This is a genomic window from Marinifilum sp. N1E240 (assembly GCF_009295825.1).
In the GTDB taxonomy this organism is placed as follows: Bacteria; Bacteroidota; Bacteroidia; order Bacteroidales; family Marinifilaceae; genus Marinifilum_A; species Marinifilum_A sediminis.
In genome coordinates this window covers 1-40,779 of sequence record NZ_WHKF01000018.1, presented here as the reverse complement: position 1 = coordinate 40,779, position 40,779 = coordinate 1, and the positions used below count along the sequence as shown (strand labels likewise).

General features: G+C 34.5%; 34 protein-coding genes. 17 read left to right on the top strand and 17 right to left on the bottom strand.

The window, feature by feature from the left end:
- Positions 1 to 326 precede the first annotated feature (326 nt).
- The 12 genes from GCQ56_RS19945 to GCQ56_RS19890 form a co-directional block, all read right to left on the bottom strand.
- Positions 327 to 1,112: a hypothetical protein gene (locus GCQ56_RS19945; RefSeq protein WP_152736307.1), complete on the bottom strand. Its 786-nt coding sequence runs from the start codon at positions 1,110 to 1,112 to the stop codon at positions 327 to 329.
- A gap of 3 nt (positions 1,113 to 1,115) precedes the next feature.
- On the bottom strand, positions 1,116 to 2,102 hold the full coding sequence (locus tag GCQ56_RS19940) for an SMODS domain-containing nucleotidyltransferase (protein ID WP_152736306.1): 987 nt from the start codon (positions 2,100 to 2,102) through the stop codon (positions 1,116 to 1,118).
- Between the two features lie 289 nt (positions 2,103 to 2,391).
- Entirely contained in the window at positions 2,392 to 6,234 is a 3,843-nt protein-coding gene (locus GCQ56_RS19935) for a hypothetical protein (protein ID WP_152736305.1), read from the bottom strand.
- Between the two features lie 473 nt (positions 6,235 to 6,707).
- Positions 6,708 to 7,451: a DUF4230 domain-containing protein gene (locus GCQ56_RS19930; protein ID WP_152736304.1), complete on the bottom strand. Its 744-nt coding sequence runs from the start codon at positions 7,449 to 7,451 to the stop codon at positions 6,708 to 6,710.
- Between the two features lie 322 nt (positions 7,452 to 7,773).
- Positions 7,774 to 8,106: a hypothetical protein gene (locus GCQ56_RS19925; protein WP_152736303.1), complete on the bottom strand. Its 333-nt coding sequence runs from the start codon at positions 8,104 to 8,106 to the stop codon at positions 7,774 to 7,776.
- An 11-nt stretch (positions 8,107 to 8,117) separates the two neighbouring features.
- Positions 8,118 to 8,627, bottom strand: coding sequence for an AidA/PixA family protein (locus GCQ56_RS19920; RefSeq protein WP_152736302.1), 510 nt, complete (start codon positions 8,625 to 8,627; stop codon positions 8,118 to 8,120).
- Positions 8,628 to 8,638: 11 nt separating this feature from the next.
- Positions 8,639 to 9,151: an inclusion body family protein gene (locus tag GCQ56_RS19915; RefSeq protein ID WP_152736301.1), complete on the bottom strand. Its 513-nt coding sequence runs from the start codon at positions 9,149 to 9,151 to the stop codon at positions 8,639 to 8,641.
- Positions 9,152 to 9,180: 29 nt separating this feature from the next.
- Entirely contained in the window at positions 9,181 to 10,584 is a 1,404-nt protein-coding gene (locus tag GCQ56_RS19910; protein WP_152736300.1) for a TULIP family P47-like protein, read from the bottom strand.
- Between the two features lie 4 nt (positions 10,585 to 10,588).
- Entirely contained in the window at positions 10,589 to 12,778 is a 2,190-nt protein-coding gene (locus tag GCQ56_RS19905) for a TULIP family P47-like protein (RefSeq protein WP_152736299.1), read from the bottom strand.
- A gap of 29 nt (positions 12,779 to 12,807) precedes the next feature.
- The gene (locus tag GCQ56_RS19900; RefSeq protein ID WP_152736298.1) at positions 12,808 to 14,160 is read right to left on the bottom strand and encodes a TULIP family P47-like protein; all 1,353 of its coding nucleotides are present in this window, start codon (positions 14,158 to 14,160) and stop codon (positions 12,808 to 12,810) included.
- Between the two features lie 432 nt (positions 14,161 to 14,592).
- On the bottom strand, positions 14,593 to 15,519 hold the full coding sequence (locus GCQ56_RS19895; RefSeq protein WP_152736297.1) for a hypothetical protein: 927 nt from the start codon (positions 15,517 to 15,519) through the stop codon (positions 14,593 to 14,595).
- A gap of 1,139 nt (positions 15,520 to 16,658) precedes the next feature.
- On the bottom strand, positions 16,659 to 17,498 hold the full coding sequence (locus GCQ56_RS19890; RefSeq protein ID WP_152736296.1) for a hypothetical protein: 840 nt from the start codon (positions 17,496 to 17,498) through the stop codon (positions 16,659 to 16,661).
- Positions 17,499 to 17,832: 334 nt separating this feature from the next.
- On the opposite strand from GCQ56_RS19890, the gene GCQ56_RS19885 reads away from it, so the two are divergent.
- A complete protein-coding gene (locus tag GCQ56_RS19885) occupies positions 17,833 to 18,411 on the top strand; it encodes a hypothetical protein (protein ID WP_152736295.1) in 579 nt (192 codons plus the stop codon).
- A gap of 93 nt (positions 18,412 to 18,504) precedes the next feature.
- Here the strand turns inward: GCQ56_RS19885 and GCQ56_RS19880 are convergent, their stop codons facing one another.
- A complete protein-coding gene (locus GCQ56_RS19880; RefSeq protein WP_152736294.1) occupies positions 18,505 to 19,287 on the bottom strand; it encodes a hypothetical protein in 783 nt (260 codons plus the stop codon).
- A gap of 635 nt (positions 19,288 to 19,922) precedes the next feature.
- Between GCQ56_RS19880 and GCQ56_RS19875 the strand changes: the two genes are divergently transcribed.
- Genes GCQ56_RS19875 through GCQ56_RS19850 form a run of 6 tightly spaced genes read left to right on the top strand, consistent with a single transcriptional unit; the run spans position 19,923 to position 27,093 of the window.
- Positions 19,923 to 21,149: an efflux RND transporter periplasmic adaptor subunit gene (locus GCQ56_RS19875; RefSeq protein ID WP_152736293.1), complete on the top strand. Its 1,227-nt coding sequence runs from the start codon at positions 19,923 to 19,925 to the stop codon at positions 21,147 to 21,149.
- Between the two features lie 36 nt (positions 21,150 to 21,185).
- Positions 21,186 to 22,397, top strand: a complete 1,212-nt coding sequence (locus GCQ56_RS19870; protein ID WP_152736292.1) for an efflux RND transporter periplasmic adaptor subunit — start codon at positions 21,186 to 21,188, stop codon at positions 22,395 to 22,397.
- A 10-nt stretch (positions 22,398 to 22,407) separates the two neighbouring features.
- Positions 22,408 to 23,604, top strand: coding sequence for an HlyD family secretion protein (locus tag GCQ56_RS19865; RefSeq protein ID WP_152736291.1), 1,197 nt, complete (start codon positions 22,408 to 22,410; stop codon positions 23,602 to 23,604).
- A 14-nt stretch (positions 23,605 to 23,618) separates the two neighbouring features.
- The gene (locus GCQ56_RS19860; protein ID WP_152736290.1) at positions 23,619 to 24,857 is read left to right on the top strand and encodes an ABC transporter permease; all 1,239 of its coding nucleotides are present in this window, start codon (positions 23,619 to 23,621) and stop codon (positions 24,855 to 24,857) included.
- 11 nt (positions 24,858 to 24,868) lie between these two features.
- Positions 24,869 to 25,582, top strand: a complete 714-nt coding sequence (locus GCQ56_RS19855; RefSeq protein WP_152736289.1) for an ABC transporter ATP-binding protein — start codon at positions 24,869 to 24,871, stop codon at positions 25,580 to 25,582.
- Positions 25,583 to 25,599: 17 nt separating this feature from the next.
- Entirely contained in the window at positions 25,600 to 27,093 is a 1,494-nt protein-coding gene (locus GCQ56_RS19850; RefSeq protein ID WP_152736288.1) for a TolC family protein, read from the top strand.
- A gap of 41 nt (positions 27,094 to 27,134) precedes the next feature.
- Here the strand turns inward: GCQ56_RS19850 and GCQ56_RS19845 are convergent, their stop codons facing one another.
- Positions 27,135 to 27,575 (bottom strand): MarR family winged helix-turn-helix transcriptional regulator, encoded by a 441-nt coding sequence (locus GCQ56_RS19845; protein WP_152736287.1) that lies wholly within the window; start codon positions 27,573 to 27,575, stop codon positions 27,135 to 27,137.
- Positions 27,576 to 27,629: 54 nt separating this feature from the next.
- Positions 27,630 to 28,112 (bottom strand): glutathione peroxidase, encoded by a 483-nt coding sequence (locus GCQ56_RS19840; RefSeq protein WP_152736286.1) that lies wholly within the window; start codon positions 28,110 to 28,112, stop codon positions 27,630 to 27,632.
- Positions 28,113 to 28,285: 173 nt separating this feature from the next.
- Between GCQ56_RS19840 and GCQ56_RS19835 the strand changes: the two genes are divergently transcribed.
- The 9 genes from GCQ56_RS19835 to GCQ56_RS19795 all read left to right on the top strand — a co-directional run bounded on the left by GCQ56_RS19835 (position 28,286) and on the right by GCQ56_RS19795 (position 37,710).
- Entirely contained in the window at positions 28,286 to 29,167 is an 882-nt protein-coding gene (locus tag GCQ56_RS19835; protein WP_152736285.1) for a M90 family metallopeptidase, read from the top strand.
- Positions 29,168 to 29,245: 78 nt separating this feature from the next.
- On the top strand, positions 29,246 to 30,703 hold the full coding sequence (locus GCQ56_RS19830) for a sodium:solute symporter (RefSeq protein ID WP_152736284.1): 1,458 nt from the start codon (positions 29,246 to 29,248) through the stop codon (positions 30,701 to 30,703).
- Positions 30,704 to 30,995: 292 nt separating this feature from the next.
- Complete coding sequence (locus GCQ56_RS19825; protein WP_152736283.1) at positions 30,996 to 32,675, top strand: hypothetical protein; 1,680 nt, start codon at positions 30,996 to 30,998, stop codon at positions 32,673 to 32,675.
- 29 nt (positions 32,676 to 32,704) lie between these two features.
- Complete coding sequence (locus GCQ56_RS19820; RefSeq protein WP_152736282.1) at positions 32,705 to 33,316, top strand: hypothetical protein; 612 nt, start codon at positions 32,705 to 32,707, stop codon at positions 33,314 to 33,316.
- Positions 33,306 to 33,878, top strand: coding sequence for a hypothetical protein (locus GCQ56_RS19815; protein WP_152736281.1), 573 nt, complete (start codon positions 33,306 to 33,308; stop codon positions 33,876 to 33,878). Before GCQ56_RS19820 ends, GCQ56_RS19815 begins: the two co-directional genes overlap by 11 nt.
- Positions 33,879 to 34,010: 132 nt before the next feature.
- Positions 34,011 to 35,069 (top strand): bifunctional transcriptional activator/DNA repair enzyme AdaA, encoded by a 1,059-nt coding sequence (locus GCQ56_RS19810; protein WP_152736280.1) that lies wholly within the window; start codon positions 34,011 to 34,013, stop codon positions 35,067 to 35,069.
- Entirely contained in the window at positions 35,066 to 35,737 is a 672-nt protein-coding gene (locus GCQ56_RS19805) for a haloacid dehalogenase type II (protein ID WP_152736279.1), read from the top strand. The genes GCQ56_RS19810 and GCQ56_RS19805 overlap by 4 nt, the downstream gene beginning before the upstream one ends.
- 6 nt (positions 35,738 to 35,743) lie before the next feature.
- On the top strand, positions 35,744 to 36,832 hold the full coding sequence (locus GCQ56_RS19800) for a methylated-DNA--[protein]-cysteine S-methyltransferase (protein WP_152736278.1): 1,089 nt from the start codon (positions 35,744 to 35,746) through the stop codon (positions 36,830 to 36,832).
- Between the two features lie 44 nt (positions 36,833 to 36,876).
- Positions 36,877 to 37,710: an isocitrate lyase/phosphoenolpyruvate mutase family protein gene (locus tag GCQ56_RS19795; protein ID WP_152736277.1), complete on the top strand. Its 834-nt coding sequence runs from the start codon at positions 36,877 to 36,879 to the stop codon at positions 37,708 to 37,710.
- Between the two features lie 196 nt (positions 37,711 to 37,906).
- Here GCQ56_RS19795 and GCQ56_RS19790 read toward each other — a convergent pair whose 3' ends face one another.
- Entirely contained in the window at positions 37,907 to 38,056 is a 150-nt protein-coding gene (locus tag GCQ56_RS19790) for a PspC domain-containing protein (RefSeq protein ID WP_227006127.1), read from the bottom strand.
- A gap of 644 nt (positions 38,057 to 38,700) precedes the next feature.
- Complete coding sequence (locus tag GCQ56_RS19785) at positions 38,701 to 39,447, bottom strand: hypothetical protein (protein WP_152736276.1); 747 nt, start codon at positions 39,445 to 39,447, stop codon at positions 38,701 to 38,703.
- Positions 39,448 to 40,148: 701 nt separating this feature from the next.
- On the opposite strand from GCQ56_RS19785, the gene GCQ56_RS19780 reads away from it, so the two are divergent.
- Positions 40,149 to 40,643: a hypothetical protein gene (locus GCQ56_RS19780; protein ID WP_152736275.1), complete on the top strand. Its 495-nt coding sequence runs from the start codon at positions 40,149 to 40,151 to the stop codon at positions 40,641 to 40,643.
- The last annotated feature ends 136 nt before the right edge of the window (positions 40,644 to 40,779 follow it).

Below are 40,779 nucleotides of genomic sequence, written 5' to 3'. Positions count from 1 at the left end.
CATGACTCTTTACCACAGCACCTTTGGGTGGTTTAGTTCGTATAATGATAATACTTATTGGTACTCATGATTTCCGCTTCGCTCCAATTGATGCCCCCTCCTGTAAAACGACATCGGTGGGTCAAGCCTACAAATGCTTTCCTCCATCTCAAATAAAGCATGCAGCACTATTTTATGCCGACGTGCTGCTTCTTGGCACACTATGGGTAGTAGCAGATTGCGTGGTAGTTTCCTGTCAAACCGCTACGCAGTTTGAGCGGGATACAAACCTTGAAATTTGGCACTTACCCTGCCATTACTTATACAAAATGTTGGCGTGTCGTTATTTAATTAAATGTTGCTTTTCTTCTTTCCCAATTTTGAGAAACCGATGCATTATATTTATTAAAAATCTTTGAATCCAAATTCGTATTAGCCCAAGATTTTGTATTGTAATATTCCATAATTGGAATCAGGAGTTTGGGAATATCTGATTCAACAATTTCTCTACTTCCAATATTCGTCAATTCAATTTTAAATCTTTCATTGATACTCAAAACGTATAAGTAATATATAATTAGCACTATAAACTGTGAAATCATTATCAAAGGGATACTTATTTCAAAAAGCAGTCTAACAATATTACTTCCGCTCACGGAAAATATTGAAAGTAAAAAAGGCACACTCAAAACAACAAGAATTATAAGATTTTTATAAATCATTCTTTTTAAAGTGTTTTCTGTATGAAAAGAACTTTCGTAAGAATTAAGTGCAAGTTTTTTTATTCCATTATTAATTTCTTCATTATTGTAATAGCCTGTAGAATTCTCATCGCAATAAGTTGTACCAAAGGAATTATCAATCAAATCATTTCTTTTCTTCTTTTCTACAGATTGAAATAGAATCCTAGCTAGTAGAGACATCAATATGTACCCAACCATAGATACATAACTGATTGTTTTTCCAACATCAAGAAGACCTAAATAATTATTCAAGATAGATGCGTCTAAATACTTTGTTAAAGACCAATTAATAGCAATAATCGAAGCAGATACAATCAATAAAGCAAAAGCAGCTTTTTCAATTTTTCTGATAACTTCATATGTTGGGTCAAAAGGAACAATTCTTGTCATAACTTACTCGTATTTAGGAAAATCATCGCCAAATATTTCTCTCCATTTATTAATGGATTTCTCTACGTCTTTGTCATCAACTTCAGCTTTTATAGCTTCATCTGCTTTCTGATATGCCCAATCTGCTTTTTGAGAAATTGATTGTTTTTCAGAAAATGAAAAACCATTCAAGTCTCCTTGAAATCCTTTAGGGTCATTTACTGAATTCCAAATAGCCGACTTTAGATAGAGAAAAAAGCTTCTAATATCATAGTCTATCCATTTACTCAGTTCGGATTTAGCATTAGCAAAGTTAATTACTATATTTTCAAAAAGATAAGACCCAATTGTATAGGAAGAGTTTCTTCTATTCCAATACTTTAGTATTCGAATTAATTGCAATAATCTTCCATCTTTATTTTGATTAGCGGTTGTTACTCTATCTTGGTCAATTCTTGGGTCAGTTGGTTTCCAGTTTCCATTTCCATCAGGAATTAAGTATAATCCTGTATCTGTATAGAAACAAGGTACAATATCAAATACCCATTCATAAGAACTAAGTGACAGAGTAGCTGCTTCACCTCTGCTATGCAATTCTGCTGATTTATATTGGCTAATCTGTGATAGCGAATTTTTTACTTTATTAACAACACGTCTAGAGTTCAAAACATCAGAGTCTGATAAGTTTTTTAACCTTTGACCTGCATTGGGTGTGTTTATATGATATATATTATTCGGATATAGAGTGTACGAAGCTCCATTTGCTGTAAAACAAAACATCAAATCAATATCATCTAACTCCCTAATTTTTGTTCTACGCTGAAAAGAGCCAAAGTTTATATGCATTGAATCATATTTGAAAGGGAAATCTAAATCCTCTTTCGAATCTAATCCATTTAGCTGTGTTAAGAGCCATTCTCTGCTAGTTCTAGCTTTATCAGTCCTGTCTTTAAGCAAGTTGACAATATCCTTATTAAATTCATCAAATGCGGAGTTTACTGTTGTTGCCATTTAGTTTTTCTATATTAATGTCGATATGTTATTTGGTCGGGTTTAATGCACGCCAACGGACAAGTATATGCAAATGTGGGCGATTGCGGGCTTCAAACTTATCAAACCGTGAAAATTTAAAGCGGACTACAACTCTTGAATTTACTACTATCTCGCCCATTTTGTATATACAGTGTTAGCGTTTCTTGCTTTATTCATCATTATCAATCCGTGAGTTGGCAAGGCAAGCTCTTTGGCTGGTTTTGGTTGAGTGTTAGCTTGTGTGACCAGACAATGTGCTTGACGTATTTTAAAAATCCATCCACCCGTCTTCTTTTGATGTTGTTTCATAATCAAGATGATGTGATATAATCTTAAACAAACATTTAACTTTATTATCAGAAGCAACAGATTCATAATATGGTTTACTTTTTTTATCCCAAAAATCCTTGTTTTGGCTACCTTTCTTTTCAATCCGATTAAACCAAAAATTTTTGAAAAAAGGTATTATTATAAAATTAAATGTTCCTTTTGAATTGTTGTTTACTGTAGTTAATCTATTCACTATGGCAAAATGATATTTAAAAGCTTCCAAATCTTCGCTATAAACAGCATTAAACAAATAGCAAATTAATTTTAATGCTGATTCAAAGTCTCCTTTATAATTATCACTCGTTTCCAGAATTGCTTGCGATTTATTTTCACCTGTCGATATTAGATTAAAAATGTTTTCAAGTGAATCAACAATAGCCTTATCACGAAAAATTGATTTGAGTTCATCTAATATTATACTTAATTCGCTAATGTTATCAGTAAATTGTTTTAAGTCATCTGAATAACTCGCTACATAATTCAATAATATTGGAATAAAAACGTGTTCAATTATAGGCTCATCAAATTCCTTAATCTTTTGTTTAGGTCTATCTTCAATAATACTTTTTAAGAACTCATTCTTTGAAAGTCTTTCATGGTCATAATCCTCTTCAGCCAATTTATTAGTGTCACTAATAATTCTAAATTGAAGATTAATTGCCTCTACATATTTCTTGTCAATTATCAAATAAGGTATTGAATAGTTGAGCATTAATGAGAAATAATTAAAATCAAATGAATTTGAAATTAAAATATTATTGTTTGCCCATTTTTTTGACAACTCTAAATCCCCGAATGCCTCAAAACAATTCAGAAACAATAGTGAAACTATAAAACGTCTTTCCGCAAAGTAATACTCTTCAACTAAATCATTTTTGTAGTGAGACAGAAACATGCCTCTTTTAGGCACTTCATAATCACCACCTAACATATCTTTCTCTGGTGGTTTGCCTTTAAAGTATATCTCTTTCCAATAATTCAAGACATGTCCATACCTCATTATTGTAACATGAAACTCTGGGCTAACATTATAACTATCAAGTAGAATTTGGTAACCCTTTTCAAGCTTGTAAATGGCATTTTTCATATCCCCATCTAAAAAATAGGATGTAGCTAATTCACCAATAACTTTTGCTTGTAATATATCGCTTGTGAATTCATTCTCCTTTGCAAACTCATTTGCTTTCGAAGAATAATGAAGAGCGATTTTTGAGTCTTTGATTCCTAATATTTGACTAATAACAAGATATGTGTCTAATTTTTCAGTGTAAAATTCATCGACCTCAATATCCACGGCTGTTGCAATATATGGTGTTGCTTCATCAATTCTATTAAAATAAAATAGTTGTCTCCCAATTGCATCATTTATAAGAAAATACGCAGTTTTATTGTCAGAAATAGTATCGATAAATTCTTTTGCATAGCTCAATGCATCATCAATTGCATCTAGTCTTTCACTATAAATATTAATGATATATCTAATTGCATTTGCATTTATTAATTCAAGATTTAAAGCTTTTGCCTGTTCCTGAATATGTTTAAAAATGTCAATTAGTTCAAACCAGTTTTGGTCTTTTTCGTCTTTCTTCTCCTCTTTTTCTCTAAGATTTTTAAATATAAATATCGACCCAAAATCTATATTTTCAGAATCTCGAATTGTCTGTAGTTGCTCTTCTGTTAAACCTGATATCGTGCTGAACCAATGGTCAATACTTTCAATTGAATCTATGCTAACAACTGCAGCCCATATCATTGCCTCGAAGTTATTCTCCAATTTCAATCCTTCTTTATCACCATATGTTTGGATTAAAGCATTGTATTGGTCGTTACCCGTCATTAGAAAGTTTAATGCTTTTTTAGAATTAATAGCGGAATAGTGAGTTGAAAGAAGTAGATAAGCTGGTCCTACGTTAATACCTTTTTTAGATGCAACTGAGCAAATATTTTCTAAATCATCAACTAAGAATGAAAGATTATTATCTTTTTTGCTATTAAGAGTTATTTGCAATGTTCTAATATACAACTGTAGTGTCAAATCCATTTCATCAGGAAGCTTTGTTGTATACCAGTATAAATTTATTCCCCACTCAAAATATGGTACTGGATTTTTGAGGGCTTCGTTTAAAACTAATGTTAAAACAAAACCCGCATCATTAAATGATTTTGCAGCTATAAAATAAGTGATAGCCTTTTGGGCATCGAATTGGTTTAAACTTTTCTTGTCAAGAATATTTTTACCTAAAGTGTAATTTAATTGTTTTTCTAGGCTCTTACTTAAATCTCTTGTTTTTAGTTTTTTTAGCAATGGTGACACTTCAAATCTTGAAGAATCTCTTTTTTGAATCCATATTCCTACGGAACTATTAAAACGTTCAATCAAGTTTGAGATTTCAGGAGAACAATCACCGATTAGTCTTACTTCATCAATTGTAAATGAACCAATAAAAACATTTAATCTATAAAGTAAATTTCGAGTAGTTTCGTCAGCAACTGTTTTGGTTAAAATATCATAGGTTGATTCATTCAATTCCAAAGAATAATCACCACTAAATATCACTGAAAGTTCATCTGAGGACAGTTCCCAATTGATTTGTACTAAATATTCGCAAATCGCTTTAACAATTATAGGATGACCTGTTGACAATGAATGAACTAAAGTTTTGTATTGGTCTGCTTTCTCTGGAAGTACACCATAAGATAGAATTACCTCATAAACATCTTCTACAAGCAAAAAGGGTAATTTAAGAGAATGTATATAACCATCATTTATATAGTCCTTAATCTGAATAGGTAATTCAAAATTACTAGTAGATAGCAATAAAATATTTTTCTCTTTACATACTTTTAGGAAGGAAATAAATCGACTAAATGCTTGAGAACGAAAATCTAACTTTGGTAAATCATCCAGTACAATTAGAGAACCACTTTCAATTTTATCAAAAATTGCAGATAACCAAGAGTCAAGTTCGTTTTTACTAGAAACAGAAACAAAAGCAGACAAATCTGTAAAAATCTTTATGAGGAAACTTGTGGATGTAAACTCTCTAAGATTTATCCAAAAAATATTCGAACTAACTTTTTGAGACATGAGTACCGATAATTGTGATTTACCAGTTGAAATACTCCCATCTATTGCTATCCATCCATTTGTTGTATATTTCTCAAATAGTGAGTCAATCAGACCATCTCTTTTAGAAATGTGCTCAGATAGTGGTTGAATTTCTGATTTTGAAAACAAGATTTGATTGCTAATTTCTACATCAGTCTTAAACTTTGTGTTCAACCCTTTTGTGTCGATTAATTCACTTACTTCTTCCTTTATCTTTTTTATAGTCTCGTATTGTTCTACTTCCTTTGGCTCACGGGTTGTATTGATTATCTCTTTAAAAACTTTTTTAAAATCTTCAATTTCTTTATCCAGGTCTATTGTAATATTTTTAAGCTGCCTTAAATTGGGGTTTGTATGAAGGTTTGAATCTAAATTTACTTTAAATGTCCAATTGTTGTTTTTATAAACCTCTTCATTAAGTGCCTTTTTAACTTCATCAATCTCAAATAATGCAATAATCTTTTTGCTCTTCTCTTGTACAGAAATTAGTTGATATAACGTTTCCAAATAAACAGAATTAAAATCTGAATCTACTGTTGTTTTAATATTCTTATTTCTGAGAATTGTATAGATAAATAAATCTTTTTCTAATTTACTTTTAGCAAGTTTCAATACAGGGGTAACAACCTTTAATCCAAGAGTTATTAATATTTTAGAAGTAGCAGGTTCCATTTATTTCTCTGTGGTTTTGTGGGTCAGATAAAAAATAGCTCTTTTGCAAGCTGAAGAATCAGCCTGTGTGTTGGAGCTTGCAAATGTGCTATTTGTGCGTTGGGTTTTCATAGTTCTAAGTATGTTGTCTCGGTCTCCTTGCATGAACGCTAACTTGTTTGTTAGCTTAATAAAGTTGTGTTTATTTTACCGTTATTCATTTATTCTATTGTGTTTATACCTCCACATAAGTGTTATAAACGCAAGTTGAATATCTGGGCTATCAAATTTATGAAAAACAAATAGCAAACAATAAAATCAAAAGAGGTAAAACTAGCAGCGAACATAAAATAGAATAAGTCTACATAATTGCCAGAGAATATAAAAAAGCTGTGGCACTCCTACCACAGCTTGGTTTTGTTTGTTCCTTTATTATACAATTCAACCCTTACGAGAGCATAGAACAACCAATTTCTTCCTATTCCTTTCAATGCCTAATTGATGATAGCCTCCAGTTCCGAGTCTACTTCAATTGAGGAGTTGGGTAATGTTATTTCATTTACACCAAAGTTATCTAAGGTCTTCATAGTCGGTAAAGCTTGTGTTCCTTTCTTGATTGTAATTGCATCAGAACTAGCACCTAAAACCTCTTTATTTATTACTGGGGCAGTCTTTTCTTCTTCAAAGCTCACCTCATAGATTTCATCCAGGTTAAAGCCCAATAAGATATCTTCAACAAAATGCATTGCCTCAGTTTTGGTTTGTCCAATAATTCCAAGGTTAATGGCTTCTTTCTTTATTCTTTTTTGACTCTCTGCTACTCTATTTTTTAAGGCAGTCAACAATTTCTCTCTCGAGCCTCCAAAACTTAGAAAAAAGCCATCTCTTACTTTAATGAATTCAGCCTTTTCGAAACTCACCACTGGCTGATTTACGATTGGAATTGGAATGATGATTTTTTTGGAAATACTATCAATTTTTAGCTTCTGTAAATCAATTGTAGCCGAAACAGAAGTAGGATACTTTACCAGCATTAGTAATTTTTTCCTTGCATCATCATTTTTGTATAAGAATATCATGTCATTGTATTTGTACTCAATCAAATGCAATTCTCTTTTTTTTACGATTTTTTTCAAACCTGCCAATCCTATCTGCTCTTTACTTCCTTCACAGTTATACAATAGAGCAATTCCTGCTATTACTGCCAGCAATGCTACTATCCATTTTATGATTTTCATGCTTTTAAGTTTTATTATTAATCAATAGGTACTTTGTCTTTAAAAAAGCTGTGGCACTCCTACCACAGCTTGGTCTTGCTTGCTACACTCAAGTACAATTCAACTTACGAGAGATGAAAGCAAACAAGTTTTTTTTCATTACGTCAATACTTTGTACAGATTAAACGAAAAACACTTCACTCATTTCCTATCATTACTTATACAAAGTGACCCTGCCGTTAATGATTTCAAAACCTCAATTATCTTCCTAAAAGCAAGAACCTTAAGAAATCACTAACTTTTAGGAAGATGTAAATCAAAAAGATAAAAAGTCAAACATATTCTACACAAATAAATCTTTAGGTAATTCAGTAAAAACAGATTCATCTAAATCTGGAATTGCATTTTTTAATGCTTCTAACGGATCGTTTGCAAATAATATGGTATTTTTCGCATCAGCTTCTAACCAGGCAAAAAAGGTTTTATCAATAGATTTCATATACTTTAGAAAGTTTTCCAATTTTTCTTTCTTAATATCACTTTTAATGTCATATGCTTCTATGGAAGGAAGAGTTTCTCCCATTGAAAAAAAGGTAAAATGCACCAATTCTTTGTTGCCTTTTTTTATATGATTTACAGAAGTTTTAAGTTGTATTTTTCTTTTTTCTAAATTCATAATACAATCGTTTAATCACTAATTTTAATAAATGGATCCCAGTAGTAATATCCTAAAGGATTATTGTCTCTATCTATGATCATAAAATAAAACGTATAAGTTATCTCTCCTTTACTAAGCGCTGTTGATGTCCAAAAATAACTCTGAATTGTTTGCATTTTTGGTTGTAATGGTTCATCCATATTTGGCAATGGAGTTTTCACCTCAGCTAATAATGGTATTGGAGTAGATATAATTGGATTACCATGTACCAATTTAAAATCATATAAAAGACTAAAATAATTACTATTCATAGAGGTAGTTGCTGACCTCCAGCGAATTTGGTCTAAGCTTTTAATCGCTATTTTAAGCTCTTTTGAAGCCTGACCAAAGTCAACGAATTCAGAATCTGCAATCAGATAAATTAATGGTGCTGGAACTACTGTAGGATTACTTTCGGTTCCTTTAGGATATTTTTCAATTAAACTATCCGCATCAATAACCATTAAAACATCAACAATATTTTGATTTGAGTTACTCATAGAACATGTAATTAATCTGTAATTTTAATATATGGATCCCACCAGTAGTAACCTTGAACATTTCCTGCCCTGTCTAAAATCATAAAATTGAAATGATATGTTACACTACCTGGCTTTAAAACCGTTGAAGTCCAGAAATAAGATTCAATAGTTTGTGTTTTAGGCATGGTAGGATTGCTTGGATCTGGCAAAGGAGTTTGAACCTCTACAAGTAAAGGAATAGGATTAGATATTAAATCACCTCCTGCTGTAGCTACAAATTTGTACAATAAAGCAGAATATGTAGCGTTTAAGGAAAGTGATGTTTCTCTCCAACGAATTGTATCTAAGGTTTTTGCCCCAATAGCTAACTCAGTTCCTGCATTTCCAGAAAGTGCATCATCTCTTTTTGTAATCATAAAAATAAGAGAAGCATCCGTTATTTGTACAGGATTGTTAGGATCTTTATTTAAACCGTAATTGCTAATAATAGTTTCTGTATCTACAGCTATCAGCACATCAATAATTTCTTGAGTAGTTGACATATTTTAAAAAATTTAAATTTGTATAAGTTTTAAATAAACAAAGGATCTCCTCCTAATTGCATGGATACATTCAAGCTTGCATAATCGAGCTTAAAATCAGAACTATCTGTCCACTTTATGGGGGAAACTGCATTGATTATTAAAAGGTCAATCGCTGGGGAATCATCTGTATTCACAGCTTCAATAATCTCTGGCACAATGGTGTCAGCCCCCAAAATAAGTCCAATAATTATTCCACCAACAATTAAAGCGGCACCATCGGTAGCTATGGTAAGTATTAGTAAGGCAATAGCAGCAACAATTGCAATAACAACCTCGGTTATAATAGAACCTTCTGACCTATGAATAGTATGTTGAATATCGGCAGGTTGTGCTTCTATAAATTTTAAAGTTTGTCCATTTTTAGAAGTTCCCAATTCTATTTTATACCAGTTTGTAGCTGTACATTGTGCTGTGATTCCAGGAATCACTTCCGTTTCGGTATAACTTTGCAAGGTTAATATTTGTCCGTCAGACTCTACACTCAATTGTTTTAAAACTGGTTGATAAGTCGACCCATTGTGTTCTACCTTGGGAATATCAACAGAAATACCATTTTTTAGATAAAGCTTAGTACCTGCGTCATTGAGCAAGAAATTATCCTGATTCAATCCTGGATAAGCCTGCTCTATAGCTGGTCTTACTAAATCAGATAATGTGCGCTTTTGAGAAACCAAGAAGCCAGCTTGACTCTTTTGAGGAATAATATCGTTTGATATTTGATTTGCCAAATCATCACCAGTTCTATCGCCAGTCATTGTAAGAACCCCGAGAATACTTGAATCCAAGTCTTTTCCGTCAAGAAAAGCGTAGCTAGTATAATTTGGAGTTACAAATCCCCATTTGCCCTGATCTATCATTCTGTTAAGGTCTACTACGCTAAAAATATGGTTAAACTCTTGTAAATTTTCATTTAACCATTTTTTTAAAGCTTCTTCAATTATGGCTTTAGAAACCGTTCCCACATCTTTATCCAAGATAAGTGAAACTAAAACTGCAGCTGGCAGGCTTTCGGTTCCCGTATGTTTAACTACTAAAGCTTTGGGATTGCCTTTTACATCATCAGCTAAAGATTCTGCATGAGGCACATAGTGCATATTTACCTCCATAATTGCTGTACCCGAATCACATTTTACTGTATTCCCATTGCTGGCATAAGTTAGAATTATATCTGCTAAAGGAATCGAAAACCGTATATTTTTACCCGATCCTCCTTTGCAAATTTGCCAATCGTTAAAGTCACCCGACAAAGAAAAGCTACTTGCTTCACTATAACTAAAACTCTTAGGCGATGATTTCTTATCTATTATAGCTTTGTTAGCATCTGGTACAGGAATACCAAAAGAGGTATCCCAACCAAATGTATACACAGCTGTATCGTTATTACTAATCATGATACTAACTTGATTTTTGAGTTTCTAAACCAATTTGTAAAGAAGAAGCTAATTGAGCATTTTTAAGATCGTACGAATCTACTCCAGGCCAACTATATGGCACAATAACGTCATTGGCAAATTCATCAAAACCTGGAACCTTTTCCCATTCGCTTTTAGCCATTGCTTCCATAATAGTTTCAATAGCCTCCTGTGTGGCCACTCCAGCACCAATAGCTGCAGCTATACCACCTAAAACTTTCCATCTGGTTGCGGTAAAAGCATTTTTAAAAGCCGGCCATTTGCCTGTAACCTGCTCTGTTCCGTTAACTAAGGCATCCGCCTCATTTGCTTCTCTATCGATTAAAGAAGTTTCTTCATCAACTTCTGAAAAAGCTTCAATACTTACAGCTGCAGAACCAGCTTCCTCGGTTACTTCACCTACAGCTGCTGCCGCTCTTAAACCATCAATTAATGGAGCTACTACGGCAACAAGGCATAGTACGGCAACAATTGAAGACTCTACAATTTCTGCAGTAATTGCTGCTTTCGTTTTTGTAACATTTACGGTCATATCTTTGGTTACCTTATCGAACCAAAATAATTGTTTCCCATTAATCTCTTTTAAACCTATAGCAACTTGTTCTGTAAAGTTAATGTGCACATCATACTCCCAGCTTTCCGGATACAATAAATCAATGAATTGAATTTCTAAATAACTATTATCCAAACTCATCTTAAATTGTCTCTCTTTAATGGTAAATATCATGGAATCGTACAAGTTTATTTTACTTGTATCATTTGCATCTAACTCTAATAGGTATTCCGTTTTACCATCTGAACTAGATAAATACCAACTAAGTCCTTTAGCGGTTTTATATGCACTAAATCCCTCAACCATAATTCCAGGATCCCAATATCCACACCCTTGTCCTAAATTAATCCATCTTCCTTTTAAATCATCTACCATACCATCAGGCAATTGATTATTGTCTAATTGGCTAGCATATTTAGACGATACAGTTGCCTTAACAGAATCATCTTTTTTAAATCTTCCCCAAGTTAATTTTTTGTTGTTGGTAACTGTTAATCCATCATTTGTAATGTCAAACGAGGTCATTGGTTCGTTATTAAACACCGTAGTCGCACCAGCAAGCATCATATTTTTCATGAAAGCCGTTCCACTTATCAAAAATCCAGCATTGGTTCCATCATCTTTATTAGGTATGGCATTTGGCGATACTTGATGGCTTGAAGGAGAAGTATTTCCTTGAGTCATAGTTAATACACCAAAAACACTATTATCCAATGTTCCATTATCTGTAACTGCATAACTAGTTCCCGTTGGTTTAATCCATTCATAATTGGTCTTAGTTGATAATGCCGGACTTAAATCTAAAGAGCTGAAAACATGATTAAATTCTCCAATATTAGTATTAAACCACTCGCTTAAAAGTTGCGGTAATACAGCTGCTGCAATCCCTTCAGTTTCATCATTTTTAATGGTAACAATAACTACTGCAGGCTCTTCTGAACTTACTGCATTTTCAAGAAGTTGTAAGTTGTTTTTCCAAGTATCTTCAAACTCATAAATCTGCAAAAATTCATCTTTGTACTTATCAACATTGTAAAAAACATAGTAGTTGTTTTTGCCTTCTGTAATTAACCAATCTTCATTGGCATTAATAATGGTTACTTTAGCCGCAGATGATATTGTTTTCCCATTTTTCTTAAACTCAGTAATTAAAGTTTGATTTAAAACGCTTTTGTTTAAATCAGTCTTAATGGTATTTACCTCATCATTTCCTCCAACTGAAAATGCAAATTGATCTGGATTAGGCACCCATTCCATTCCTACTTCTATAATCACTTCGTAACCTTTTACATCATAACATTTTGAAGCTCCTGCGTTGTATGTTCCACTGACAAACGGGCAGGTCATTCTAATGTTTTTACCATCACCTCCAACTGTTAATTGCCAAGGTCCTAATACACCATCTATCTTGTAAGAAGGAGCGTCACTAGCTGCTTGTGATAGGTTTTTAGCTTTATCATCTACTTTCGACCAATTGTTTGTAATAGCGATGTTAGCATCGTTGAAACGAATGGCAAAGACTGTATCCCAATCATTGGTGTCAGCATTTTTATTTACAGGTAATTCTTTTACGACTTCTGGAACAGGAGTGGTTCCTGTATTCACTAATGTTGTACTCATAATTTTCTTCTTTTAAGTATTATTAATATTCAGATTAAATTTCCATGCACATAAAGAGCTCCATTTAGCCCTGCATTATTTGAAGTAAATTGTTGTCCATCCTTAGTAGACCAATCAATTAAGTTGGCTAGATTAACTACAGAGTTAGAAATAGCTTTATCCAGATTGCTATTAATATTGCCAATACCTACATCATTTACTTGATCAGAAAAATCATTAATACTGTCAACAATAACGGATATCAATCCTGGTAACGAGGTAATCCCTACAGCTACTAATAAGGTCCAGTCATACCATGGTATGCTTTGATCGTGATGAGTAACTGGATTTTTATCTTTTGAAAAAGTAATTTGATCGTTTGTGTAGAGCAAAGGATTGATGTCTTCACAACTCCAAGAATAACTTGCGTTAGGAAGTTTTGCTAATCCAAAGAAAAACTTAAGTGAACCACCTCCCGATGTTTTCGTTTTTAATCCGTTGCCATCGTCACTAGTGGTTAGTTTTAAAGAATCCGCTGTAATGGTTCCTTCATCTGTTTTTACGTTAAAATCCTCACTATTTTTTATTGTACAACTTTCATCGACACTAACACTTAAAGAAAACTTACCTCCAGAGAATGTACTTTTAACCGAAGGAAGTACCACATTGTTGAAAAAGGATTCTTGAGATATAAGAATATTTGCATTACTATCTTTAACTAAGGCAGCAGAATCAAAGGCTGGATTAGAAGGTAAGACTTTATCTGTTAGCGTACATAAGAAGCATAAGGCATCATAGGATTCTCCAGTACTATAGTAGTAGATCCATTTATATGGATCTAACCAAGAACTTACATTTTTTGGTTTTGGAAAAACATCAGCAAAAATGTAGTTCATCTTGTCTTTATTCTCAAATAGAATATTGGAAGTATAGTTTCTTAGTAGCCCTAGTCCAATAGTATCTAATTGCTTATCTGGATCTAGAATATTAACAACAGCAACATAACCCGGATTTTTAGGATCTTTAGTGTCTGTTGGAGAAAAAATCAATTTAGTAATATCCTTACTCCCTTGTGTTTCTTGACGATCACTAGAGCCTAACCACCCCAGTGTTACCTCAATCAGTATAGTAACATTGGTTAAATCATAACTTTTAGTAATTGGACCTTCAATAGATAAATATCCATCCTCAACAGGCATTGAATAACGAAGCAAAGAGTTTTGTCCCCCTTTAATAATTTGCCAAGGATCAAATTTAGCGTCTAATGTTATGGTTGAACCGCTTTGGGAATCTTCACCACAGTATTTTAACTCGAGATCTACATTCTTAAGATTATCGATTAGTATTTTGTTGACTTCATCTATAGAAATTGCAAATGAGTAGTCGTAGCCATAAGTTCTCATAGTGTTAATATTTTGTCATATTTATATCGGATACTTGTGTAATTTTTATTTACAGGCATTCGCACATGCGCCCCCCTGTACAATTATTTTATAAACATTAAGCCCAAAAGGCTCACGTTTCTATTAATTCTTTTTCTTGTTCAAACATTTGTAGGTTGAAAAACATAAAAACAAAATAGATCTATATAGTTAAGATCTGTGGAATAAAGCTGTGGCACTCCTACCACAGCTTGGTTTTGATTGCTTCTTTCTTAAACAATTCAACTTACAAGAGATGGAAGCAAACAAAGACCTTTTTTCAATTCTATACCGAAAATTAATTAGTAGAAGCCATTTGTTCGTATTACTCCAAACCCCTAACTAATTATATATCGGCATTTCAATTTAATATTTCACAGTTTCACTTAAGCTCACTTCGAAATTTAAATGGTATTATTCCACCGGGCTTGCTACCTCTAGAGGAATGGCTTCCATTTCCAAATGAAATTTGCTTCGCTCCGATGCATAGCGACGAATTGGCACGTATAGGATTTTGTAATTGATATTTTCAATAATCAGTCGGTGTTCCCCCTCAGGAAAATGTCTGAATCTAAAAGCGCCATTCTTGGTAATGTGGGTAGCTAAATCGATACCTTCCACCGATACCTTGCCCAAAGAAATTGATTCGCCCGTAGCTTTATCTTTTAAATAGCCCAGCACATCGTAATGGCGCTGTACTCCTTTGGCTTTTTGTCGGGCTGCAAAATAGTAATTCACAAAATCTACATTGGTAGCGCGCAGATTCTCTATACTATAATCCAGTTTGTTGTTCAAAAGCTGATTGATCTTCTTCTGTACAATCTTAAAATCTTGTTTGGCATTGGCCTTATCTTCTCTCAATACAATCAGATCGGTACGCTTTTGTTCAAAGGCTTTGCCATCGGTCTCTAGCGCAGTTATACTGGCTTCGGTAATGCCAAAGGGTTCCAAACTTGCCACGTGCTCCCTGGCTATGCTGATGCTCTGCTTGTAAAAAGCAATCAGCTCCAATTCGCTAAGAATCTTTAAAGAATTTTTAGAGATGCTAACTTTTTCTAAGGTCTCACCATCGGATATACTGTTGGCATAACAGACCAAAGAATTGGAAAAAGGATACAGCTTAGCTCTTACCTCTTTTTTTGTTGCATTCTTTTCGCCAATCAACCATTTTAAGGGCTGATCTACCTCTTCTCTCAAACCTAAGAGGGTATTCAAATCTAAAATAAATTGATCTACCTGAGCTTTGGTAGTAACATTGGTTTCGTAAATACTTGCATTCTCAGTCAAAGCCTTTTGGGTTTGCACATAAGAATCTAATTTTAAATTAATCGAAGTATCCATGTTTTTTTTGATTTTTAGGAGTTATGCTACACTACAAATTTCATTAGACAATACATACTGTGAGTGAATCATACAACTCGATTGGATATTAAAAATTGATTTACTTACTACATTTAACTCTCCTTCTAACTCTTTTGCTAAAAGGGGCTATAAGCATTGAATTTTAACTCTTTCAGGCCAATAAAAAGTTTACTAATTTTCATTCATCATTCTGTTTTAGGGCTCTAAAATTTTTCAATATGGAAACTCTCCAAATCGATCTGTTTCCATTATTTTCCAATATGCCGACTTTCAAAATGGATTTGTTTTGAATATTATTCCATTTGGTAACATTCCAAACCTATTTGTTTCCATTATTTTTTGATATGGCAGCTTTCGTGTTGAATTTGTTTCCATTAATTTCTGATTTTCAAGCTCTCGGAAAGTGATTGTTTCCTTTTGGGAAACATGAGTGTCCATTTGTAAAAAATTTAAATTGGCTTACAATTCATTCAAATGATATAAATATGATATAGAATATTGCTAACTCGAAGCTCCGATAGTCATCGGAATCGAGGGAGTGATTTAGCAAATGTAAAATACTTCGATCAGGTGATCTTAAAAGTATTTAGTGGATTAAGTAAAGTAAGATTCTACTTGCGATCTATTCCTCAAGTAATCAATTGCTTGAATTGTTTAAATAAAGTTAAGGAAAAATTTCTTTAATTTCCAAATGAAAAATGCATTAATATATAAATAACGTTTGCTTATCATGTAAAAATAGCCATTCATAACACATCGAACTGCTAGTATTTTCCAATGCTAGAAGATATTTTTAGCTATATATCTTTTTTTTATAAAAATATTATTTTCACCACAATTAATTCTTTAATCAGGATATCTATCACTATTTGATACTGAGGTGCAAAGACGGAAAATGTGTATTGTTTACTTTAAAAAGTATTTTTCACCTACATCTCACCCATCATTACAACAAAAAGAGACTGACCCAATTCAGGGTTCAGTCTCTTTATTCTATTGTGCACAATTCAATTAAAATGACACCTAATTCTTAAATGGAATGACGTTTTAGAACACTGTTTAAAATCGCCTCATCGGTATCTGAAATTACATATTTAACTCTACCAATAACTGCTTGCTTATCTTTTGGGACTTGTGTCCGGATTTTTATAATTTTCGAGATATAGTTCAGGTATAAATTTTATTCTTTTTCTGATCAATTCCCGATAAGCAATTAATTCTGGAAACTGATAGAAAAACTCAAGCTTTTGATATTTTATTGAAGTGGGTAGAGGTTTATCTGTTAAAACAAAAAATGTCCAGGATTCCGCAATATCCTCTTCAGGACTTTCAGCTGCATAATCTGTTACAAATTCATTAGGACGTAACAAGTAAAAATCATACAAGAAATCAATTCTCTTTGATTCATTTTTCTTCCTGTTTATTCTATCCCATTCTTTTAATATAGCTGGCTTCCAAAATTGTTTTACAAACAAATTCAGATAACTGCTTTTGCGTGCATATCCTTCATCTGTTAAATATCCTTTTCCTTCGGATTGATAGTTATCATCAGTAAGTTCAATTTGGGTCGAATTTAAAGTCAGTAAATGACCAAACTCATGTATCAAGGTATGAGTGTAATTGAGTATTTTTATTGAATCACTTGTCAATAGATCCATATCTTCTGTATCCAGGTCGAATTGCCAATACTCAACGGTCTTATCCATCTGATTTATTCCACCCATATCCTTATCAATACCATCTGTAAATAGCCTTAGCGAAACAATATACTTGTCGATTAAATCGGAAGGTAAAATGTGATGTATCGTCTGCCAATAATCTTCAGCCATTGAAAAGTTTGCTGAGTCGTTCCCAATCACTCTTCCTTCTTTAACCTCCCATATCCCATGTTCTTTCTGAGCACAAAGCGTTGTGGATATAATAAGGAAAACAAATATTAAAATTTTCTTAGATTTCATTTCTATCATCGTAAAAAAATCAGTTTAAGAATTCCATACACTTTTTCAAAGATAATTAACTGAGAATTAATATTATTATTGTTTTACAAATCCTTTTTAATATCATTCCAATTGAAAAGAAATAGTCTCTGTAAATTTTGAGATGTGATAATCAAAATGTTGTAATTCCTCTTCTTGATTCTTAATCGAAAATAATATTCAAGTCCTTGAAAGCAACCAAATCCCCTTTTCTTCATCTGCCAATAAAAGAAAGAATCCAAAAACCGACAAATCAATTGCTAATCTGGTATTAATTTTGTGGTTTTTAGATCGGTAAATCTAAAATTTAGAAGCGATGAAGAAGTGGATGTTTATTTTATTGGTTGGATTGCTCTCCTCTTGTTTGGATGATAATGACGATGATTATTTATATCACGCACACCATAATAGTGTAATTTTACTTCAGGTAAATTACACCGATTTTGTTTTTGAGGGTGGTATAGAATTGTTCCTTCATTCAGAATTTAACGAATCGGAGGAGATACCCATAAGCGTGGATTACGATCCGCCAGGAGATTTTGGTAACATCAGTTTGTACTATGAGCCAAAAGAAGAGTTGCTTTTTGATGGGTCGATTGTTTGGGCAGGAAAAGGGAAGCGTAAATTTCCTGAATACATTTATGCTCCAGGTAAATTTCTTGAGTTGGATACCCGAATAGATACGCCTGTTGATGATAAATTTCAAATCATCTTTCCTGAAGAAGGAGTCGATTATCCTTTGGAATCGATTTGGAATTCCATCAATAATTTATCGATCGTAAAAAGATATCTTAAAAGCGGTAAAAAGATTGGCATTTTTCGTTACACACCAAGTGTAGGTGTTGGCGATCCGAATGAATGGGATTGGTATGTGATCATGAACACAGTTCCTTAAGGCACAATTACTGCTTTAGGCTGTTTAAGAATTATACAAAAAGAGGATTTTCAAGATTGAAAATCCTCTTTTTACAATTCAATATTTGTGTGGTTATTTCACTGTTTTCTTCATGGTTGCCAGATAAGTCCAATTCAAATCCCGCATTTTTATCGCCTCATCAATTTTCATTTGAGTTTCCGCATCAACATTGAACACTTCATTTCTGCCATAGGCATCAAAATAATGCAAATACCCTTTGAACCAGTCAAATGTCATGTGAGTCGTTCTCACCTTACTTCCCGATGGCATTAATACCTTAGCCAGTGCCCAATGACTCATCGTTCCAGCATCTACCCTATCCTGATGAATCGGTAAAAACAATTCCATTTCCGCTTTTTCGTATTCATCATACTTACCATCCAAAGCTTCCATAAAATTCATTCTCATTACCGAACCCACTTCCATTTTATAATTATCGGTAGTTGATTTAATAACCGTCAAAAACATTCTTTTACTTAGTTCCCGCGAAGCTGTCCCTTCCTTTAGAGCCTCACGCAACTCCTCATCCGTCATATCAGGGTATGCATTTTTAGCTGCACCCCAAATATCTCCATCAGCTAACGCTTTTACCGGATCATCATACAAAGTAACAGCCAAATACTGAAAGCCTTGCTCTGTACCTCCAGGCTTAAGGGACCAAAGATCCCAACCTTTAATTTCTCCACTCTTCAAACGCTCGGCATGTATTTTCTCCCAGAACGTTTCGGTTTCCCAATAATCCATCTCCTGGTTATCTGTAACTTTCATAAACTCAAAAACCAGAAATGTTTCCTGCTGTGCCATGCTTGTACTACAAAACAAGACCAGCGCCACAAAAAGTAATATTTTTCTCATTTCAGATAGTGTTAGTGAATAAGACTTAAGTTACAGCTTTTTATCTCTCCATACAAAGTCTTAGGTTAAGCAGGAGTCATTTTTTCTTAGATTAAATCCAAAATAGGTTACCTTCTGTATTTCCTCAATAGATATCCACCCATAACTCCTACCTATCTTATAAACAAAACCCAATACATTGTAAGTTACAATGTAGTTTCAAATTAAACTTATGATGATATATTATATGAATTACATATTACCAATAAGCACTCACCGATTTTACCCATTTTATTCCATCTGAATTTACAAAACCAAGAATCTAAATTCCTCTAATTTAAATGGAAACTACAAATCACCTATTTCATTCACCTTCTCCAACAAAAATCCACAAATCACTACAAACCAATACGCTAAATGACAAGAATCAGGCATTCACCACAGATAATCCATTTGAATCAAGCACCATTTCCTTTCACATATCCTAAAAAATATGAGATCTTAGCTTGTTAAATTTTGTTAAAACATTGGCTCAAATCAGAAATGAATAAACTTTACTTAAGTTTTGTACTAAATTTATAGTTATATTTATATCCGTCAACTATAATGTTAATTTGAGGGAGAAAGATTTGTGCAGATGATAATAATACCAGTACATGATTAAATTTTATTCTATTCTACTTAAAAGTTCTCTATTCATATTCATTTTAGGCTGTTTTTCATGCTCCAACTCCGATTCTGAGAAAGAATTCACCTTTAAAGTATCCAGATCATCCTTTTTGGATCATGTTGTGATTAAGGGAGAATTGGAACCTATTAAAACCACAACCATATCCTGTCCCAACATTAGCGGTGACGCCACTATATCCTACCTAATACCTAATGGATCAAAAGTGAAAGCAGGCGATGTAGTTTGTAAATTGCAATGCTCAAATCTTGAAGATCAGTACAGCAATAAATCCAAAGAACTTGCCATAGAAAAAGCAGAGCTTGAAAAAGTAAAAGCCAACCATCAGCTACAATTGCAATTGCTTTATGCACAAGAGGAGACCATTGAGGCTTCAGTGGCAATACAGCAATTGGATACCATCCAAAAGCAATTTATCAGTGAAACAAAAAAGGAGCTTTTGAGTCTAAATTTACAGATGGCAGAAATAGAACTGCAACAGATTGAGCGCAAAATTAAAAGCTTGATAAAGATTAACCAATCTGAAATCAACAAGCAAAATCTAAAAATCAAACAAGCCGAAAATAAATTAAAAAGCAGTAAAAGTTTGTTAGATCAGTTGAATTTAAAAGCCAGTACCGATGGAATAGCATTGCGGTCGAAGAAATGGGGTCGCGGTCCGGTTTTGGTCGAAGGAGATGCTGTTTGGAGAAGAATGCCAGTGGTAACTATTTCCAATACAAGTGAATATCAGATTAAATTCAACCTACCAGAAGGAATATACAAAACAATAAATAAAGACAATAATTACCAGGCGACCATTAGCTCTGTACCCAATTCGTTCCTTACCGGATTTGTAAAACAGAAGTCGCCTGTTGGAAAACCCATTTCGAAAGATTCCAAAGTCAAGTTTTTTGATGTGAGTGCAAGTGTAGACAGTCTAAATTTTGAGCCTAAACCGGGCATGACTGTTATCTGCAAGGTAGAAACTCAAAAATTGGATAGTACAATTAGTTTACCATTGGTAGCTATTCAGAAAGAGGACACTTGCCTGTATGTATACAAAAAATTAGATGGAGAGTTTATTAAACAAGAGGTAAAAGCCTTGTACAAAAACTCCAGTTCTATGGTTATCGAAAAGGGTGTTGATGAAGGTGATATTATTTCGATAATAGAACCTGAAAAGAGTTTGATAAAAAAAACTCAGAATTTATAAGACGAAACAAACCCAAACAGTTCAAATTTAAATCACATGAACAAATTCCTAATTCCCTTGCTTTTAGTGCTTGCTGCTTGTGGCAATCAAACCAATTCAGATATTGGATTGTACAAAGTAAAGAAAGGTGATCTGAAAATTGTACTCTCCGAAGAGGGTGAATTAAAGGCAACCAATTCAGTAAACATTTCTTCCCCTAACATTTCATGGAGATATGGGAACCTTAAGATCATTAAATTAATTGAAGATGGTGCCGAAGTAAACAAAGGCGATACCGTTATTGTTTTCGATCCGTCGGAAGTAGGTAAAGTAATTGAGCAATCGAAAAATGAAATGGAAATTGCCAAAGCTGAGCTTGAGAAACTAAAAGCACAGAATGCCTCAAAATTAGACGAGTTGGAGTCGAATTTAAAGGTAACTACCCTATCGCATAAAATCTCGGAAATAAATTTTGAACTGGCTGAATTTGAAGCAGAGGTAACCAAAAAGGAAATTGAATTGAAGCTTAAAAAGGCAAAAATATCCTTATCCAAGGCTCAGGATGAAATTGAAAACACAAAAAAGATTCAAAAGGAAGAACTTCAACAATCCATTCTAAAAATAGAACAGCTAAAAACAAAACTGGAACAAGGAGATGAAGCTCTAGCAAGCCTAACGGTAATTAGTCCTTCGAATGGCTTGGCCATACTCACCAAGAACTGGAGAACGGGAAACAAATGGCAAACAGGTGATCAAACCTGGCCAGGCAACCCTATGATTACCTTACCCGATTTGAGTGAGATCATGGCAATGGTTCAAATCAACGAAATTGACATTTCGAAAATACTTCCCAAACAAGATGTTGAAGTTAAGCTTGATGCCTATTCGGATCTTAATTTTAAGGCTCAGATTTCGAAAATTGCAAATTTGGCAGAAAACAAAAACAATAAGACTAAAATAAAAGTCTTTCCGGTAGAGGCACTAATTGAAGGTTCTTCGGATAAGCTTTTGCCTGGTATGACCGTGAGTTGCGACATCCTTATCGATAAAGTTAGCGACAAACTCATTATTCCATCCGACGCACTTTTTTCAAAGGAAAATGAGCATTGGGTTTACCTGAAAAAAAGGAATTCATTTGTAAAGAAAAATGTAGAAATAGGAGCTTCAAACAACGATTTTATCATTATTGAAAAAGGCTTAGCTGAAGATGACAAAATTGCTTTAACCGATCCTTTTAAACTTGAAGAGGAAGTAGTAAAAGAATCCTAAAACAGTAATTATGAAATCAATTGTAAAATACATTTTTATAAGTCTTCTTTTTTGTTCCTGTAATAGTATCGATAAAAAGAACCTTCACAGCATACAAAAAGGAGAATACAAAGCTTCTATAAACGAATCGGGTGAATTACAAGCTGTTTATTCCAAGGGAATTACTTTGCCATCTATAGGTTATTCCTATGGTTGGGAATTTAAAATTATTGATTTGGCAGAAAATGGTCAGGAAATTAAAACGGGTGACATTATCGCCAAATTCGATCAATCCTCAGTTAAAAAAGCGATCATCGAACTACAAACCCAATTGGAATTGGAGCAAGCCAATTTAAATAAAACCATTGTTAGCAATAAAATCGAGATTCATAAACTGGAAACAGCTTTGGAAGAAGAGAAAGCCAATTACGATCTGAAAAAACTTGAACTGGAAAAATTCAAGTTTGAATCGAAGCAGAAATACAAAATAAAGAAGATGGAATTTGAGCAAGTTGAGATTCAACTGGCAAAGGCTAAAGAAAGAATCTCTCTTCAGGAAATTATCCGAAAAAATGAGCTCATCATTCAGAAACTGAAAGTGAAGCAGATTAAAGATAATATTGACAATGCGTATTCCGCAATCGACAAACTAAATGTAAAGAGTCCGAGCGATGGCATTGTTCAAATAAAACCGAACAGAAGAACCAAATTGAAATATAAAATTGGTGATGAACTATTTTTAGGACAGGCATTCGCTTTGGTTCCTGACTTAAGGAAAATGAAAGTTCGCACTAAGATTAATGAATTGGATTATAAAAAAATCAAATTGGGGCAGAAAGTCCTTGTTCGCTTGGATGCTTTACCATCAGTAGCTTTTCATGGATCGGTTAATTCCCTGGGAAAACTTAGTAAGCCAAAAGAAAAAGATAGCAGAATAAAAGCTTTTGATTGTGAAATATTAATTGAAGAATCGGATCCAAGACTAAAACCAGGTATGACGGTTAGTTCTGAAATCTACTATGCCAATTACAAGGAAGCCAATTTTGTAAGCAATGATTGTGTACTCACAGAAGAAGGGATTTCTTATGTTTTTACGAAAGAAAGTGGAAAGTTACAAAAGCACAACATTAGCGTAGAAGCCGTGAATAACAAATTCACCCTTCTCAAGTCGGATCTAAAAACGGGTCAAAAGTTAATTCCTATCAGTAAAGTGAAAATAGAAAGCTAATCAAAAATCTTATCATGCAAATTGAAGAAAATCTACGAGTGGCATTTAATGGTCTCATCGATCATAAAGTGCGTTCATTTTTAACCATGTTGGGAATTATTTTTGGTGTAGCATCTGTTATTGCTATGCTTTCCATTGGTGAAGGTGCAAAACGTGAAGCCATAAAAAAGTTTCAACAGCTAGGTGTAAACAATATTATTATTCGCGACAAGGATTTATCGGACGAAGAACTGGAGACTGCACGTGCCAAATTTTCGCAAGGATTGTCACTGGAGGATGTAGAAGCCATAAAAAACATTGTTCCTCAGGTGGAGAATATCGCTCCTCAGGCTGAAAAGTCATCGGATGTTAAATATCAGGATAAATCGGTAAAATCGAACCTAATAGGTATCACACCAGAGTTTTCAAAAATTCTGAATTATACTACAGAATTGGGAAGCTTTATCACCCAGGATCATTACGACAGACAATTAAAAGTTTGCGTTATTGGTTCCGACATTGCTGCAAAATTCTTTTATGTGAACGATCCTATAGGACAAAGCATTAAAATTGATGATCAGTGGCTGGAGGTAATTGGTGTCTTAAAAAGCAAATCGCTCTTTACCGAAACAGTTGGAGAACTGGCTTCGAGAGATTTGAACTCCGACATCTACATTCCCCTATCTACCTTTAATGGACGATTTGAGAAAGAAAAGGAACTCGCCAGTGAACTAAAGCAAATCACGGTTAAGGTAAAAGACTCCAAAAACATTACAAAAATTGCGGAGATCATTGAAAACCTTGTGAGTCGTCACCATTTCGAGAATCAGGATTTTAGCATTGTTATACCTGTTGAACTATTGAAACAAGAAGAGAAGGAACGCAGAATTTACAACATTCTTCTTGGCTCTATTGCAGCGATATCACTCCTTGTTGGAGGAATTGGAATCATGAACATTATGCTGGCAACCGTAATGGAACGAACCAGAGAAATTGGTGTTCGACGCGCCATTGGTGCCAAGCGCGATGCGATACTCTCACAGTTTATTACCGAAGCATTGGTAATTAGTATTACTGGGGGAATTATTGGTGTACTCTTTGGCTTAAGCTTATCCTTAAGCATTACGCTGTTTACGGAAATTACCACTAGTGTCACCTTGTATTCTGTTGTAATCGCATTTTTGTTTTCTGTAATCGTTGGGGTAACATTTGGTTATTTGCCAGCAAAAAAAGCAGCCAACCTTAGACCAATAGAATCAATTCGTTACGAATAAAACCTATCGCTATGCTTATCGAAATAAAAGATCTTAAAAAGAAATATATAATGGGTGAAATTGAGGTTGAAGCCTTAAAGGGAGTCAATCTCAACATTAAAGAAAATGAGTTCGTTTCTATCATGGGACCTTCCGGATCGGGAAAATCAACACTCATGAACATTTTGGGCTGTCTTGACATTCCCAGTTCCGGTGATTACATTTTTGATGCCGTAAATGTTGCAACGCTTGACGATGATGAATTGTCGGAGATTCGAAATCGTAAAATTGGATTCATTTTTCAGACCTTTAATCTTCTGCCCAAGTTGAATGCATTACAGAATGTAGAACTGCCATTGGTATATGCTGGTAAAGACAAAGCCGAACGAAAAAAGCTAGCCTATGAGGCACTCGCCAAAATGGGATTGGAAGAAAGAGCACATCACAAACCTAATGAACTATCTGGAGGACAGAGACAAAGAGTTGCTATTGCAAGAGCACTGGTTACCAAACCTGGAATCATACTAGCCGATGAGCCAACTGGAAATTTGGATTCGAAAACCGGTGTTGAAATCATGTCCATTTTTAGGGAATTGCATCAGGAAGGCAACACCATTATATTGATTACCCACGAACCTGAAATCGCAGAATATGCCGACAGAGGAATAGTAATTAAAGATGGTCTGATTGTGCAGGATCAAATTAATAAACAAAGCCAAGTAATTCTAAACGGTCAGAAAGCCTGAATTTAAAACTGAACAATATGAAATTAAAATACCTATATACTTTTGCCATACTCAGCCTTTGCCTTAGTGCAAATGCCCAGAAAAAAAACATCCTTACTTTGGATTTGGATGCCAGTATTGAAATCGCAAAGAAACAAAGCTATAGCATTCGCATGCTTAGCGAAAGCTTAAAAGGAGCCGAGTACAATCTTAAAGCAGCAACCAGTTCTTTTAAAACACATGTAACTTTGGATATGGAATTGCCCAACTATTCCGAACGCATTACATCCTACCAGGATTCCATTGGTTTAACCTACTTTTCGGATAAGCAATTGTCTTACTCCACTAATCTTACCATAAACCAGCCCTTACCAACCGATGGGAATTTGTTTATTCAATCTGGTATTTTTAATACCGACGATTACGATCAGGATGAAAAAATAATGCAAATGACAACCAGATTAGGTTTTTCACAGCCCATTCAGTCCTTGTACATGTACAACAAGATTAAAACCGATTACGAAAGAGCTAAAACCAATTACGAGCTAACGGGTAAGCGTCTTAAAAGAAATGAATTGGACATCATTTATCAGGTTAGTGAAACCTTTTATCGATTGCACTCTTCTAAAGAGAGAATGAAAATTGCAAACAAATCACTTCAGCGCCAGGAAAAAGCATATCAAATAGCCGAGAATAAATTCAAAGCGGGCTTAATTCGAGAGGTAGAAGCTCTGCAAATGGAAGTCGATTTAGGAGAAGCAAGAAACACCTACGATCTGGCTTCGGTAAATTATGAAACTCAATTGAATATTTTCAAGCAAACCCTTGGTATCTCACTAAAGGATAGCATTGTTCTAAAAAGTGATTTTAATTACCATCCCATACAGGTTGATGTGCAAAAAGCCATTAAACATGGTTTGGATTCCAGAATGGAATTGAAAGAAAAACAACTGCAATTGAAACTGGCTAAGCTGGATATTAAAAGAGTGAAATCCTATGGAGCCATTTCGGGTAGTATTAATGCCTATTATGATTTAATTGGAATTGAAAGAACCGACCGAAACACTTCTTTGAACACAGCAATTAAAAACTCCTGGAGTAACCTGAAAGATCGACCTGGAAACTTTGGTGTTGCCTTTAAAGTTAGTATTCCTATTTTGGATTGGGGTGAAAATAAAGCAAGAGTAAAATCAGCTCAAACTCAAATCAATCAGAATTTACTTGATATTGAAGAGGAAACCGTTACCATAGAAAGAGAAATAATTAGCACGGTAAATAACCTTCACAGTAGTTTACGCAGACTGCAATTGCTCGAGAAAAATGTTGAGGTTGCAGAGAAAAGTTTTGCCATATCACAATCACGTTTCTCTAATGGAGATATCGATACCCAAGCCCTGGCCTTGGATCGGGAACGTTTGGACAATTCACACATTTCCCACCTTGAAGCATACATTAGCTACAAAATGAATCTGGCGGATTTAATGAGAAAAACCTTTTACAACTTTGAAAAAAACAAAGAGGTTGCTTATTAAACCAAAAAAGAAGAGCCTGAAAAAATTATTTCAGGCTCTTTTTATTTCTTAAGAACATCAATCAGTTCATGCAGCTTGTCTTTTAATTCCATCAAATCTTCCATTTTCATTTCATCCGATAAAATACAAGAGGAAATGCCTTTCGGAATCTTTGCAGCTTCAATTTCCATGGCTCTCCCCTTCTCTGTCAATTTTACAATCACTCTTCTTTCGTCTTCATTGCAACGTTCGCGACTAATAAAATCCGATGATTCCATTCTCTTTAGCAGAGGCGTTACCGTATTGGTATTCAATATTAGCTTTTGAGAAATTTCGTTCACTGATACTCCATCCTTTTCCCATAGCACCATAAATACCAAATACTGTGGGTAAGTAATGCCCAATTCATCTAAAAAAGGTTGATACTCTCTTGTAATCAGGCGTGAAGCTGCATACAAATGAAAACACAATTGATTATCTAATTTAAGTTGATCAAAACTCATTACGAATTCTATATGTTAATTTTATGAAGCAACAAAATTGTTACAATTCCTGCACTATTTCAAAAGTTTTTCTAAAAACTTCCCTATTTTTTCTGGCTTGGTAGTCGGTGCAAATCGTTTTATTGCTTTTCCATCTCTATCCATCAGAAATTTTGTAAAATTCCATTTGATACTCCCTCCTAAAAATCCTTTCAATTCCTTTTTAAGATACTGATACAAAGGATGTGCATTCTCGCCATTTACCTCAACCTTTTCGAACATGGGAAAGCTCACTCCATAATTGATTAAACAGCCTTCGGATATGGTTTTAGCATCTCCTGGCTCCTGATTTCCAAACTGATTGCAAGGAAATCCGAGAATGATCAAACCATCCTCTTTATATTTTTGATACAATTCCTCCAAGCCTTTGTACTGAGGAGTTAATCCACATTTGCTTGCTGTATTCACAAGCAGAACCATTTTCCCCTCAAAATTTCTCATGCTAAGCTCTTTGCCCTGCAGACTTTTGGCTGTAAAATCATAAAAACTTTTTTCCATTTCTTTATTTGTATCGTTTGCGATACGAATATACTTATTTTAGATCGGTCGTGGTCTTTATTCTAAAATAAGATACAATTTGATAAAACATTATTGCTAAGTCATAACAAGTTTTCTAAATTAGGATCCGTAAAAATTTACCAAACTATACATTTAAACCTCTCACATCCATTATGAAAATTATCTACCTACTTATTCTCCTGTCACTTGCCTATTACTTATTCAGAAAACTTTGGAATAACAAAACATGGAAAACACCTAAAACTCCATTTCCAGGTGATTGGAGAAAAATATTAATCTCAAAAGTGAATTTTTACAATAGCTTATCTGCCGAAGAAAAAACCAGATTCGAATTTAAAGTGCATGAGTTTCTGCTGAATTGTAGAATTACTGGTATCAACACCACAACGGATACTACCGATGAAGTGCTGGTTGCTGCAAGTGCCATAATTCCGGTATTTGAATTTCCTCAATGGAAATACACCAATCTGTTCGAAGTATTGATTTACCCAAGCAGTTTCAACGATAAATTTGAAACCAATGGTGAAGATTCCAGAATATTAGGCATGGTAGGCTCAGGTTATATGGAAGGCAAAATGATTCTGTCTCAACGAGCACTTCATCATGGATTTTCGAACGGATCTGATAAAAAGAATACAGCTATTCACGAGTTTGTACATTTAATCGACAAGCTGGACGGCAATGTTGATGGCATTCCTGAAGTGTTGGTAAACAACCAATTTGCATTGCCCTGGGTAGATTTAATATCGAAAAAGATTGATGAAATCTACGAAAACAAATCAGATATCAATCCTTATGGAGGCACCAATAAAGCAGAGTTTTTCGCCGTTATTAGTGAGTACTTTTTCGAAAGACCAAAACTTTTAAAACAATCTCATCCTGAACTCTACCACTTACTTGAGGAAATTTTCAATCAAAACATGTCCACTCGTAAATTGATGAAATCAAAACAGAGTATTGGCAGAAATAGTCCTTGCCCTTGCAATAGTGGACTTAAATTCAAAAAATGCTGTGGTAAACCGCATTATTCATAGCAAATAGAAAATCTGTATTGTACATTTGCAGTTTGCGAGAATAGCAATTAACACACATTTCAATTTAGATCTCAATATATGAATCAGCTTCAAAATATATCCATAGTCCTTCTGGCTGCTTACTTTATCGCCATCCTATTTATTGTTTTGCGATCGAAAGCCAGCAAGAACACCGAAGATTATTTTTTGGCTGGAAGACAACTTCCTTTCTGGGCTCTATCCATCACTTTCATTGCTTCCTGGTGGGGAGGCGGATCGGCTATCGATTTGGTGGATCATGGTTTCAACCAGGGAATCAGTTCCTTTTGGATCTATGGAATGCCAGTACTTTTCTCTACTTTTTTAATGTTCCTTTTCTCGAAGGGAATACGAAAAATAGGCACCATTACTCAACCGCAATTAATGGAAGAGCGCTACGACAGAAAAGTTGCTCTGCTCCTATCCATCCTAATCCTGATTTTCATGATATTGGGCGTAGCCACTCAAGCTGTTGTTATTGGCAGATTCTTCCAATCCTTTTTTGATGTGGATTACAAAGTAGCAGCTTTAATCGGTACCCTAATCGTTTTGGTCTATTCATTTTTTGGTGGTTTTAAAGGAGTTGTAGTTACTGATATTATTCAATTTGTCTTTTTATTAATTGCTGCCATTGCCTTATTTGCATTTGCTTATCACCATTCCGGTGGATTCGAAAAAGTGCATGAGATAGCTATCAAGTCTGATAAACCAGAATTTTTCTCATTCTTTCACAACATATCCGGCAACTTTGTATTCATCATCACCTTTGGTTGTTCCTGGATGATTCAAGCCAATATCTGGCAAAGAATATCCGCTACCAAAATACCTGATGATGCCAAAAAGATGATGTCGCTCTCTTTTTTCGTATTCATTCCGCTCTATCTTATTGTTACTTTAACAGGAATGTTAACTGTTGGCTTATACGATACGGTTCCCGAAGGTGGTATTGTAGCTGCTTTTATCGTGGATTACATGCCAATGGGAATGGCAGCCTTGCTATTTGTGGGCTTGTGCTCGGCTATCATGTCAACCATGGATTCCATGGTAAACACAGGAGCTCTGGTACTAAGCGTAGACATTATAAAAAGTAGAATTCTACCCAATGCCAAATCCTCACAAATGGTTTGGATTGGAAAACTCTCTACTCTTGTAATTGCAATCCTGGGCTTACTAATTGCACTCGAAATTCGTTCCATCCTAAGAATCGCCTGGATTGGTTCCGATTTTCTGGCAACAGGAGCATTTGTTCCATTGATACTCGCCTTTATTTGGAAACGAGGGAACTCTACTGCAGCTGCTTGTTCAATTGTATTTGGTTTGCTTTTCTCCACCTATAATTTGCTGGTTGCCTTAGGTGTTAAACTCCCTACTCCATGGGAAATTGCATCAGTTCAGCAAGCTGCTGTAGGTATGATTGGTTCTGCCATTATTTTTGTATTGATAAGTTATCTTACACAATCAGAACCAGAAAAAGCTAAGGCTTTTATCGAAAAGGCTGGGATGGTAGAATTGGATTAAAGCTGACAGCACTGGCGAAGTTTTCAAATGATTCTCGCCGATAGTAGAATCCAAAGGATTCATATATATAGTATTATTGACAGGATATGAGTGCGATCCCATCGGGATCGAATGTCCTATTTATATCATCTTCTAGAATCATACAATCCCTCTGGGATTGTTCCATACCAAATATTCACCCATCCTTCTATTAATTTACATTCATTCTATTTTGTTTAATAAATGCTTTTAAATAAATTGGGATGCCTAATTATTATGTAGCTAACCCAACCTCCATAAAGAATTTGATTAAATGAAAACTCTTCAACTCTCCTTAATACTTTCATTACTACTATTGGTGAAGTATTCTTACTCTCAAACGCCTGTAGGTTTACACTACGACATAAACGGAAAAGCAATTCACGGATACTTTGATCCATTAAGTTATGCACCCGAAAAGAAGCTAATTAAAACCATATTCTCAGATTCTTACGAAAAAGGACATTATTACGATAGCATTGGAAATAAAGTAGAAGGACTCATTCAATTTGAAAACAAGAAAATTTATTTCAAAGAGAAGAGTTCATCTGATAGTATCCTATTCACACCCGATAAAGTGAAAAATTTTGTAATTGGTGTGGATTCCTTTTTTGTTGCTCAACACTTTTATTTGAGAGGTTTACTGTATAAGAAACCTGAGTATGTTAAATTTCTCTACGAATATAATGGGAACATTTTTGCCAAACACTATAAATTTTCTGAAGGTCTCTCCTTCCAGATGACGGGAAATCAATCCATTAAAGAATCCTACATGGTAAAAGAAAAAGATCAGATGATATTGGATCATTTTCCTAATACCAGAAAATTTAAAGAAAAAGCATTAAAATATTTTGGTCATCTACCACATATCAAAAATAAAATTAGCTCAAAAGAATACAAGGCGGACGATATGCTCGCTATTATCAAATATGCCGAATACGATAGTAAGTTTCATAAATCAGAACCTATCTATTTTGATGCCTATTGGCAGGAAGTGCGAAATACCGCCAAAGCAAAATATCACGCATTAATTGCCAACAGACAAGATTCCATTTGGACCTTTGATTACTATCAGGATAGTGTAAAACTGTACTCGGTAAATTACAGTGCATTTTATCCAAACATTAAAAATGGTGAATTCACTGCCTATTATAGCAATGGAACTGTTCGTCATATTATAGATTACAAAAACAACAAAGCCAAATCAGAAAAAACATTCGATAAAAAAGGAAATTTACAGGTTTATTATCAACACTATAAAAGAAAGATTGCTTCATCGAGTAAGTTTATTGTAAAAACCATCTACCACTCGGTAATGGATTCGCTTGGCAACAACATATTGAATAAAGGAACCGAGCAAAGCATTGATGTTTACGATGAATTTCAGAAATTAAACTACACCCATAAGTATAAAAACAGAGAGTTGGTTTCTTCTTACAGATTAATGGGAAAAGATACTGTATATCAGATCACCAATCCAAGCTATCATTTTAAGATCAGTCAGATTCAGAAAAGCTTTAATTATTACCTTGCTGAAAAGAAATTCGAAAAAGCACTGAGCGTTAATGCTCAAGGAATTGTTATGGTTTCCATTATATTGGATAAAAAAGGTAATATTGTAAAAAAGAAACTTTTATCGCGTCAGCACCCCGAGATAGACGAGTGCGTATTGGATTTTCTAAGAAGTGGTTTTCCAACTTCGACTATGGCAAAAGCCAATTTTAAAGCCTACAAACACAATAAACGAAAACAATTTTGTGAGTTTGTTCTTCCGCTCGACTTTAGTATAATTCGATTTTATCGTCAACCTGTAAATTACAATCACTTTAATCATTGGAATCATCTTCACAGATGGAACTGGGAGCAACAACAGCTACAAATGCATAAACATATTCAGCAAACGATTAAAAACTTACCTCCTCCTCCAACGGTAAAATTTAACAGGAACTTTTAATTCGGACATTCAGATATGAGGATATAAGCATGAACGACCAACTACAAAACGAATTACTGGAGCTTGATTGGGATAATTTTAATTCAATTATTGATCTATATGAAAGGAATTTAATCTATTTCAAAAATTTTAATGAAAAAAAAGACCTGGACGCAATAGAAGAAATTACCTATATAAAACTCTCTTATATTTTAGCTTTAGATAAGAAGAAACACTATACCAAAGCAAATAAATGTTTAAAGGAGGTGGCTATTCTTGTTTCTAGATTGAAAGGATCGGAATATTACGATCAAACGAATGAAAAATATTGGTATGCATGTGGTGTTATAGCTCAAAGATTTGACAAATATGAGGAATCTCAATCCTACTTTTCGCAACTGGTCAAGATAGATCCAGACAATCATATGTATAAAACGTGGTACGACTCAAATCAGGAATGGAGGCTGTACAATCAAATTAAATTCATAGGATATTTAGGAATGGGACTATTTTTTATAAACCTTTTTGCTAGAATTTTTGATTTATATAGGCATGATTTATTTCTAAAACTCGATTTTCTCGCTTTTTTCCTTATTCTTTTAGGGTTTTGGGGCTATAAACCAATAAAATACTTTAAAAAACTATGGAAGAATGAGATCTAAACTACGAGCAATAGAATTCAAAAAACATCTACATATTGAAACCATCGGAAAGACCAGATTCTATATTGGTCTTATCATCGGTATATTGTTCTTATTGGGAACAATTGGAAATAGATTGCTGAATATCCGATCAGGAATGTTCATTCACAAGCATCTCAGTTATCCTGATCTTGCCCATCTGTTTATACACTATTTTGGACTTGTAGCTTACATTTCTGGTGTTGTAATTCTCATCTGGTTTTTAAACGCTCGCTTACACGTTAAAAACAAGGCAAGGTATATCCGATTCGGAATCACTCAAATATTTATTTATCTGGTACTTTTCAACTCCTCTATTTTTAACACCAGTCAATTTACTTACAATCCTGTAAAATTTGACGAAATGAGAGTAATGCTTGCTGGTCCCTATCTCGATATCATTAAGTTCTTAATTGCTCCATTGCTATTTTATTTGAATTGGAATATGATTCGCTTGGCTTACAATTGCCGAAAATTCATTTTTATAAACCTGATTGTAGGAATTTGCTTTGCTATAGTAGGTACCCTACTTCATTGGCTGTAAGAAAAATTTAAATAAGAATATCGGTGCAAATTTGTAAGTTCTTCCATCCACCAAAAACATACTTGTCCATTTTTCGGTTGTTCTGCATGAACGAAGCAGGTATCTTTGTGTTAGAACAAAACCATTAGCAATATGCTTATTTCAGATCAACAAAAAAGAGAGGAATATTATGGAGCGGTAAAGGAAAAAAACAGCCAGTACATTGGTACCTTTTTCCTGGCTGTGAAAACCACTGGCATATTCTGTATTCCTACTTGTCGTGCCAGAACACCCAAGTTTGAAAACATTGAATTTTACACGCAATCGAAAGATGCATTGCACAATGGTTTCAGACCTTGTAAAATCTGTAAGCCCACCAATAATGCTTACGAACCACCAGCTGATATTAAAAAAGCCATAGAACTGGTCAATCAGAATGTTTTCGAAAAAGTAAGCGATTATCAATTGAAACAAAACGGTTTGCAACCCGAAAAAATCAGACGATGGTTTAAAAAGCACCACGACATGACCTTTCAGGCTTATCAAAGGATGCTACGAATTAACTCTGCATTTCAGGAACTTAAAAAAGGAAAACAGGTAACCGACTCTGCCTTCAACTCAGGGTACAATTCCTTAAGTGGTTTTGGCTACACATTTAAAGTATTGGTTGGCGATTCACCAAAAGAGAGCAAGGATAAGTCAGTCATTCTAATTAGCAGAGTTACAAGTCCATTGGGCCCCATGTTTATATGTGCCACCGATAAAGGAATCTGTTTGGTAGAATTTACCGATAGAAAAATGTTGGAAACAGAGTTTCGAGATCTTCAAAAGAAACTAAATGCGGTAATACTTCAGGGAGAAAATGAGCATTCCAAAGCCTGCAAAAAACAATTGAAAGAATATTTCGAAGGGAAACGAAACTCGTTTCAACTCAATTTGGATTTACCAGGCAGCCCATTTCAACACACAGTATGGGAAGAATTGCAAAAAATACCATTTGGCACTACCACTACCTATCAACAAATGGCTTTGCGAATCAATCAGGAAACAGCAGTTAGAGCCATGGCAAATGCCAACGGTCACAATAGAGTTTCCATTATTGTTCCTTGTCACCGAGTGATTGGGAAAGATGGAAAGCTTACCGGATATGGCGGTGGATTGCAAAGAAAACAATGGCTACTCGATCACGAATTAAAACACAAACAAGCATGACCTATTCATTAGCATTTGACATTTACGGCACTTTAATCAACACATCTGGAATTCAGGAATCGCTTGAAAACTTGATTGGAGGAAAAGCAAAAGCTTTTACAGATACATGGAGAAGTAAGCAGTTGGAATATTCTTTTCGAAGAGGATTAATGAACGACTATGTTGATTTCTCGATCTGTACAAAACAAGCGCTTGATTATTGCTGTCTGCAATACAAAGTAAAGCTTACAGCAAGTCAAAAACAGCAACTCCTTTGGGAATACAAGGAATTACCCGTATTTCCTGATGTAATTGAAGGATTGCAGACTTTAAAGAGTGAGGGACATAAAATCTCTGCCTTTTCCAATGGCACAAAAAAAGACATTCACAGTCTGCTGTACTATGCCGACATCATTCATTTGTTCGACAATATAGTAAGCGTTGAAGATGTTCAATCTTTCAAGCCCGATCCATTGGTTTATGAGCATTTTATTAAAACTACCGCATCCGTAAAGGAGAATACCTATCTGATTTCCAGTAATTCCTTTGATATATTAGGTGCATTAAATTATGGATTGAAAACAGTTTGGATACAACGAAACGAAGAAAACAGTTTCGATCCCTGGGAGAAAGCTCCAAGCTACACTGCAAATAGCATCAGCAATATTGTTGACCTTCTGAAAGACTAAACGGATATGAATTACGAAAACTTTGAGACTCCAATTGGGAAAATCATTCTTATTGGAGACAAAAATGGAATCAGTCAACTTCTGGTTGACAACAAGAGCAAAGAGATACTTATAAGTAATGACTGGGTAAAATCCGAAAATCAGTTTGCCGAGGCTAAAGCACAATTGTTAGAATATTTCCAGGGAAAAAGAACTCGTTTCGATCTAAAATTAAATCCCAAAGGAACCGATTTCCAAAAAAAGGTATGGACAGAGTTAAGCAAGATTCCTTATGGTGAATTGAAAAGCTATAAAGATATTGCCATGGCTACGGGTAATCCTAAAGCCGCAAGGGCAATTGGAATGGCGAACAACAAAAATCCTATCCCTATAATTGTACCCTGCCACAGAGTAATTGGTGCCAATAAAAAATTGGTTGGCTATGCCTATGGTTTGGAGTTGAAAAAGCGATTACTGAATTTGGAATTGATCAATCATACATTCGAAATTTTAAAAGCGCACTATGGGAAATTGAATTGGTGGCCAGCTGATAGCGATTTTGAAATGATGGTAGGTGCCATTCTTACCCAGAACACCAATTGGAAAAATGTTGAAAAAGCTCTATCCAATTTCAATGGAAATTTATCCCCTGAATATATTGAAGATGTTGCTCCTGATGAGTTGGCAGAAATCATTCGACCGAGTGGTTACCACAACCAGAAAGCTTTAAAACTAAAATCACTGACTAAGTGGTTTAAAAAATACGATTACAATATCAGTGAAGCTAAAAAACAGGATGCCGATTTGCTAAGAGAGGAACTACTCAACATTAATGGCATTGGTGGCGAAACGGCCGATAGCATTTTGGTTTATGCTCTTGAAAAACCTTTCTTTGTGATTGATGCCTATACCCGAAGAATTTTTCACCGTGTAGGAATTGAGGTTCCTGATAAATATGAAGATTATCGCCTATTGATGGAAGATGCAATTCCTAAAAACACCAAGGTATACAACTTAAATCATGCTCTTGTAGTAGAGCATGCAAAGGCTTTCTGCCAAAAGAAACCATTATGCGATAATTGCCCATTGCAGGTAATTTGCAGCAAGAGAATTTAATTTTAATAGTAAATTTATTGTTTTAAAATAGTACTCAAAATTATATGATTACCACTGAACAAAAACAAAGAGCTAAAGAATTTCAGACTCTGCACCACAATAAAGAAATGTTACTCCTGCCCAATGCCTGGAATGCCGGATCGGCAAAAGTATTTGAAAAGCAAGGATTCAAAGCTGTAGCTACCACTAGTGCAGGAATTGCTTTTGCAATGGGCTACGCCGATGGCGAAATCATAGACATAGAAGATTTGTGTCTGGTGAGCCAACAAATTACCAGACGAATTAGCATTCCTTTGTCAGTTGATTTAGAGAGAGGCTATTCCGATAACCCAAAAGAGGTAAAAAAGAACGTACGTAAAATATTAGAAACAGGAGCTGTTGGCATCAATCTTGAAGATGGCAGACCCGATGGAAAATTGGATAGCCTAAATCTACTATTGGATAAGATTAAGGCTATAGCAGAACTAAAAAAGGAATTGGATTTGTCCTTTGTGATTAATGCAAGAACCTGCACCTATTGGTTAAATGTAGGAAGCGAAGAAGAGAAATTAAACACGACCATAGAGCGATGCAACGCCTTTTTAAAGGCTGGTGCCGATTGTGTTTTTATTCCCGGATTACTGCAAAAAGAAACTCTTGTTGAATTGCTTGCCAATATCAATGGTCCCCTAAATGCAATTGCCAATCCTGTTTATCACGATCTAAAAGAGATGGAACAATTGGGTATAAGTCGTTTGAGTTTGGGATCGGGACCGGTACGGGCAATGTTTGCCAATCTGATTCAAAACAGTAAAGAAATCATAGAGAATAGCGATATTAGTAGTCTTTTAAATCATGATTTTTCCTATGCCGCAGCAAATAAGTATTTTGCAGATTAACTAAATGTGATTCGAACAACTTTAAACACAATTAATATAAAATATAAGCACTAAGACAAACAAAGAATATCACAAAGAATACAAAGGAGATGCAATTACACTATCCATTCGGAACAAATGAGCAATAGACACAATTCTTTAGCACAAAAAAAGGCATTACCCAATAATGCCTCATCTCCATATTTTAAATGGCTTATTAATTAGAAAACATTTTCACCAACCACAGAATCAAGTAGAGACCTAATCCAACACCAAAACACAATACACCTACAACAAATGCAACTCGAATTATCGTTACATCCCAACCTAGCTTCCCACTTAGCCATCCTGATACGCCTAAAATCATATTTTATCTTTTTAATTCAACATGATATGAAAATAAGATTTTTTTAGAAAATGTAACGAATAATAGTAAGGAAACTATAGGGTAGCGAGCATACAATTGCAACAATTCCCTAAGCACAAGAATCTTTTTCCACAGAGGATACACTTTTAGTTCCTTATTTGAAAAAGTTGCTTAGCATCTCATGCTCCATCCTCTGTGGTTCTCAGTGTGCTCTGTGGTAGAAACCTAAAAAGTGAATAGACCCATCTTCAATTACTCCACCCCGGAATTGCACGTAAACACTCTTTCGTATCAAGATGAACCCTTTCCGTATCATGCAGTATGGCTTCCGTATCACGAAAAATGCTTTCCGTATCATCCGGTGGGTTCTCCGTATCACGAAGAATGGCTTCCGTATCATTAAAGTGGTAACTCCGCTTGATACGGAAAAGTCAAAACAGCGTACGGAAGACAAAACCAGTGTAACGGAAGGCTCACATTAGCGAACGGAAGGCAATCCTTTTGTAACGGAAGGATATTTTTGCCGTACGGATGACTCTCTTTTTCGAACGGACACAAAAAAAGAAGGGCACTTCTGCCCTTCACAACTAAACTACTTAAATTAATAAATAAAGAATAAATATGATAACCTAGTATTCTACATTTTAAGCATTCTCTTCGGCTGCCTTGGCCTTACGATAGGCAGCCAATCGTTCACGATTGTACTTACTCGAATAAGCCTGACGCTTATCGTCCTTATTCCTAAATACAAACTTGCCATAGGAACGAATTTCATCTACCACCTCTTTGCAAAGTGTGTAAGCCTTATCGCGGATGAGTTTGATATCGTCCTCGAAATACATTCTACCGTTGATATCACCTAACAAACCACCCATACTATCTGCCATTTGAGCAGCTGTATCCAATTTGGTAAGATCAAAATTAATAGCTGTAAGCAATTCCTGATTATCCTTGCCCAAAACCGACAAGCTTGCCATATCCTGAATGGTATCCGCACGGGAGTCACCCTCTTTAATGGCACTCAGTTTTTTTAGCAAGCCTTCGTCGGCTCTAAATGCAAAATCCATGTGGTCAATCAATTCCCGATGAAGATGGTACATGGCAGGAGCTTCAGCTTCCCAGGCATCAATAGCCTTTTGCTTATCGGTTTGCATCGATTCCCAATTCGATTGGGCAGTTCGCAAGGCTCCGCTGATACCCAAAAGTCGATCTAGCTTTGTAACATCGAAATTGAAGGCTTCCAGCAACGGCAAATCCAGGTTTGCACGTGTGTGAAGTCCCTCGGCTTCGTCGATAAATACTTTGTAGGGCATGTCGCAATACACTACCTTTTCTTCGGGTACTGCTTTAATTTCTTCCAGGTGATCCTGTAAATTTTGTTGATCAGACATAATAATAAATTTAAAAGATTAAAATTATCTCTCTCCACAAACCTTTCTCAAAAAAATAAATTTAAATAACTGAGTTGAGTCAGCTCCCAGTTTTACGATAACACTAACTAAGCTATAAAATTATAATTAAATAAAAAAACTTTTTAAGCAACAATTTGCAAGCCTGCACCCTCTCATTATTAGTTAAATACAGCTCAAGCCCACCAAAACACTAGCCATTTCGCTATGTTAATTTATTTTGATTTTTAGTCTTTTTAATAAAATTACCACACCTACAGCTTAAACTCTGTTTTACAGATGACTTACAAAGCAAAAATAATAACTTACACTTGCCAAAAGAACCAACAATTACATTACACTCCACCCAAAACTCACTCTGCTTTGTTAAATTCATACGCACCAACACCCCTCAATAAACGCAATACACATCAAGCCCAATAAAGCAATAAAGCTCCTCATCAATCAAGTCAAAAAGGAAAAATAACAAGCACATCAATTAATCACAAAAAAGGAAAGTTTAAAGCTTTTTTATGATTCCTTGAATTAGCGAAGAAAGATTTGTATTTTCGGAGACTGGTAAATATAAAAGTGCACAATACATACCTTATAAGTCAGTATTGTGCACTTTTAAAACCGATATAGTAAAAATATATGCACTTGTAGTGCACATATTAACAAGTTGTAACCAATTTAAGATAAACATGCTAATAATAATAGGAGTTCTAATATTACTTGGGATTATTTATTTGTCGACTAAAAATGAAAAAGTAATTGACAAGTTTAAATTTGAACAAAAGATCTCACCTATTGAATTTGAACAAGATTTCGAAAATATAAAAGTTGGTGGCGGAACTTTACGATTTTGGGGAAATTGGTTTGGAAGACCTATGGACAATTTTCATCAAATAAAAAAAGTAGAGTTTAATAAAGAAACAGGAAGACTCATTTTAATTTTAGACAAAGGAGAAAGAGTTACAGTAAAAAATCCTTCAGAGTTAAAAATTGGAAAAAATGAATTCCGAATTGAAAAAGCTGACGAAATTTTATTCGAATGGAATTTTTATGGAGAAAACAAAACTGAAGAAAATTTAAAATCTGAATCTTATGTCAATGATGGAATGGAAATTAAAACAGATTTTAGAAAAAAAGCCAATTGTAGTTTAAAAGAACCAGCTTTTAGAATAATTGGACGATAAAAACTGGTTACAACAAAAGTAACCGTTGCGCATCCACATAAAATTAGATGAATAGAATATAAAAGCCTTAAAAGTTTGTCAATAGGCAAGCTTTTAAGGCTTTGTTTTTTGCTTTTAGTTAGTGAAAAAGTAAAAT

What these genes read in the sequence shown, in the direction of transcription:
- GCQ56_RS19945 (WP_152736307.1), bottom strand. Translation starts at nt 1,112, where the DNA reads ATGACAAGAATTGTTCCTTTTGACCCAACATATGAAGTTATCAGAAAA.
- GCQ56_RS19940 (WP_152736306.1), bottom strand. Translation starts at nt 2,102, where the DNA reads ATGGCAACAACAGTAAACTCCGCATTTGATGAATTTAATAAGGATATT.
- GCQ56_RS19935 (WP_152736305.1), bottom strand. Translation starts at nt 6,234, where the DNA reads ATGGAACCTGCTACTTCTAAAATATTAATAACTCTTGGATTAAAGGTT.
- GCQ56_RS19930 (WP_152736304.1), bottom strand. Translation starts at nt 7,451, where the DNA reads ATGAAAATCATAAAATGGATAGTAGCATTGCTGGCAGTAATAGCAGGA.
- GCQ56_RS19925 (WP_152736303.1), bottom strand. Translation starts at nt 8,106, where the DNA reads ATGAATTTAGAAAAAAGAAAAATACAACTTAAAACTTCTGTAAATCAT.
- GCQ56_RS19920 (WP_152736302.1), bottom strand. Translation starts at nt 8,627, where the DNA reads ATGAGTAACTCAAATCAAAATATTGTTGATGTTTTAATGGTTATTGAT.
- GCQ56_RS19915 (WP_152736301.1), bottom strand. Translation starts at nt 9,151, where the DNA reads ATGTCAACTACTCAAGAAATTATTGATGTGCTGATAGCTGTAGATACA.
- GCQ56_RS19910 (WP_152736300.1), bottom strand. Translation starts at nt 10,584, where the DNA reads ATGATTAGTAATAACGATACAGCTGTGTATACATTTGGTTGGGATACC.
- GCQ56_RS19905 (WP_152736299.1), bottom strand. Translation starts at nt 12,778, where the DNA reads ATGAGTACAACATTAGTGAATACAGGAACCACTCCTGTTCCAGAAGTC.
- GCQ56_RS19900 (WP_152736298.1), bottom strand. Translation starts at nt 14,160, where the DNA reads ATGAGAACTTATGGCTACGACTACTCATTTGCAATTTCTATAGATGAA.
- GCQ56_RS19895 (WP_152736297.1), bottom strand. Translation starts at nt 15,519, where the DNA reads ATGGATACTTCGATTAATTTAAAATTAGATTCTTATGTGCAAACCCAA.
- GCQ56_RS19890 (WP_152736296.1), bottom strand. Translation starts at nt 17,498, where the DNA reads ATGAAATCTAAGAAAATTTTAATATTTGTTTTCCTTATTATATCCACA.
- GCQ56_RS19885 (WP_152736295.1), top strand. Translation starts at nt 17,833, where the DNA reads ATGAAGAAGTGGATGTTTATTTTATTGGTTGGATTGCTCTCCTCTTGT.
- GCQ56_RS19880 (WP_152736294.1), bottom strand. Translation starts at nt 19,287, where the DNA reads ATGAGAAAAATATTACTTTTTGTGGCGCTGGTCTTGTTTTGTAGTACA.
- GCQ56_RS19875 (WP_152736293.1), top strand. Translation starts at nt 19,923, where the DNA reads ATGATTAAATTTTATTCTATTCTACTTAAAAGTTCTCTATTCATATTC.
- GCQ56_RS19870 (WP_152736292.1), top strand. Translation starts at nt 21,186, where the DNA reads ATGAACAAATTCCTAATTCCCTTGCTTTTAGTGCTTGCTGCTTGTGGC.
- GCQ56_RS19865 (WP_152736291.1), top strand. Translation starts at nt 22,408, where the DNA reads ATGAAATCAATTGTAAAATACATTTTTATAAGTCTTCTTTTTTGTTCC.
- GCQ56_RS19860 (WP_152736290.1), top strand. Translation starts at nt 23,619, where the DNA reads ATGCAAATTGAAGAAAATCTACGAGTGGCATTTAATGGTCTCATCGAT.
- GCQ56_RS19855 (WP_152736289.1), top strand. Translation starts at nt 24,869, where the DNA reads ATGCTTATCGAAATAAAAGATCTTAAAAAGAAATATATAATGGGTGAA.
- GCQ56_RS19850 (WP_152736288.1), top strand. Translation starts at nt 25,600, where the DNA reads ATGAAATTAAAATACCTATATACTTTTGCCATACTCAGCCTTTGCCTT.
- GCQ56_RS19845 (WP_152736287.1), bottom strand. Translation starts at nt 27,575, where the DNA reads ATGAGTTTTGATCAACTTAAATTAGATAATCAATTGTGTTTTCATTTG.
- GCQ56_RS19840 (WP_152736286.1), bottom strand. Translation starts at nt 28,112, where the DNA reads ATGGAAAAAAGTTTTTATGATTTTACAGCCAAAAGTCTGCAGGGCAAA.
- GCQ56_RS19835 (WP_152736285.1), top strand. Translation starts at nt 28,286, where the DNA reads ATGAAAATTATCTACCTACTTATTCTCCTGTCACTTGCCTATTACTTA.
- GCQ56_RS19830 (WP_152736284.1), top strand. Translation starts at nt 29,246, where the DNA reads ATGAATCAGCTTCAAAATATATCCATAGTCCTTCTGGCTGCTTACTTT.
- GCQ56_RS19825 (WP_152736283.1), top strand. Translation starts at nt 30,996, where the DNA reads ATGAAAACTCTTCAACTCTCCTTAATACTTTCATTACTACTATTGGTG.
- GCQ56_RS19820 (WP_152736282.1), top strand. Translation starts at nt 32,705, where the DNA reads ATGAACGACCAACTACAAAACGAATTACTGGAGCTTGATTGGGATAAT.
- GCQ56_RS19815 (WP_152736281.1), top strand. Translation starts at nt 33,306, where the DNA reads ATGAGATCTAAACTACGAGCAATAGAATTCAAAAAACATCTACATATT.
- GCQ56_RS19810 (WP_152736280.1), top strand. Translation starts at nt 34,011, where the DNA reads ATGCTTATTTCAGATCAACAAAAAAGAGAGGAATATTATGGAGCGGTA.
- GCQ56_RS19805 (WP_152736279.1), top strand. Translation starts at nt 35,066, where the DNA reads ATGACCTATTCATTAGCATTTGACATTTACGGCACTTTAATCAACACA.
- GCQ56_RS19800 (WP_152736278.1), top strand. Translation starts at nt 35,744, where the DNA reads ATGAATTACGAAAACTTTGAGACTCCAATTGGGAAAATCATTCTTATT.
- GCQ56_RS19795 (WP_152736277.1), top strand. Translation starts at nt 36,877, where the DNA reads ATGATTACCACTGAACAAAAACAAAGAGCTAAAGAATTTCAGACTCTG.
- GCQ56_RS19790 (WP_227006127.1), bottom strand. Translation starts at nt 38,056, where the DNA reads ATGATTTTAGGCGTATCAGGATGGCTAAGTGGGAAGCTAGGTTGGGAT.
- GCQ56_RS19785 (WP_152736276.1), bottom strand. Translation starts at nt 39,447, where the DNA reads ATGTCTGATCAACAAAATTTACAGGATCACCTGGAAGAAATTAAAGCA.
- GCQ56_RS19780 (WP_152736275.1), top strand. Translation starts at nt 40,149, where the DNA reads ATGCTAATAATAATAGGAGTTCTAATATTACTTGGGATTATTTATTTG.